This is a genomic window from Streptomyces sp. NPDC020965, assembly GCF_044333555.1.
Taxonomy (GTDB): Bacteria; Actinomycetota; Actinomycetes; order Streptomycetales; family Streptomycetaceae; genus Streptomyces.
Window position 1 is genome coordinate 173,015 of the sequence record NZ_JBIRRE010000014.1, and the last position, 57,671, is coordinate 230,685.

20 protein-coding genes and 1 pseudogene (2 of these 21 running past the window's edge) are annotated in these 57,671 nt (G+C 72.5%); 12 read left to right on the forward strand and 9 right to left on the reverse strand.

All coding sequences use genetic code 11. The features are described from left to right. Window positions 1-12,883 carry the 3' portion of an amino acid adenylation domain-containing protein gene (locus ACH4S7_RS32675; protein ID WP_398524996.1) on the forward strand. It extends 4,130 nt beyond the left edge of the window, so 12,883 of the gene's 17,013 nt are visible here — the last part of the coding sequence; its start codon lies off the left edge, out of view; the stop codon is at window positions 12,881-12,883. A 117-nt stretch (window positions 12,884-13,000) separates the two neighbouring features. Here the strand turns inward: ACH4S7_RS32675 and ACH4S7_RS32680 are convergent, their stop codons facing one another. Next, window positions 13,001-13,996 carry an ABC transporter substrate-binding protein gene (locus tag ACH4S7_RS32680; protein ID WP_398524997.1) on the reverse strand — a complete coding sequence of 332 codons (996 nt, stop codon included), beginning with the start codon at window positions 13,994-13,996 and terminating at the stop codon, window positions 13,001-13,003. Window positions 13,997-14,139: 143 nt separating this feature from the next. Between ACH4S7_RS32680 and ACH4S7_RS32685 the strand changes: the two genes are divergently transcribed. The 4 genes from ACH4S7_RS32685 to ACH4S7_RS32700 are packed head-to-tail and all read left to right on the forward strand — an operon-like array spanning window position 14,140 to window position 18,639. Beyond that, window positions 14,140-14,943 carry a siderophore-interacting protein gene (locus ACH4S7_RS32685; RefSeq protein ID WP_398524998.1) on the forward strand — a complete coding sequence of 268 codons (804 nt, stop codon included), beginning with the start codon at window positions 14,140-14,142 and terminating at the stop codon, window positions 14,941-14,943. A 3-nt stretch (window positions 14,944-14,946) separates the two neighbouring features. Continuing rightward, window positions 14,947-15,072, forward strand: coding sequence for a hypothetical protein (locus ACH4S7_RS32690; protein ID WP_398524999.1), 126 nt, complete (start codon window positions 14,947-14,949; stop codon window positions 15,070-15,072). After that, window positions 15,069-16,880 carry an ABC transporter ATP-binding protein gene (locus ACH4S7_RS32695; RefSeq protein ID WP_398525000.1) on the forward strand — a complete coding sequence of 604 codons (1,812 nt, stop codon included), beginning with the start codon at window positions 15,069-15,071 and terminating at the stop codon, window positions 16,878-16,880. The genes ACH4S7_RS32690 and ACH4S7_RS32695 overlap by 4 nt, the downstream gene beginning before the upstream one ends. Continuing rightward, entirely contained in the window at window positions 16,873-18,639 is a 1,767-nt protein-coding gene (locus ACH4S7_RS32700; RefSeq protein WP_398525001.1) for an ABC transporter ATP-binding protein, read from the forward strand. The genes ACH4S7_RS32695 and ACH4S7_RS32700 overlap by 8 nt, the downstream gene beginning before the upstream one ends. A gap of 410 nt (window positions 18,640-19,049) precedes the next feature. On the opposite strand, the gene ACH4S7_RS32705 is transcribed toward ACH4S7_RS32700, so the two are convergent. The 3 genes from ACH4S7_RS32705 to ACH4S7_RS32715 all read right to left on the reverse strand — a co-directional run bounded on the left by ACH4S7_RS32705 (window position 19,050) and on the right by ACH4S7_RS32715 (window position 20,981). Continuing rightward, entirely contained in the window at window positions 19,050-19,814 is a 765-nt protein-coding gene (locus ACH4S7_RS32705) for a 4'-phosphopantetheinyl transferase family protein (protein ID WP_398525002.1), read from the reverse strand. Beyond that, window positions 19,811-20,038, reverse strand: a complete 228-nt coding sequence (locus ACH4S7_RS32710) for an acyl carrier protein (protein ID WP_398525003.1) — start codon at window positions 20,036-20,038, stop codon at window positions 19,811-19,813. The genes ACH4S7_RS32705 and ACH4S7_RS32710 overlap by 4 nt, the downstream gene beginning before the upstream one ends. 85 nt (window positions 20,039-20,123) lie before the next feature. Further along, entirely contained in the window at window positions 20,124-20,981 is an 858-nt protein-coding gene (locus ACH4S7_RS32715; protein WP_398525004.1) for a hypothetical protein, read from the reverse strand. A gap of 527 nt (window positions 20,982-21,508) precedes the next feature. Here ACH4S7_RS32715 and ACH4S7_RS32720 point away from each other — a divergent pair. The 7 genes from ACH4S7_RS32720 to ACH4S7_RS32750 all read left to right on the forward strand — a co-directional run bounded on the left by ACH4S7_RS32720 (window position 21,509) and on the right by ACH4S7_RS32750 (window position 29,187). Beyond that, the gene (locus tag ACH4S7_RS32720; protein ID WP_398525005.1) at window positions 21,509-22,606 is read left to right on the forward strand and encodes a phytanoyl-CoA dioxygenase family protein; all 1,098 of its coding nucleotides are present in this window, start codon (window positions 21,509-21,511) and stop codon (window positions 22,604-22,606) included. Beyond that, window positions 22,588-23,898 (forward strand): DUF6271 family protein, encoded by a 1,311-nt coding sequence (locus tag ACH4S7_RS32725; RefSeq protein ID WP_398525006.1) that lies wholly within the window; start codon window positions 22,588-22,590, stop codon window positions 23,896-23,898. Before ACH4S7_RS32720 ends, ACH4S7_RS32725 begins: the two co-directional genes overlap by 19 nt. A 206-nt stretch (window positions 23,899-24,104) precedes the next feature. Next, window positions 24,105-25,871, forward strand: coding sequence for a condensation domain-containing protein (locus ACH4S7_RS32730; RefSeq protein ID WP_398525007.1), 1,767 nt, complete (start codon window positions 24,105-24,107; stop codon window positions 25,869-25,871). A gap of 1 nt (window position 25,872) precedes the next feature. Further along, entirely contained in the window at window positions 25,873-27,147 is a 1,275-nt protein-coding gene (locus ACH4S7_RS32735; protein ID WP_398525008.1) for an MFS transporter, read from the forward strand. Window positions 27,148-27,451: 304 nt separating this feature from the next. Next, window positions 27,452-28,174 (forward strand): N-acetylmuramoyl-L-alanine amidase, encoded by a 723-nt coding sequence (locus tag ACH4S7_RS32740; protein WP_398525009.1) that lies wholly within the window; start codon window positions 27,452-27,454, stop codon window positions 28,172-28,174. A 138-nt stretch (window positions 28,175-28,312) separates the two neighbouring features. After that, the gene (locus ACH4S7_RS32745) at window positions 28,313-28,588 is read left to right on the forward strand and encodes a hypothetical protein (protein WP_398525010.1); all 276 of its coding nucleotides are present in this window, start codon (window positions 28,313-28,315) and stop codon (window positions 28,586-28,588) included. Continuing rightward, window positions 28,585-29,187 (forward strand): GNAT family N-acetyltransferase, encoded by a 603-nt coding sequence (locus tag ACH4S7_RS32750; protein WP_398525011.1) that lies wholly within the window; start codon window positions 28,585-28,587, stop codon window positions 29,185-29,187. The genes ACH4S7_RS32745 and ACH4S7_RS32750 overlap by 4 nt, the downstream gene beginning before the upstream one ends. A 198-nt stretch (window positions 29,188-29,385) precedes the next feature. Here ACH4S7_RS32750 and ACH4S7_RS32755 read toward each other — a convergent pair whose 3' ends face one another. The 5 genes and pseudogenes from ACH4S7_RS32755 to ACH4S7_RS32775 all read right to left on the reverse strand — a co-directional run. Further along, window positions 29,386-30,630 carry a cytochrome P450 gene (locus ACH4S7_RS32755; RefSeq protein WP_398525012.1) on the reverse strand — a complete coding sequence of 415 codons (1,245 nt, stop codon included), beginning with the start codon at window positions 30,628-30,630 and terminating at the stop codon, window positions 29,386-29,388. Beyond that, window positions 30,627-31,841 (reverse strand): cytochrome P450, encoded by a 1,215-nt coding sequence (locus ACH4S7_RS32760; protein WP_398525013.1) that lies wholly within the window; start codon window positions 31,839-31,841, stop codon window positions 30,627-30,629. The genes ACH4S7_RS32755 and ACH4S7_RS32760 overlap by 4 nt, the downstream gene beginning before the upstream one ends. 38 nt (window positions 31,842-31,879) lie before the next feature. Beyond that, window positions 31,880-38,074, reverse strand: a pseudogene (locus tag ACH4S7_RS32765) (type I polyketide synthase); the annotation flags it as partial. A gap of 105 nt (window positions 38,075-38,179) precedes the next feature. Then, on the reverse strand, window positions 38,180-53,842 hold the full coding sequence (locus ACH4S7_RS32770; protein WP_398525018.1) for a type I polyketide synthase: 15,663 nt from the start codon (window positions 53,840-53,842) through the stop codon (window positions 38,180-38,182). Window positions 53,843-53,887: 45 nt separating this feature from the next. Then, on the reverse strand, window positions 53,888-57,671 hold part of the coding region annotated (locus ACH4S7_RS32775; RefSeq protein WP_398525014.1) for a type I polyketide synthase (this coding region is incomplete at its 5' end). The annotated region continues 1,094 nt past the right edge of the window; 3,784 of 4,878 annotated nt are visible.

Consider the following 57,671-nt stretch of genomic DNA (forward strand, 5'->3'; position numbering starts at 1 on the left):
ACGCGTCAAGGAGCAGCTCCGTCCGCCCGGCGGTGACTCCCTCGGCCACGGGCTGCTCCGGTATCTCCACCCGGACCACGCCGAGCGGTTCGCCCGGACCCCCGCCCCCGAGATCGGCTACAACTATCTCGGCCGGTTCGCCGCGCCCGGTGGCGGCGGGTCGGAGCCGAAGCCCTGGAGCCCCGCCCTGACCGGCTCCTTCGGCGGCGGCGCGGACGACGCGCTGCCCCTCGCGCACACCCTCCAGCTCAATGTCTCCGCCGTGGACGGCCCCGAAGGACCCACCCTGCACGCCGGATTCGGCTTCGCCCCGCGCCTGCTGGCGGAGGCCGATGTGGCCCGGTTGGCCGAGCTGTGGCTGACGGCGCTGCGCACCCTCCGCCGCCATCTGAGCGACCCCGGCGCCGGCGGGCACACTCCGTCCGACTTCCCGCTGGTCACCGTCGCCCAGCCGGAGATCGACGCGCTGGAGGCGCGGCGCCCGCTCGCCGACCTGCTGCCGCTGTCGCCGCTCCAGGAAGGGCTCCACTTCCTGGCCGCCTACGGTGCCGAGGGCGACGGGCCCGATGTCTACGTCACCCAGACCACCCTGGAGTTCGACGGCGCGCTCGACACCGACCGGATGCGGGCGGCGAGCCGTCAACTGCTGGCCCGCCACCCCAGTCTGTGCGCCTCCTTCCACAGCCGCCAGGGGGCGGATCCGCTCCAGGCCGTGGCGGCGGAGACGGAACCGCCCTGGGCGGAGCACGACCTGGGCGATGCGGCCGACGAGGTGACCCGTCCGCCGGCCGGTCCGGCGGTGTCCGAGCCCGGTACCCGGGACGGGGCCCGCGGTCTGCGGATCCCCGAGCGGGCCCGGCTGATCCTCGCCGGGGAACGGGAGCGCGGTTTCGACCTCTCCGAACCGCCGCTGATCCGGTTCACCCTCATCCGGCTGGGCGCCCGGCGGCAACTCCTCGCGCTCACCTCGCACCACATCCTGTTGGACGGCTGGTCCGGGCCCGTCCTCGTGCAGGACCTGCTGGCGCTCTACCGGGGCGAACCCGGCCCCGCGCCCCGCCCGTACCGCGACTATCTGCTCTGGCTCGCCGACCGCGACCGGGACGAGACCCGTGAGCTGTGGCGGGAGACCCTCGCCGGGATCGAAGGACCCACCCAGCTCGTACCGCACGCCGCCGGGACACCCGCCGGAGTGCCGGAGCGCGTCGAACTGGAGCTGCCGGACGCCCTCGTCGCGAAGGTCTTCGCCCTCGCCAGGGCCGAGCAGGTCACCGTCAACGCCGTCCTACAGACCGCCTGGGCGCTGGTCCTGGGCCGGCTCACCGGCCGTACCGACGTCTGCTTCGGTGTCACGGTCTCCGGCCGGCCCGCCGATCTCGACGGGGCGCAGCGGATGGTCGGCCTCTTCATCAACACCGTGCCCGCCCGGGTCGGGACCCGCCCCGACCAGCCCGTCGCCGAGTTGGTCCGGCAGGTCGCCGACCGGCAGTCCCGGCTGCTGGACCACCAGTACGAGCCGTTGGCGGAGCTCCAGCGGCTGGCCGGGCACCGGGAGCTCTTCGACACTCTGATCCTCTTCGAGAACTTCCCCGTCGACGCCGGGGAACTGCGGCGCGCCGAGGAACGCGCCGGACTGCGGGTGACCGCGGCGGAGGGCCACGACGCCACCCACTATCCGCTCGTGCTGGTCGCCCTGCCCGGCCGGGAACGGCTCGCGCTCGCGCTCGACCACCGGCCGGACATCCTCCCCGCCGAGCGCACCCGGGCCATCGGTGAGCTGCTCGTCGGGACGCTGGAGCGGCTCACCGACCATCCGGGGCGCACCACCCGCGCACTGGTACCCGGCGGTACCGCCCACGCCCTGCCCGCCGGGGAGGCCGCGCCCATCACGCCGCTCGGACTCGCCGGTCGTTTCCGGCGACAGGCCGCCGCGACCCCGGACGCGCCCGCGCTCATCACCGGGGACGAGGAGTGGAGTTACGCCCGGCTCAGTGCCCGGGTCACCAGCATCGCCACCCGGCTCGCGGCCGGGGGCGCCCGCCCCGAGACCCTGATCGCCGTGGCCCTGCCGCGCTCCGCCGACCTCGTCGCGACCCTGCTCGCGGTGGCGGCCACCGGGGCGGCGTACGTCCCCGTCGATCCCGGTTTCCCCGCCGAGCGGGTGGCCTATCTGCTGGCGGACTCCCGGCCGCTGCTCACCGTCGGCCCGGACTCCCCGGTCCTGGCGGCCGCGGAGGAACCGTACAAACGCACGACGGTACGGGACGGGGCGGACGCACCCCGGCCGCCGCTGCCCGGTGACCGGCCGCCCCCCGGCGGCGCCGCCTATGTCATCCACACCTCCGGTTCGACCGGTGATCCCAAGGGGGTCGTCGTCACCCACGAGGGTCTGGCGAACCTGCTCGACGCGATGGCCGAGACGGTCGGCAGCGGACCGGGGCAGCGGCTCCTCGCCGTGACCACCGTCAGCTTCGACATCGCCGCCCTGGAGCTGTTCGTCCCGCTGGTCACCGGCGCCACCGTGGTCCTCGCCGACCACGACCAGGCCCGGGACCCGCTGCTGCTGGCCGCGCTCGCCGAGCGCTCCGGGGCCACCCATCTCCAGGCCACTCCCTCCCTGTGGCGGGGGCTGACCGAGGCCGTCCCCGCGATCCTGCGAGGGCTCACCGTCCTCAGTGGCGGCGAACCGCTCCCCGCCGACCTCGCCGCGGAACTCGCCGCGGGCGAACGGCTCATCAATCTGTACGGGCCGACCGAGACCACGATCTGGTCGACGGTCGCCGATCTGACCGGCGACGGCGGCGCCCCGCACGTCGGCGGCGCGCTGCGCAACACCACCCTGCGGATCCTCGACTCCTGGCTCCGGCCCACCCCCGAAGGGGCGCCCGGAGAGCTGTACATCGGCGGCTCCGGGGTGGCCCGCGGCTATCTGGGCCGGTCCCCGCTGACCGCCGGGCGGTTCGTCGCCGATCCCTACGGTCCGCCGGGCGCGCGGCTCTACCGCACCGGGGACCTGGCCGCCCGGCGGCCGGACGGCACCCTGCACATCCTGGGCCGGGCCGACCACCAACTGAAGGTGCGCGGCCACCGCGTCGAGCCGGGCGAGATCGAGGCGGTGCTGCGCGCCCATCCCGCGATCGGCGACGCGGTCGTCATCGGGGTGCCCGACGCGTCCGGCGCCATCCGGCTCATCGGCTACGTCACCGGTGAGGCGGCCGGGGTGCGCGAGTTCCTCGGCGAGCGGCTGCCCGACCACCTGGTGCCTTCGCTGCTGATCGAAGTGGCCGAGATCCCGCTCACGCCCAACGGCAAGACCGACCGGGCCGCTCTGCCCGCGCCGGGGACCGCCGCCTCCGGCGGGCAGCTCAGGGCCCCGCGCGACGCCCGCGAGGCGGTGCTCGCCGAACTCTTCGCCGATGTGCTCGGAGTGCCCCGGGTCGGACCCGACGACGACTTCTTCCAGCTCGGTGGGCACTCCCTGCTGGCCATGCGGCTCGCCAACCGGCTCCGCGCCACCCTCGGTGCCGAGGTGGCCCTGCGGGACGTCTTCGACCATCCGACCCCCGCCGCGCTCGCCGAGACCGTCCTGCCGCGCGGCGCGGGCCGCGCCCCCCTCGTCCCCCGTACCCCCGCGCCCGACGAACGGCTGCCGCTCTCCTTCGCGCAGAGCCGCCTCTGGTTCCTGCACCGCCTCGACGGACCCAGCGCCACCTACAACCTGTTCTTCGCACTCCGCATCGGAGGCGAGCCGGCCCTGGACACCGAGGCGATGCGGCTGGCCGTCGGTGATGTCGTCACCCGCCACGAGAGCCTGCGCACCGTCTACCCGGACACCGACGGACTGCCGTACCAGCACGTCCTGGACGAGGAGACCGCCCGGGCCGCCGCCGACTTCACCGTACGGACGGTCCCCGAGGCGGATCTGGCCCGGGCCGTGCACACCCAGGTGACCCACCCCGTCGACATCATCACCGAGATTCCGCTGCGGGTGCGGCTGCTGCGCACCGAGACCGATCACGTCCTCTGTGTGATGCTCCATCACATCGCCGGTGACGAATGGTCGATGCGCCCGCTCACCGAGGATCTGCGCGCCGCCTACACCGCCCGGGTCACCGGCACCGAACCCGACTGGCGGCCGCTGCCGGTGCAGTACGCCGACTACGCGGTCTGGCAGCGGGACCTCCTCGGCACCGAGGACGACCCCGACAGCCTCGTGGCCCGGCAGGCCGCCCACTGGCGCCGGGCGCTCGCCGGGGCACCCGAGGAGCTCGCCCTGCCCTACGACCGGCCCCGGCCGGCCGAGGAGCACCACGACGGGCAGACCGTCACCTTCGAGATCGGCGCCCGGACGCACCGCGCGCTCCGCGCCCTGAGCGCCGAGAACGGCACCAGTGTCTTCATGGCCGCCCAGGCCGGTCTCGCGGTGCTGCTCGCCGCCCACGGCGCCGGGACCGACCTGCCGATCGGCACCCCGGTCGCCGGGCGCACCGACGCCGCGCTCGACGACGTCGTCGGCTTCTTCGTGAACACCCTCGTCCTCCGCACCGATCTGAGCGGACGCCCCACCTTCCGGGAACTCCTCGGCCGGGTGCGGGAGACCGATCTGGCCGCCTTCGACCACGCCGATCTGCCGTTCGAGCAGCTCGTGGAGATGGTCGCGCCCGAGCGGACCCTCGCCCGGAACCCGCTCTTCCAGGTGATGCTGGTCTTCCAGAACGTCTCCGACGACGAACTCACCCTGCCCGGGCTGACCGTCACACCGCTCGGCGCCGACCCGGGCACCGCCAAGCTGGACCTGATGTTCACCCTCGCCGAACGGCCCGGCGGGGGCGGGGTCAACGGCATGCTCACCTTCCAGACGAGCCTCTTCGACGAGTCGACGGCCCGTGCTCTCGCCGACCGGTACACCGCCCTGCTCACCGCGCTCGCCGCCCAGCCGGATCTGCCCTTCCACCGCGCCGGGGTGCTCACCCCCGCCGAACGTGCCCGGATCCTGGCGGCCGGCACCGGTGCGGAGCGCCCGCTCCCGGCGGAGACCCTGCCCGAGCTGCTGGCCGACCGGTACCGGTCGGCGCCGGCCGGTACGACCGCCCTCGTCGACGGCGATCTGACGCTGACGACGGCCGAGTTCGACGACCGGGTGGCGCGGCTCGCGGCCCTGCTGCGGGACCGCGGGGTCGGCCGGGAGACCCGGGTCGCCGTCGCCCTGCCGCGCTCCGCCGATCTGGTGGTCGCCCTGCACGCGGTGCACCGCGCCGGAGGCGCCTACGTCCCCCTGGACACCGGCTATCCGGCCGAACGGCTCGCCCATGTGCTCGCCGACAGCGCGCCCCGGGTGGTGCTGAGCCGCGGTGACGTCACCGCCGTCGCGGCGCTCCCCGTCCCGGAGGGGGTGGAACTCCTCCTCCTCGACGCACCGGCCACCGTCGGCGCGCTCGCCGTCGCCGATCCGTCGCCCGTCCCCACCGGAGCGCGCGGGGAGCACGCCGCGTACCTCCTCTACACCTCGGGCTCCACCGGCCGCCCCAAGGGCGTCACCGTCAGCCACGCAGCGCTCGTCAACCGGCTGCGCTGGATGGCGGAGGAGTACGGGATCGGCCCGGCCGACCGGGTGCTCCAGAAGACCCCGGCCGGTTTCGACGTCTCGGTCTGGGAGTTCTTCCTGCCGATGCTGACCGGTGCGGTGCTCGTCGTCCTGCCGGACGGACACCACACCGACCCCGTCCAGGTCGCCGCGGCGATCCGGCGGCACGAGGTCACCGTCACCCACTTCGTCCCGTCCATGCTGGCCGCCTTCGCCGCCGAACCCGCCGCCGCCGACTGCGGCACGCTGCGCCTGGTGATCGCCAGCGGCGAGGCGCTCCCCCGGGCCGTCGCCGGCGCCGTGCGCGAGGTGCTGCCCGGCGCCGCGCTGCACAATCTGTACGGGCCGACCGAGGCCACCGTCGATGTCACCGCCTGGCCGGCCGGTTCCGAAACCGCCGCCGGTTCCGCGAGCACCGCCCCCGGCGGGACCGTGCCCATCGGGCGGCCCGTCTGGAACACCGGGGCCCATGTGCTCGATGCCTGGCTGCGGCCGGTGCCCGACGGTGTCACCGGTGAGCTGTACCTCAGCGGCCGTCAGTTGGCGCGCGGCTACCACGCCCGGAGCGCGCTGACCGCCGAACGGTTCGTGGCCCATCCCTTCGGCGTCCCGGGGGAACGGCTCTACCGCACCGGTGATCTGGTGCGCCGCCGGGCGGATGGCGCGCTGGTGTTCATCGGCCGCGCCGACGGTCAGGTCAAACTCCGCGGGCTGCGGGTGGAGCTCGGCGAGATCGAGGCCGTGCTCGGCGAGGAGCCGGACGTCTCCGCCGCCGCCGTGCTGCTCCGCGAGGACCTGCCGGGCAGGCCCCTGCTGACGGGCTATCTGGTGCCCCGTGGTGACACCGTGCCGGACCCGGCGGAGCTGTCCGCCCGACTGGCCGCGCGACTGCCCGGCCATATGGTGCCCGCCGCCCTGATCGCGCTGGAGCGGCTGCCGCTGACCGCCAGCGGCAAGCTGGACCGGGCCGCGCTGCCCGCTCCCGACCTCGCGGCGACCGCGGGCGGTGCCGCCCCGCGCGGTATCCGGGAGGCCCTGCTCACCGGGCTCTTCGCCGAACTGCTCGGCGCGCCGGCGGCCGGGGCGGAGGACAGCTTCTTCGCGCTCGGCGGCGACAGCATCCTCTCCATCCAGTTGGTCGCCCGCGCCCGCCGGGCCGGACTCGTCCTCACCCCGCGGGAGGTCTTCGAGCACAAGACGCCCGCCGCGCTGGCCCGGATCGCGCTGCCCATCGACGTCGTCCCCGGTGCCCGCGCGCTGCCGCCGACCGGCCGTCTTCCGCTGACCCCGGTCATGCGCTGGGCGCGGGAACAGGGCGCGCTGGACGGCCTGTACCAGTGGCGGTCCCTCGTGACCCCGCCGGACGCGACCGCCGCCACGCTCGCCACCGCCCTCCGCCGTCTCACCGACCGGCATCCGGTGCTCCGGGCCGCACTCGTGGCCGAGGGCGCGCTGGACATCCCGGTCGGGGCCGCCGAGACCCCGGCGGCGCTCCCGACGGTCGACCTCGGCGAGCTGCCCGACGCGCTGGTGCCGGGGCGTCTCGGCGAGCTCGCCGCCGACGCGATCGACCGGCTCGACGCGGGCGAGGGCCGGCTGATCGGCGCCGTCCACGCGGACCTCGGACCCGACCGGGGCGGACGGCTGCTGCTGGCCGTCCATCAGTTGGCCGTGGACGAGGCGTCCTGGCCCGTACTGGCCGCCGATCTCGCCGCCGCCCATCACTCCGTGATCAACGGGACCGGGCCCGACACCGCCGATGGCACGACGTCCTTCCGCCAGTGGGCCCTGGGGCTCGCCGACGCGGCCGGGGAACCCGGGCGACGGACCGAGGACGGCGTCTGGCTGGCCCGGGACGGCGCGGCGGCGCCCGCGCTCGGCGCCCGCCCGCTCGATCCGGCCGTGGACACCCGGGAGGCCCGGGTACGGCTGGAGCGCACCCTCACCGGTGCCACCGCCCGCGCCCTGCTCACCGCTGTGCCCGCCTCGGTGCACGGCACCGTCCAGGACGTGGCGCTGACCGCCGCCGCCATCGCCTTCGCCCAGTGGCGGTGGGAGCGCGGCGAGGCGGAGCACGGCCCCGACGTCGTCGCGGTGCGCGCGCACGGGCGGGCGGCGGGTGTCGTGCCGGGCAGCGATCTCTCCCGCACCGTGGGCTGGTTCACCACCCGGTATCCCCTCCTCCTCGACACCGCGGGCGTCGATCCGGCGGCCGCAGCCCATGACGGGGCCGCCGCGCGACGCGTACTGATCGGCGTCAAGGAGCAGCTCCGCGCCACCCCGGACGACGGCATCGGACACGGTCTGCTGCACCGCTTCGGCGACCGCGCCGCCGCGCCGCCGCGTACTCCGGAGATCTCCTTCGCGCACCACGACGTACGGTCCGGGGCGGCGGGGTCCGACGGCTGGCCCGAGGCTCCGGAGGCACTGCCCGAGCCCGTCCCCGTACGGCACCGGGCGCCGGTCCTGTTCCCGTTGGAGATCACCACCACCGCCGTGGACGGCCCTGAAGGTCCGGTCCTCACCGGCCGCTGGGCCCATCTCCCCGCGGTGCTGCCCACGGCGGACGTCGAGCGTCTCGCCGACCTCTGGTGCGCGGCCCTGCGCACCCTCGCACACCGGCCCGGGGCCACCACGCGCACACCGTCCGACTTCCCCCTCGTCACGCTCGGGCAGCCCGATGTCGAGGAGTTGCAGCGGAGGTTCCCCGGCCTCACCGACGTCTGGCCGCTCGCCCCGCTCCAGGAGGGTTTCCACTTCCTCACCGAACTCGCCGGGGACGGGCTCGACGTCTACACCATGCAGCTCGCCCTCCGGCTGGAGGGCGAGCTGGACCCGGCCGCGCTGTGCGCCGCCACCGGTGATCTGCTGGACCGCAACGACAATCTGCGGACCGCCCTGGTGAGCAGCGCCGGCGGGACCGCCGTACAGGCCGTCCTCGACGCGGTCGAACCCGATGTCACCGTCACCGATCTCCGGGCCACCGGCTCCGGCGACGACGGCGGGACCGACGCACCGGACGAGCGGGACGCGCTGGCGCGGCTGGCCGAGGCCGACCGGGTCCGTCCCTTCGATCTGGCCGCGCCGCCGCTGGTGCGGCTGCGCCTGGTGCGGCTGGCGGCGGACGGCGGCTGGGCACTGATCGTCACCAATCACCACGCCGTGCTGGACGGCTGGTCGGTGCCGCTGCTGTTGGAGGAGCTGTTCCAGTTGTACGCGGCGCGCACCGGCACCGCGCCCGCGCCCGCCCTCCGGCCGTCGTTCCGGGAGTATCTGCGCTGGCTGACCCGGCAGGACCCGGAGGTCGCCCGTACGGCCTGGCGCGGCGCGCTGGCGGGTCTCGGCGAACCCACCCTGATCGCCCCGGCCGACCCGGCCCGTCAACCGGTGCCGTCCCGGCATATTCCGCACACCATCGACGCCCCGCTGGCGGAACGGCTGGCCGAATTGGCCCGGTCGGCCGATGTCACGCCGAATACGGTGATGCAGTTCGCCTGGGGGCTGTTGCTGGCCCGGCAGACCGGCCGGGACGACGTGGTCTTCGGCGCCACCGTCTCGGGCCGGCCGCCGGAGATCGACGGGGTGGAGGGCATGACCGGGCTCTTCATCAACACCGTGCCGGTACGGGTGGACCTCCGGCACTCCGGCGTCGGCGGTACGGTGCGCCGTTCCCTCGCCCGGCTCCAGGACGCGCAGTCCCGTCTCACCGCCTACCAGCACCTGGGGCTCTCGGAGATCCAGCGCCTCACCGCGCGGCCCGGCGACGGCGCGTCCGGTGAGCTGTTCGACACGCTGCTCGTCTTCCAGAACTATCCGGTGGACGCGGAGGGTCTGCGCGCCGCCGAACAGTCCGGTGCGCTGCGGGTCACCGACGGCACCAGTACGGGCGACACCCACTATCCGCTGACCCTGGTCGTCGCCCCGGCGGCCGGGAAACTGCTGCTGGAGTACCGTCCGGACCTCGTCACCGAGGCCGCTGCCGAGGCGCTGATGCGGCGGTTCGTCCACCTCCTGCGGGAATTGGGCGACCGGCCCGATTCCCCCGCGTACCGCGTCGAATCCCTCGATGCCGCCGAACGCGAGCTGATCCTCTCCGGCTGGAACGCCACCGACCAGCCCCATCCGCCGGGGACCCTGCCCGAACTGCTGGCCGAGCGGATCGCGGCCGACCCGACCGCCCCGGCGGTCGTCAGCGGTGACACCGTCGTCACCTTCGCGGAGTTGGACCTCCGTTCCGGGCGTCTCGCCCGGCTGATCGCCGGGCACGGCGCGGGGCCCGAGGACATCGTGGCGCTGATGCTGCCGCGCACCGAGGAGATGCTGGTCGCCATCGCCGCCGTGCACCGTGCCGGGGCGGCCTCGCTCGCCCTGGACCCCGGCTATCCGGACGAGCGGCTCGCCTTCATGGCCCGTGACACGACTCCCCGGCTGCTGGTCACCACCAGCGCTCTGGCGGCGCGGGCGGCGGCCCTGGGGGGTCTCGTACCGCGGATCGTCGTCCTGGACGACCCGGAGGTGACCGCGGCGCTGGGGCGGCTGCCCGGCACCGCGCCGGTGGTCCCGCTCCGTGCGGACCACCCGGCGTACGTCGTCCACACCTCCGGTTCCACCGGCACCCCCAAGGGGGTGGTCGTCTCGCACCGCAATGTGGTCAACCTCTTCCACAGTCACCGCCGGAATCTGTACGAGCCGGTCGTCGCGCGGACCGGTCGGCGGCGGCTGAACATCGGCCACGCCTGGTCGTTCTCGTTCGACGCCGCCTGGCAGCCGCAGTTGTGGCTCTTCCACGGGCACTGCGTCCATGTGCTCTCCGAGGAGATCCAGCGCGACCCGGAGGCCCTGCACCGCTATCTCCGGGAGCGGGCCGTCGACTTCATCGAGGTCGCGCCCTCGGTCCTGGCCGAGCTGGAACGCGCGGGCCTGACCGAGGGCGGCCGGTGCCCGCTGCCGCTGCTGGGGGTCGGCGGGGAGGCCGTGCCCGAGGACCAGTGGGCCAGGCTGCGGCGACTGCCGGGGACCGAGACCGTCAATCTGTACGGGCCGACCGAGTGCACCGTCGACTCGCTCTTCGCCCGGGTCGGGGACCACGACGGGCCCGTGATCGGGCGGCCCGTCGACAACGCCCGCGTCCGTCTCCTGGACGCCTGGCTCCGGCCGGTGCCGCCGGGGGTGGCCGGGGAGCTGTACCTCGCCGGTGCCGGGCTGGCCCGTGGCTACCTCGGCCGCCCCGCGCTGACGGCGGAGCGTTTTGTCGCCGACCCCTTCGGCGCGGGCGGCAACAGGCTCTACCGCACCGGCGACATGGCCCGGTGGACCGAGGACGGGGCGGTGGAGTTCCTCGGCCGGGTGGACGACCAGATCAAGATCCGTGGCTTCCGGGTGGAGCCCGGTGAGGTCGGTGCCGCGCTGGCCGCCCTGCCCGGGGTGGACCGGGCGGTGGTCGTCGCCCGCACCGACGGCGGGGTGCGGCGGCTCGTCGGCTACGCCGTACCGGACCCCGGCGCCGCTCCCGATCCGGCCGCCCTCCGCGCCGGGCTCGCCGGCCGGCTGCCCGCTCATCTGGTGCCCGCCGCCGTCGTCGTCGTCGGCGAGCTGCCGATGACCGCCAACGCCAAGCTGGACAAGGACCGGCTGCCCGCCCCCGACTTCGGCGCGACCGCGCTCGGACGGGAACCGTCCGGTGCGGCGGAGACCCTGCTCTGCACCGTGATGGCGAGGGTTCTCGGGCTGCCGAGGATCGGCGCCGACGACGACTTCTTCGCCTTCGGCGGCGACAGCATCGTCTCCCTCCGGCTGGTCGGGGCGGTGCGTGCCGAGGGCCGACGGCTCTCCCCGCGCGATGTGTTCCGGCTCCGCACCCCCGCCGCGCTCGCCGGCGTGCTCGGCGACGACGCTCCGCCCACCGCGGCCGAGGACCCCTCGGCGGCCGTCGGCGACGCCCCGCTCGTCCCCGGCCTCGACCGGCTGCGGGAGCTGGGCGGGCCGCTCGCCGGTCACTGCCAGTCAACCGTGCTGCGGTCCCCCGCCGGGATGCGGCGGGCCGATCTCATCACCGCCGTCCGCGCGCTGCTGGCCCGTCATCCGGTGCTGCGGGCCCGGTTGGTACGGGAGGCCGGTGAGCCCTGGCGACTGGAGGTGCCAGGACCGGCCGCGCGGGGGACCCGGCTCCCCGCCGGGACGGTGGCGCGGACGTCCGTCATCCGGGTGCCCGACGGTCCCGAACTCGCCCATGTGATCGGGGAGAAGCTGCGCGGGGCGGTCGCCGAGCTCGATCCCAACCGGGGACGGATGATCCGGGTGGTCTGGTTCGACGCCGGGCGGTCGCGGCCGGGGCGGCTGCTGATCCTGCTCCACCACCTCGTCGTGGACGCGGCCAGCTGGCGCATCGTCCACGATGACCTGCGCGCGGCCTGGGAGGCGGCCCACGAAGGGCGGGCACCGACGCTGCCGCCGGTGCCCACCTCGTACCGCACCTGGGCTCGGCATCTCGACGCGGTGACGCCGCGCCACGAGACGGAACTGCCGTACTGGCGGCGGGTTCTCGCCGGCCCGCCGGGCCGCATCGCCGGCCGGCCGCTCGATCCGGCCACCGACACCGTGCGGACCCTGCGCCGGCTGAGTGTCCAGCTCGGGCCCGAGGACACCGGGCCGTTGCTCGACGCACCGGCCCTGCGGGACGGCGGGTCCGTGCGCGCGGTCCTGTTGGGGGCGCTCGCGCAGGCGTTCGCGGAGTGGCGGCGCGACCGGGGCGACCTCGGGGGCGATCACACCCCGGTCGCCCTGGAGAGCCACGGACGGGAGCAGGAACTCCTGGCGGGCGCCGATCTCTCCCGTACCGTCGGACGGTTCACCTCGGTGCACCCGGTGGTGCTCGACGCCCGGGGGGTGGCACTCGACTCCGCCCACAGTCCCGCCGAGTTGGTGCGCCGGATGGCGGACGCGCTGGCGGCGGTGCCCGCTGCCGGCATCGGCTACGGCCTGCTGCGGCGGCGGCACTCCGGGCTGGGCGACGAGCCCGAGGTGGTGTTCGACTACCTGGGCCGGTTCTCCGGCAGCGGTACGGGCGGCGACTGGGCGGGGGCGCCGGAGGCCGGGGTGCTCGGCAGCGGACGCGATCCCGACGCCCCGGTCGCGCATCTGCTGGACATCGCCGTCTCGGTGCGCGACTCCCCCGGCGGGGGCGTACTGGACGCGGGCCTGGTCTGGCCGGGCGGGCTGCTCACCGAACCGGAGGTACGGAGCCTGGCCGACGCCTGGACCGACGCGCTGCGCGCCCTCGCCAAGGCGTACGGGGCGTAGGCCGTGCCGTCGGGATCCCGTCCGCCGGGAGACATTCCCGGGGGCCGCCGGGGGCCGGCTGGCGGCACAGCGGTGTGCGCCGGGGGCCGTGGTCCCCGGCGCACACCGCGCCGGCGGTCAGAGCTTCTTCAGCATCTTCTCCACCTCGTCCACCGCGCCGATCGCGAAGGAGTAGTTCGCCATCAGGAAGTGCTGCGAGGGGAAGGCCCGGCCCGCCTTGACGGCGGGTACGGCCTTCCACAGCTTGTGGTCGAGGAGTGCCTGGGTGGTGGGGGTGGCCTTGCCGTCGAACTGCACCGGGTAGATCAGCGCGGTGCAGTCGCCGAGCACGTCCATCTCCTCATAGCTCTTGGGGATGAACTTCTCGCCCTTGGCCGCCGGAATCCCGGCCCCGATCGTGAGACCGAGGTCGCGCATCACGGTGACCACCGGGGTGCCGAGGAAGAACTTACCGCTGGGGCCGCCACTCAGCGGGGCCCAGACGGAGGTGGCGATCTGCTTGGCGTAGGCCGTCTTCACCTCCTTGAGGCGGGTCTCGTACCGCGCCTTCAACTCGGTCAGTTTCGACTCCCGGTTGACCGCGTCGGCGACCTTGGCTATCTGCTCGTGCCAGAGCGCGTCGGCGGTCCAGTCGAAGTGGGTGACCGGGGCCACCGCCTTGAGTACGCCGGCCTTCTCCCGGTAGAACTGATCGACGATCAGATCCGGTTCGAGCGCCGCCACCGCCTGTGGGTTGGGGCTGCCCGGGGCGCCGATCGTCTTGACGTCCTTCAGCCGGTCGTAGTCCGCGGCGGACATCAGCGTCGGCAGCGCGGTGCCGTCCGGAACGCCGACCGGCACCACACCCAGCTCCAGCAGCATCAGCGCCGCGTAGTTGTCGGTGACCACCACCCGCTTCGGGTTCTCCGGCACCGTGATCACGCCGTTGTCGGCCCGCACCGTGCGGGTGCCACCGCTCTTCGCGCCCCCCTTGTCCTTGCCGCCGCCGTTCTCTCCGTCCGAGGACTCGCTCACACCACAGGCGGTCAACCCCAGGGCCGCCGCGCCTGCGGTCAGCCCACCCAGGAAGTTCCTCCGGCCCAGAGCGTGGTACATCGTGCGCGAGCGGGTCATTTTCGGTTTCTCCTCCATCGATCGCCGAGCGGAAACCCCACCCTCGCCACCCGACGGCGGCAAGGTAAGGCTTGCCTAAGCTACTCCTTCCAGAGACGATCTATGACATCCAACGGAAAGTCTGCGATGAGGAGTTACCGAAAATGAGTGGGGCATCGGCCCGGAGCCGGCACGGCGAACACCGCCGGTCCGGAGAACTGCGGGTGACACGGGTTCGGCACACGGAGCGGATCACCCCGCACATGGCGCGCATCACCTTCGCCGACGACGGACTGGCGGGGCTGCACAGCAACGGCACCGATCAGCATGTGGCGCTCTACTTCTACGAACCCGGGGTGGAACTGCCCCGGCCCTTCACCACCGAGGCCGCCCGCGCGCTGCTGCCGGTGGCCAAACCGAGGCTGCGCCGCTACACCATCCGCCACCACCGTCCCGAACTCGGCGAGGTGGACATGGACTTCGTGCTGCACGGAGCCGACCAGCTCGCTTCCGGCTGGGCCGAGCGGGCCGCACCCGGCGACGAGGCGATCTGGTTCGGCCCGGGTCCCGGCTGGTCACCCGCTCCCGAAGCGGAGTGGACCATCCTCCTCGGCGACGAGACCGCACTTCCGGCCATCGGCGCGATCCTGGAACAACTCCCCCCGGATCTACCGGTGTCGGCGCTCATCGAAGTCGCCGACCGGGCCGAGGAACAACGACTGACCACCCGGGCGGACGCCCAGATCGAATGGCTCAACCGCGGCCGGCGCCCGGCCGGGCAACTCCTCCACGAGCGGGCCACCGCGCTCTCCGCGCCGGCCGGCCGGGGGAATGTCTGGGGCGCGGCCGAACGGGAGGTCGTACGCGCGCTCCGCCGCCACTTCGTCGAAGGACTCGGCGTGGCACGCGCCGACACCCATCTGACCCCCTACTGGACCAGGGGCGAGACCCAGGACAGCGAGGTCTGACCCATGCCCGTCGCGGCATCCGACGCCACCACCCCGTCCCGGGGCGGCACCGACCACCACGGCCGTCCCCATCGACCGACGGAGGCCGCCCCGGACCGGCCGGACCGCGCCCCCGGAGGCACCGTATGACGCCGCCCCGCGCACCGGACCCGGACCGGGCCCCCGACAACCCAGCGGACCGCCCCGGAACCTCGCGGGGGCGCGCCACGGGCGACACCGTGCCGCGCTCCCCGGAGCCCCCGGGGGCCGGCCACGCGGAACCCACCACCCGGGACGGGCTGCGGCTGCTCGGCGCCACCCTGCGCCGGGGCTCGGGACTCCTCCTGCCGGCCGTGCTCGGCGGGCTCTGCTACCAGCTCGCGCTGATCGCGCTCCCCTGGTGCATCGAACGCGCCGTCGACGAAGGCATCGTCGGCGAGGACACCGACGCCCTGCGCCGGTGGGCCCTGGTCGTGCTGGCCGCGAGTGTCGTCGCCGCGCTGGCCGAGATGTTGCTCGGCTGGTTCTCCACCATCGCCGGAACCCTGGGGGGCAACCGGCTGTACCAACTGCTCGCCGACCGGGTCTCCCGGCTCGACGGACGGAGCCTCGACCGGTTCGGCGAAGGCGATCTGGGGATGCGCGGTACCCGGGACGTCGACCTGGTCCGCACCTGGCTGATGGGCTTCGCCTCCTTCGTCAGCGGAGTCGTCGGATTCCTGCTGATGATCGTCGCCATCGTCCGCCTCGACCCGCTCCTCGCGGTCGTCTGCCTGGTCTGCGTACCCCCCCTGGTCTGGCTCAACACCCACTGGTTCCCCCGGCGCTTCGGCACGGCCAACACCCGTCTCTCGGCCGCCCACGGCGGCCGGGCCGACGCGGTCGAGGAACTCCTCTCGGCCAGCGCCGCCGTGCGCGGCATCGGCGGTGAACCCGCCCTGGTGGACCGGCATCACGCGCGCAGTACCGAGGTCACCGACCACACCCTGACCACCGCCCGGATATCGGCCGATTGGGCCGCGCTCTCCCCCTTCGTGCCCGCCCTCGCCATCGGCGCCGGGCTCGGCGTCGGCGGACTCGCCGTGCTGCGGGACACCATGTCGGTCGGCGGCATCGTCGCCTTCACCAGTTGGATGAGCATGCTGGTGATGTGGGTGGGCGTACTCACCCTGCGGATCAGCCAGTTGAGCCAGGCCACCACCGCCGCCCGCCGCCTCCAGGAGATCCTGCTGCCCGGCCCCGGCGAACCCCCCACCGGGGGCCGGTCCCTGCCCGCCCGGGGGGAACTCACCGCCGACGCGGTCACCCGTACCGCCGGAGGGCGCACCCTGCTGGCACCGGTCAGTCTCACGGTCCGTCCCGGCGCTCTGATCGCCATCACCGGAGCGACCGCTTCCGGTAAGACCACACTGCTGCGGGTGCTCGCCGGGCTCGTCCCCCCGGACGGCGGATCCATCGCCTTCGGCGGTGTCCCCCTGGGCGAGGCGGACCCCGCTCTGACGCACCGTCTGATCGGCTTCGTCCCCCAGCGTCCGGTCACCATCAGCGGGACCCTCGCCGACAATCTGCGGCTGGGCGGCGACTTCGACGACGAGGAGTTGCGCGCCGCCTGCCGGGTCGCGGCCCTCGACGACTACCTCGACTCACTGCCCGACGGGCTCGGCACCGAGGTCGGCGAACGCGGTAGCACCCTCTCCGGCGGCCAACTCCAGCGCCTCGCGCTGGCCCGGGCCGTACTCCGCCGCCCCGCCGTACTCCTGCTGGACGATGTCACCTCGGCCATCGACACCGCCACCGAACGCACCGTGATCGACCGGCTGCGGGAGTGGTCCGGCGAGACGGCCGTGGTCTGCGCCACCCATCGGCCGGCGGTACTGGCCGCGGCCGACCAGGTGATCACACTCGAATCCGCCGGGGGTCCGGCCCGAACGAAGGACCGTGTGACCACCGGTGGCTGAACAGAAACCCCTCTCCGCCGCCCCTGATCAGCGCGGGGTGCTCCGCCGGGCCTGGCCCCATATGCGCGCCCATCGGCGCGCCATCGTGATCGCCCTGGTCACCAGCGCCGCGGCCACCCTCACCACCGTCGCGGTGCCCGCGGTCATCGGCGCCGGTGTCGATCAACTGCTGGCCCGGGACCGGACGGGACTGCTCATCTCGGTCGGGGTGCTGACCGCGCTGGCCCTGCTGCGGCTGATCCTGTTCCGGCGGGCCGAGATCCTGCTGACCACGGTCGGCGAACGGGTGGTACGGCGGCTGCGCGACCTTACCGTGGAGCGCCTCTCCCGGGCCCCGCTGCGCTTCCTGGAAGCGCAGCCCTCCGGCGATCTGCTGCGCCGGACCACCACCGAGATCGCGGATCTCGCCACCTTCGTCCGCGCACAGCTACCGGAGCTGCTGACCGTCGCCGGATACCTCCTCTTCACGACGGTGCTGCTGCTCGGCTACTCACCCCTGCTGACCCTCGTCACCCTGGTGGCCTTCGTACCGGCGATCGTCTGGGTGCTGCGACGGTTCAAGAGGGCCGCCACCCCGGCGTTCGCCGCCGAGGCCGCCGCCGCGGGCACCGTCGCCGCGACCTACCGGGAGCTCGTCCAGTCCCGCGAGATGCTGGTGACCGGTGGGGGTGTGGAGTTCTGGCGCGGCCGGTTCCGCCAGGACGCGGACCGGCGGTACCGGGCCGCCCGCCGCAGCCAGCGCTCGCTGTTCATCATCAGCCTCGCGCGGCTCGTCCAGGGGGTGACCACCGCCGCACTCCTGCTGATCGGCGGATGGCTCGCCGCCGATGGCCGGATCAGCGTCGGTACGGTCGTGGTCTTCGTGCTGGCGACCCGTCAGCTCTTCGACTCGGCCACCCAGGCGTCCAATCTCATGGGTCAGCTCCAGCTCACCCTGGTGGGGCTCGCCCGGCTGCTGGACCTCCTCGCCCGTACGGCACCCGACGGAAACACGCGCGGGGACACCGCGCCGGCAACCGGGGACGGGCCGGAGGCGGCCACCCCGGCAGACGGGGAGTCGACGGCGGCACGCGGGGCACTGGCACCGACCGCGGCCCGGGGGGTGCTGGAGGCGGACGGGGTGCGCTACGCGTATGTGTCCTCCACCCCGGTCCTGTCCGGACTGACCCTGCGGATCGAACCCGCGGAACGGGTCGGTCTCATCGGCCCGACCGGGGCCGGCAAGACCACTCTGGCCAAACTGCTCACCGGCCTCTACACCCCCGATTCCGGCAGTGTCCGCTACGACGGCCGGGACCTGCGTGACCTGCCGCCGGACGAGCTGCGCCGGCGTATCGTCCTCATCCCGCAGCGTGTTCATCTGATCCGGGGCACCCTGCTGGACAACCTCGGACTGGTTCCCGGCGATCCGGGGGAGGACAGGATCCGGGCCGCCGTGCGGGAACTCGGCCTGACCGAGTGGGTCGAGGGTCTCCCCGGCGGTCTCCACACTCCGCTCGGGGGCGGTGCGGGCGGGCTCTCGGCGGGAGAGCTCCAGCTCATCGGTCTGGTCAGGGCCGCGCTGGTCGATCCGGCCGTACTCGTCCTGGACGAGGCGTCCGCCGATATCGACCCGGACACCGCGCTGCGGGTGGAGACCGCGATCGACACCCTGCGGGCGGACCGCACACTGATCGTCATCGCGCACCGCGAGACGACGATCAACCGGCTGCCCCGGATCGTCAGTCTCGACGCGGGAGCCGTCCTGACGGGGCGGTGAGCGGGGGTCACGGTCGGGCCGGCGAGCGATCCGGCCCCGGGGATCGAGAACCCGGGGCCGGCGCGCGGGAATCGGCCGTGGGCGGTGGCGGTCGACCCGCGACCGGCGACCGGCGACCGGCGACCGGCTCAACAAGGAATCGAGGTCGGCGCGGAGCCTCACCCGTCACCGCTTCACGACTTCAGCGCCTCAGTTCACCGACCAGGGGGCTTACCGGCCTAGGGAGTGTCTGACAAATAGCGTCGTCCACCCGAAGGGTGGGGCGCGCGGCGTCCGGTGCGTGCAATCGCAAGGCGGTGGGGGTCCCCCCGGCGAAGCCAGGGGGAGGTCGTCCTCGTACTGGACGTACTTGGATGACTCGACAACGCAGCGAGTGTGCGTGCAGGGCGTCGCGAGCCAGACGAGATTTGTCAGACACGACCTAGGCGACCGATCCCCTGAACCGGTCTTCTCAACCACCCCTCTGAACCGGTCCCCCGATCCGGTCCTCTGAACCGGTCCTCTGAACCGACGGAGAAGGTGGTGGCCGGAGCGGTGCTGGCCACCGTCACCATGGCCGCCCGCCGCCGGTCCGTCCACTCCAGCAGCCGGAGGTCGCCATCCTGCCCGGCCTTGAGCACGGCCTCCCTCCGCACCCACAGCCGGAGCAGCGCCGCACCGGGGTCCCGGCGGGCGGTGGCCTCCCGCAGTTCGGCTTCGGGCAGCAGCCGCCTCAGCACCGAGAGCGGACCGGGCCTGCGCGTCGAGGGTTCCACGTCGACTCCGACCGAACCGGGCCCGACGGCCGCCGCGACCAGCCCGTCGGCGTGGCTCAGGCTGACGCCCACCCCGGGCCGGCCGCGCAGATACGGGCGACCGTGCCCGTACCGCCCGCATCCGGCGCAGTGCTGGGCCGGGTCCGACTCACGCGGGGGCCGCCCGGTGAACCGGCCGACGCACAGCCGCAGCAGCAGCCGCGCCGCCACCACGTCGTCACGGCGGTCCGGTAGCCGTATCCGGGCCAGCCGCCGCAGCTCCCACGGCGCGAGCAGGCCCTCGTGCAGCTCCGGATGGGCCAGCACCTCCCCGGTGGTCGCCACCACGGCCATGGTCGTACGGCCCACTCCGCCGGGGGGCCGGTCGCCGGTCACGGTCGGGCGCTCACCCGGTCCCCCGCCGGCCCGCTGGCCGGTCATGGGAGGTTCAGGAATCGCTTCTCGACGCGGCTGAGCGTGCGGAAGTCGTCGATGGTGACTTCCTGGAGGTCGATGACGCTGCCGGAGATCTCCTCCAGGAGGTCGACGAATTCCAGGAAGTCCATGGAGTCGATGAGACGGGCCTCGATGAGGTCCTCGTCGACGTCGATCGGGCCCTCAAGGCCGGGGTTCTTCTCGTGGAGCCAGGCGGCGATTCGTTCCATGGGGCGGGGGCTGTTCCTTAACTGTCGACTGTTACGGGGGTTCCTGAGTGCCGGGGGGCCGGGACGCCCGCCGGGGGGAATGGGCTCAGGTCCGGGCGTCACGGAGTCTCTCCAGTGCCCGCTCGGGGGTGTCGTGGGCGAGGATCATCGCGTGGACCCAGCGTTCGACGCCGAAGGCGACGCAGGCGCTGTACGCCGGCCCCTGGGAGCCCGCGCGGATGTCCAGCCGTTCACCGAAGAAGTTCCGGTGCCGGTTCACGGAGGCGATGGCCGTGCCGTCGGGGGCGCTGAACTCGTGTTTGACCGGGTCCAGCGCCATCAGCCGGGCCCGGGAGCCGCCCTTGTCGTAGAAGGGGTCGTCGGCCGCGGCCCGGGTCAGCACGAGGCCCAGGCGCCCGGCCAGCTCCCGGACGAAATCGGCGCCCTGTTCCAGGTGCTCGACCGAGCCCTGTTTGGTGCCGAGGTACAGGACCTCGCGCATGTGGAAGCCCCACAGCCGCCGCAACCCGTCGTAGTGGGTCTCATTGCGGAAGCAGCGACCGGTGGCGGAGAGCCGCAGCCCGCCGTCGCCGACGTCCCGGCCCTCCAGGGAGAGCAGCAGTCCGTAACAGGTCGCGGACGGGAGCAGATGACCGGTCGGCCGGAGCGGCAGTTCGGCGGGTGATTCACCGGCCGCCAGGCCGTCGATCTCCTCCGGGGCGAAACGCCCGGCGGCGACCCCGAGGTGGGGGAAGTTGCGGAAGTAGTCCAGTCGCGTCAGCCCCTCCACCGACAGCAGCGGCGGACCCACCACCTCGGGGGCGGCGAGCCGTGCGGCCAGACCGGTGAGCAGATCGTCCAGGCCGTGCAGCAGTGCGGTACGGACCGGGTCCAGCGTGATCAGGCCCGCGCCGGGGTTCTTCAGGCCGCCGTCCGGCAAGGCCGAGATGCTGGGTGTACTCATGAATCCGCTCCCTCTGGGGGTGGTCGAACTGGTCAAGGGCGTCGGCCGGATGGGCGGCGCGAGTTTCGCCGCGGCGTGATCGCACCCGTGCGTACGGCCGTGAATGTGGTCGCCGTTGACCGCGGCGCAGCGAGGATTTCGTCCGATGTGCCCTCGGGGACCGGAGCTGCGCATGGGGGACAGTAAGCCAGCCACTCAAGCGTTGTCTAGACCAAAATCGCCGGACCGGCGAGTCATTACCGGCAAGTCAATTCTGGCTGGAAAGTGACCCAACTCAACGCATTGAGAAGGCAGTTGACAGGGACTATGGTCTAAACCAATCCCGCTGAGCGGGTCGAAAACAACCCTGCCGAGCGCCATGGCCGCACCACTACCGCCACGGCGTCGCCGGCCATCCCTGCCGTCTGCTGCGACCCTCCCGCCGGGGGGAGGGTCACCGGGTGCTGCCCTCTGGCCGAGGGGAAGCGCTTGTCATCTCCGCCTCTTGTCCGAACCGCCTCCCCCGACTCCCGCTCTGGAGGGTCCCCATGACGACATCCGTGCCGCACCGCCGCCCACGCCGCCCCTATCTGCACCGGGCGGCAACGGATCTGCCCTACTTCAGCGCGGACGGTGAGTCCTATCTGGCCCAGACCACCTTGCGGGAACTGAAGAAGTCCCGGCCGTTACGGGTGCTGTCCGAGGACGACTTCGTCCACTGGCAGACATACGGCTACGTCGTCGTCCGGGAGGCGATCCCGGCGGAAGCGGCCCGGCGTCTGCTGGACTTCACCTGGAAGTTCCAGGATCTCGACCCGGACCGGCCGGACAGTTGGTACGAGGACCGGCCGTTCCGCTCCGAGCTCGACCAGCAGCTACACGTCTACGGATTCGTGGAGGCGTACCACCACCAGCTCCTCTGGGACAGCCGCCAGGCCCAGCGGGTGTACGACGCCTTCGTCGACGTATGGGACTGCGAAGAGCTGTGGGTGACCCTGGACCGGCTCAATCTCAACCCGCCCAACGTCAAGAACCGTGACCGCGCGCTGATCGAGCCCACGGACCGGGGTTTCGACATCGAGCTGCACTGGGACATCGACACCACCCTCGGCGTCCCGCCGCAGCGGGTGCAGGGGATCATCGCGCTCAACGACACCCGGGCGGAGACCGGCGGATTCCAGTGCTGCCCGGAGCTGTTCCGGCAGTTCGAGGAGTGGAAGGTCAGCCAGGCGGCCGACCGGGATCCCCTCCGCCCCGCCGTGGACCGGACGGAGTTCCCCGTCATCCGGCCCGAACTGCACCCCGGTGACCTGCTGATCTGGAACGGCCTCCTCGCCCACGGAGTGGCGCGCAATGTCTCGCAGAGCGAGGTGCGGGCGGTCCAGTACCTGTCGATGATGCCGGCGCTGGAGGAGCAGGAGAGGCTACGGCGGTCCCGGGTCGAATCCTGGCGGCAGCTTCGGACGCCCCGCTGGAACCGCACTCTGGTCGGCGACCCGGTACTGCCCGAGGCCAAGCGGTACCCCACGGCCACCCTGAACGAACTCGGCAGCAGACTGCTGGGGCTCACCTCGTGGCAGGACACGGACGGCGTCGCGGCGACCGGCGAGCAGAGCGGAGAGCAACCGTGCGCCGTGTCTGTCTGACCCTCCCCACCAACCGGGCCTGCCCCGAGACCATCAGGGCGGTCGGCGCGGAGGCCGCCTACGGCGCCCGCCATTTCGGCGTCGAAGTGCGTCTGCTGATCCTGGACTCGTCCGACGCCCCGGTCCTCGCCGAGCACCGGAAGGTGGTGGGCGAGCTTTCCCCGGCTGCCGGCGTGGTCGTCCACCACCTCGACGAGGCGGAGCAGCGGACCTTCCTGCGGGAGGTGATCGCCCGGTCCGGCGTCGCCGCGCCGGACCGGGTGCTCGACCTGATGCTGCCGTCCCGCGTGTCCTACGGCGCCTGCACCAACCGCGCCTTCCTGATCGCGGAGGCGCTGGGCTGTGCGTCGGTGCACCGCCGGGACTCCGACAGCCGGTACCAGTACCTGGACGGAGAGCCGGTCTTCCCGTTCCACCACGAACTCGCTTCCCTGGGGCGGCGGGCCGCCGATGTGGTGGGGCTGGTGTCCCGGAGCAGGCTCGCCCCCGCGTACACGGAGCTGCCGGTGGCCATGGTCGGCGGCTCCTTCGTCGGCGAGATGTCCGTGGACGTCGAGGAGATCCGCCGACTCGATCCCGCCGTCTACGACGACGTCGTCGGTCTGTCGGTCCCCACCGGCTATCCGGAGATCTGGCGTAAGAATCTGATCGAGGAGTCCTTCCGGGGCTCCGGGACCGCCTCGTTCACCGGCGACCGCACCACGCTCACCACCGTCAACCCCATGCGCGTGGACATGTGCAACATCGGCTTCGACAGCGCGGTCTACGGCCGGGTGCCGTTGCCGCCCGCCACCGACACCATCGGCAGCGACTACTTCCTGATCCACCTGGTCCACGACGCCCGGCTGCCCGGGGTCCTGCACAACCGCGACATCGTCAACTTCCACACCGGCGAGCGGCGTTCCGACCACGGATTCCTCACCTATCAGCTACGGCTGACGAAGTTCCTGCTGTCGACGCCGTACTTCAACGCCGTGTACGCCCGGATGGCGGCGGCCGGCGCGGCGCTGCTCGACGCCGACGGCCGGGTCCACGCCGCCGCAGTCGCCGGGTTCGTCAGGGAGAGCATCCGGCTGGACCGGGCGGAGAACGCCGAACGACTCGATGTCGTCGACCGCTCCTACCGCAAGCTGGGCGGTCGCTACACCGCCGCCGCGGAGGTCATCGAGACCCGCCGCGATCGCCTGCTCGACGAAGCCGCCGCGGACATGACGGAGTTCGCCCTGCTGATCGACGCCTGGGAACCCCTGATCCACACCAGCCGCAGCGCGGGGATGCCGTACGGGCGGTGAACCCCGCCCACGAGGAACCTCATCGCCGCCCCGCGTCGGGCCGGGAATCCGATGTCCGGCCACCGCGCCCCGCGTCGCACCGGTAATCCGATGTCCGGCCGCTCCACCCCGTACCCCGAACCACACCGAGAAGTACGTGAAAGGCACCGCATGAGCCGCCCTCCAGGATCCGTACCCATGCTCCGGGCTGTACCGGCTCCACGCCGATGAGCGAGCGGGAGTCCGCACTACCGAAGAGCACCCGCACCGTCACCGTCCCGTACGCCGGCGGTACGGAGCGCCGGGGCCCCGTCACGATGGGGCAGGCCAATATGATCCGCTGCATCCTGCGGGACGATCCCGCGCACATCAACATCCACGATGTGTGGCCGGCACCCCCGGGGACCCGGCTGGAGCCGGCGATCGACGCCCTGCGCGCACTGGTGGTGCGCCACGAAGCACTCCGTACCACCTTCCCCCATGCTCCGGGCGCCGCACCCCGCGAGCAAGTGGTGGCGGCCGAGGGAGAGTTCACGGTCACCGTACTCGACCACGCGGACCTTCCCGGGGAACCCGCCCGGTACGCCGACGCGGTGGCCCGCGGAGCCCGCGCCGGCCGCTTCGCCCTGGACCGGGAATTCCCGCTGCGCCTCGCCCTCATCGCCCTGGACGGCGCTCCGGTCTTCGTCGCCCTGGTGTCCAGCCACGCCGTGGCGGACGGCAGCGCCCTCGCCGTGTTGCGGGAGGAGTGGCTCACCCTGCTGGCCGGCGAGACGCTGCCGCCCCCGACGGCGCCCACACCGCTCGAACTCGCCGCCGAGGAGGCGAGCCCGGCCGGGCGCCGCAGGTCCGAAGCGTCGTTGGCACACTGGGAGCGGATCCTGCGCACCGGGCCGCAGGCCATGTTCGCGGAACCCGGTGCCGCCGACATCGACGTCCGGCCCCCGCAGCTCACCCTCCGGTCGCGACGAGGCGCCCGAGCGGTGGCCCTCGTGGCGGAGCGCACCGGCGGTCTCCCGTCCACGGTGCTGCTGACGGCCTGGTGCGCGCTCATCGCGCACCGTACCGGCCAGACCTCCTGTGTCGCCGCCGTTCCGACCTCCAACCGGTTCCAGTCACGGCTGGCCCGCTCGGTGAACACGCTGTCGCAGGACGCGCTGCTCTCCCTCGACGTCCGGGTCCCCTCCTTCGACCTGCTCCTCCGCAAAGCTTGGGGAGCTGCGCTCAACGCCTACCGACACAGCCAGTTCGACTCGCTCGGTCTGTGGGAGATGATCGAGAGGGTCACCTTCGAGCGCGGCAGCCATTTCGCGCGCGATGTGGTCTTCAACGATGTGAGTATGCTCCCCGCCACTCTCGCCACCGAGGCGGCACCGGACGCTGCCGGGCCGGAACTGGATCTGTGCTGGGGCCCGGTGCAGGAGTTGCCGACCCGCCTGCTCTCCTTCGTCTACCAGACGGCGCCACTGCTCCACCTGAGCGTGTGGGCCGACCCCGCGCTGTTCACCCGGGACGAGACGGAGGGCTTCCTCGTCGGTCTGGTGCGGCTGCTGGAGGCGGCCGGCACCGGGGATGTGCCGCTCGCATCGCTCACCGAGGTGACGGGGGTCCGTCCGGTCGAGCGCGGTCCGCACTGGAGGCGGGTGGACGGCTCCTGGATCTCACCGCCCGCCGTGGCCCACACCCTGAGTCAGGCCCTCGACGGCCTCCCCGTACACGTCACCACGGACATCCCGACGGCAGCATCGTCGGGCACCCCGCCCGGGGGCGACACCGAGCCGGGCCTCACGGCGTTCATCGCTTCCGGCGACTCCCCGCTGACGCCAGCGACGGCCCACGCCGCGCTGATGGACACCCTGCCTGGCCGACCCGGAGTGCTGGCACCGAGCCGGTATGTGATCGTCCAGGCCCCGCCGACGCGGGCCGACCGGAGCAGCGAGTGGCTCCGACAGCAGATCCTCATGGAAGGGACCGGCCGACACCGGCGGATGTGACATGACGATGGATGAGGTAACCGTCCAGCAGCAGCCGGACCCGCTTCCCAGCCCGTGGCGGTCGAGTCGCTTCCGGCTGTTCTTCACCGCCCGCAGCACATCGCTGCTGGCCGACGGCATGTTGATGGTCTCCCTCACGACCGCCGTACTGGGGGCGGGGTACGGGGCCGGTGGCGTGGGGTACGCGCTGGCCGCGTGGATGACGCCGATCGCCCTGCTCGTCCTCTTCGGCGGAGTGCTGGCCGACCGGTTCACCCCGCAGGTGATGATGGTCGGCGCCGACGTGGTGCGGATGCTGGCCATGCTCGCCCTCGCGGGCCTGCTGGTCGGGGACGATGTGCAACTGTGGCAGATCATGGTGCTGTTGGCGCTCAGCGGTGCCGCGACCGCCATGTTCCAGCCCGGACTTGCGAGCATGGTCCCCCAGGTCGCCGAGGACATCCAGCGGGCCAACGCGCTGCTGCGGATCTCCGAGGCGATCAGCACCCTGATCGGTCCCGGAGTGGCGGGCCTGCTCGTGGCCTACTGGGACGTGGCGGGATCCTTCGTGGTCATCGCGGGCGCCTATGCGCTCAGCGCGCTGGGCCTGGCGCCGCTGCTCAAGCTCGACACCACCCGGGACGACAGCGACGATCCGATGTGGCACCGGCTGGTCACGGGATGGCACGAGTTCCGGTCACGTTCCTGGCTCTGGGGGGTCATCGCCGTCTGGGCCGTCTACGGACTCTTCGTCTTCGGCCCGTCCATACCGCTGGGCGCGGCACTGCTCACCGAACAGCACGGGGCCAGCGGATACGGCTGGATCGCCTCCGCCGACGGTGCCGGCACGATCATCGGCGGCCTGCTCGGGATGCGGGTCCGACCCCGTCGCCCGCTCGTCGCGGGGGCCTGCGCCATGTTCTTCTTCGCCCTCAACCCCCTGGCGCCCGCCCTCGGTTGGTCCTTCACCGTCACGGCGCTCACCGGTGTCCTGGCGGGCTGCGGGTTCGCGTTCTGGGGAGTCATGTGGGCGACCAGCGTGCAGTCCCACATCCCCCTGGCCGTGCTGAGTCGGGTCTACGCCTACGACGTCGCCGGATCCATCATGGTCATCCCGCTGGGCCGGGCACTGTCAGGCCCGGCGGCCGACTCCGTCGGGGCCGATCGGGTATTGCTCTTCTCCTCCGTCATGGGGATCGTGTGCATCGTCGTCATGCTCTGCGTGCCCGCCGTCCGGGGACTCGGCCGGGCTCCGGAGAAAGCCGTCGGGGTGAGCGACGGAGGCGGCGGCCGCTGAACCCGACTACCGGAGGTGCGGCCATGCGTCCCCCGACCCGGCTCCGCCCGGTCCCGTGCCGCCCGTCCGGTTCCATCCGTCCGGCCGGTTGCCGGAATCCCGCCCGACGGTCTCCGCACGGCCGTCGGGCGGTGGCACATCAACCGGTGTCCCCGCCGGTCGGGATCGCCTCCGCCTCCGACCGGCTGTTGCCTTCCCATCACATCGCCATGGAACGGCGATCACATTCGCGGGCCACATTGTTCGGCATGTCCACTCCCCGCAACAACCGTACGACCCACGGCATGCCGGTACGGAGTCACCGGTGACGCCGGCGCACAGGCGGCCGACCCGGCGCGGTGTGTTCGTCCTCGGGGGAGGGCTGTTCCTCGCTCCGGTGTCGGCGGCGATCCTCCTCCCGGAGGTGCGGACCCCCCGGGAGGCCCCGGCCGCCCCGGAGGCACACACCGCCCTGCGTCCCCGTGCCGCGACGGCCTCGGCCGCCCCGCCGCCCGGATGGATGCCCGGCATCATCCGGAAGCCGATCGGCACGAACTTCAGCCGGGGCGGGCGGCAGGGGCAGCGGGGTCTGATACTGCACGTACAGGAAGGTGAGGGGTCGCTGTTCGAGCGGTTCTCCGCACCCACGACGCGGAGTTCGGCCCACTTCTGGGTATCACAGGCGGGCGAGATCGAGCAGTACGTTTCGGTGCACGACCGCTCCTGGACACAGCGCGCGGGTAACGTCCAGTGGGTGTCGGTGGAGACCTCGGGCTTCGCCGGCAAACCGCTCACCACGGCGCAGGTCAATGCCGTCGCACGGGTCTACGTCTGGGGCGCCCATGAGCACGGCTGGCCCCTTGAGGTGACCGATTCCCCGCAGGGGCGGGGCCTGGGCACCCACTCCATGGGCGAAGGCGCCTGGGGCGGGCACGCCTGCCCCGGGAAGATACGGTCCGGGCAGCGCGAAGCCATCATGCGGCGTGTGCGGCAGTCCAGCCGTCTCCCCAGCCCTTCTCCCGCTTCGCCACGGGTTCCGCTGACGTGAGCCGCCCCGGGCTCCGCGGATGTGACCGGAACATGGGTGACATTACCAGTTAGGTAAGGCTACCCTTACCTAACTGGCGCTCTCCCTGGCGGCCTCGCCAGGGAGAGCGGCTCGCACCCTACCCAGAAGGGCATTGCCATGCGCACGCACCTGCCCGACGGCGGTCCGGCAGACAACTGCCGCCGCTCCCGCACCGACGGAGCGGAGTCGGCCGTCGTCACGACCGCGAACCGCGGACCGAGCCCCGAGGCCCCGGCCGCCCACCCGGCCGGGACGACGAGATCGCTACGACCGGTCCCCTCGCACCCGGTGCCGGACGCGGACCGGGGCGTTCGTACCGTCACCGGAATCGTCGGCGGGGTGCGCCACCCCGCGAGAGCCGCGCCCCGCGTCATCCCGAGGTTCGCCGCATGAGCCGTACGGACAGTACGAGCCGTACGAGCGGCATCGGCGGCCCGGCCCCCGCGAGCCCGGCCGACTTCACCGTCCGCCCACTCGACCCCCTGGCCGACTCCGAACTCGTCCATCAGTGGGTCACCCACCCCAAGGCCGTGTTCTGGATGATGCAGGACGCCCGACTCCAGGACATCGAACGGGAGTACATGGCGAAGGCGGCGCATGACCATCACGACACCTTCATCGGCCTCGCGAACGGGACACCCGCCTTTCTGATGGAGCGCTACGACCCCCGATATGTGGATCTGGTGGGGCTCTACCCGCCCGAGCCGGGAGATGTCGGACTCCACTTCCTGGTCGCGCCGACCGCCACTCCGGTCCATGGCTTCACCCGTGCGGCGATCACCCGGGCGATGACGGAGCTGTTCGACGCCCCGGAGACCCGCCGTGTGGTGGTCGAGCCGGACGTCCGCAATCACGCCGCCCGCAAGATCTTCGAGTACGCCGGCTTCACGGTCGTCGAGAAGATCGAGAAGCCGGGGAAGGACGCCTATCTCTGCGTCTGCCCGCGCGAGCGGTTCGAGCGGAGCGCCGCCGGGAGATCCCGGGTCCACTGACCGGAGCGGGCGCGCGGCCGGAGAAGCCCCTCGCCGGCCACGGTCCCGGGAGCCGTCCCGCCCAGGGCCGTCGACCCGGGAGCGCGCGGAAGAGACGCCGCCTGGCATCGGCCCGGCAGAAGCGCGGACAGGGGAAGGGCCCACCGCCCGGTCTGCCGGGTGGTCGGCCCCTTCCCCTGGCCCGCCCGGGGGCCACGGTTACCAGGTCACCGGCAGTCGGAGGAACCCGCGCATCCCCATCTCGGTGCGGCGCGGCAGCAGCTTCTCGCTGACCGCGAGCCGCAGTCCGGGCATCCGGTGGACCAGTCCGGTCAGTGCCTCCTGGAGTTCGATCCGGGCCAGCCGGGCGCCCATGCAGTAGTGGGCGCCGAAGCCGAACGCGAGGTGCTTGCCCTTGTTGCCCCGGTCCGGGTCCAGCTCCCGGGGTTGGTCGAAGACCGTCTGGTCGTAGTTGGCAGCGACCAGACAGGGCACCACCGCGTCCCCCTCGCGGACCTCCGTCTCCCCGATCGTCACGTCCTCGGTGGCCCGGCAGGTCATGGCGCCGGCCGGGCTGAGCGCGGCATAGCGCAGCATCTCCTCCACGGAGGCCGGGATCCGCGAAGGGTCCTCCCGGAGGCTGTCCTTCAGGCCGGGGTGGACCATCAGCAGATAGGCCATGGTGGTCAGCTCGGAAGCCGTGCTCTCGTACCCGGCGACCAGTACGGCGATCGTGTTGGTGATCACCTCCCGGTCGGAGAAGGAATCGCCGTCGTGCCGTACCTCCAGCAGTGCGGAGATCAGGTCCTCGGCGGGCTCCCGGCGCTTGGCCTCGACCAGCTCGCCGATGTACGCGGAGAGGGTGCTCCAGGCGCGGCCGACCTCGTCCCGCGAGCGGGTGGCCATGGAGACCACCACATCCACCGATTCGTCGAACCGGTGCCGATCGCTGTAAGGCATACCGAGCAGCTTGCAGATGGCCAGTCGGGGCAGCTTCTCCCCCAGCTCCCGCACCAGGTCCACCGGCGGGCCCTGGTCCAGCAGATCGGTCAGGATCTCGTCCACCGTCTCCCGGATCCACGGCCTCATGCCCTCCATGAGGCCGACCGAGAGCGCCTTGCCGAGCAGCCGGCGGATCCGGGCGTGCTCGGGCCCGTCGAGTCCCACCAGGACACCGCCGCTGGGCAGCACCTCCGGGGTGTAGCGCGGCGAGTCCGGGCGGGCGGCCGCGGTCCGGCTCAGCCGGGGGTCGGAGAGCACCTTCTTGACATCGGCCATCCGGGTTGCGATCCAGGCGTCACCGCCGTGCGGCATGGTCACCCGGGCGAGGCCGTCCCGGGCGAGCAGCGGATCGTACTCGGTGCCGAGTTGGATTCCGTTCTCGTCGGCGAAGGGGAAGTCGGGCGCCTGCTCGGTACCGGACCGGGACCCCCCTGCCGGCGTCCCTGTCGTACCGGCGGTCACCAGACGACCGGGAACTGCTCGAAGCCGCGCAGCACCAGACCGTCCTTCAGCGGCAGCTCGGCCTCGGGAATGGCCAGTCGGATACCGGGCATCCGGCGCAGCACGGCCTCCAGCGCCACCTGGAGCTCGACCCGGGCGAGGGAGGCACCGAGGCAGTAGTGCGGACCGGCGCCGAAGGCCACGTGCTGGTTCACCTCGTCGCCCCGCCGCAGATTCAGCTTCTCGGGCTCGGTGAAGACCTCCTCGTCGCGGTTGGCCGAGACCACGCAGGTGTAGACCGCCTCTCCGGCGGAGATCGGCACCCCGCCGATCTCCGCGCCCTCGGCGGCTATCGACGGCATCACACCGGCCGCGGTCAGCGGCACATAGCGGAGCAGTTCCTCCACCGCCTGCGGCAGGGCGTCCAGGTTCTCTCCGAGCCACTTCATCTGGTCGGGGTCGCGCAGCAGGGCGCAGATCATGTTGACGATCTGGCAGGCGGTGGTCTCGTACCCAGCGACAAAGACGACCACGGCGTTCATCATGACTTCTTCGTCGGCGAACACGTCCTCGCCGTTTCTGGCTTGGATCATCTCGCTGATCAGGTCCTCCGTCGGGGTGGTGCGACGGTCCTTGATCATGGTCATGAAGTAGCCGGTCAGCTCGGTCCAGGAGGCGATCAACTGCTCCTGGGGGATCACGCCCTGGTGGATGACGTCATCCACGAGCCGGCCCAGCCTGCTCCAGTCCTCGCTGGGCACACCGAGCAGCAGGCAGTTCACCTCACGGGGTATCGCGTTGCCGAACTCGGCGACGAGGTCCACCGGGCGCTCGCCCGCCTCCATCGCGTCGACCAGGTCGTTCACGATCGCGGTGACGGCGGGCCGCAGGGTCTCGACCCGACGGCGGCTGAACGCCTTGTTGAGGAGACGCCGGGTGCGGAGGTGCTGGGCGCCGTCCATCATCGGGAGGCCGCCCTCGTCCGCGATCGGCGCCTCGGTGTAGCGGGGGCTGAAGCCCTTCATCGCCTGGCGGCTGAACCGGGTGTCACCGAGGAACTCCTTCACCTCGGCCATCCTGGTGAGCAGCCACGCCTCGCCCCCGTACGGCAGCTCGACACGCGCGACGGGTCTGTCCCGCCGGAACTCGATGTACTCGGGCTCCAGTTCCACCGGCCGTCCGTTGCTGAACGGGAAATGCGGGCAGGTGCCGGTCTGGGTGGCTTCGGTCACGGGTCTCATTCTCCTTGGTGTGGATGGTGCAAAACGGTCTACTTGAGGTGACCCTTCAGGGTGTCCGCCGTGCTGCCCGCGCTCTCCTCCATCATCGTGAAGTGATTGCCCGACACCTCGACCGGCGTGTGCGGAAGGGGCCATTCCGGGCGCCAGTCGACCTGGGCGTCCGTCTCGCTGAGCGGGTCCCGGGCACGTACGAATACCGTCGGCGCGGCGACCGGTCCCGGCCCCCACTCGGTGAAGATCTTGAAGTACTTGCCCATGGCGATCAGGCTCTGCCCGGTGATGGGCACCGCTCCCCCGTCGCGGCTGAGGAAGTTGTCCATCATCGACGCGGCGATGTTCTCGATGGTGCCCTGCTCGGGGAGGTACACGTCCATCGGCACCACGGCGGCGGGCACCACTCCCACTGCCTCCAAGCGCTCGGCCACGGCCTGCGCCACCATGCCGCCCGAGGAGTGTCCGAGCAGGGCGAACGGCCGGTCCGTGAGGTTTTCGGCGATCACCGTGGCCAGTACGCCCGCCAGATCGTCCACCGAGGCGGGCACGGCCGTACCGGGGACGAATCCCGGGTAGGTCAGGGCAACGACATCGCGGTCACCGGCGAAGTGCGCCGCGAACCTGGCGTACTCGTGCGGTCCGGACATCGCTCCGAAGGCGGGGAAGCAGATCACCCGCGTCCCCTCGTCGCCCCGGGCGAGGAACACCGGCTCGGGTGCCGGATCGGCGGGGTCCAGGGTCGGTACGACATCTCCGATGGCCATCAGCATGCCCAGTGCGTCGGCGTGCCGGCCGCGCGCGCACGCCTGCGTGAACAGCCCCTTGATGTCCGGCCCGGGCACCGCCGATCCGCTCCGGGGGCCGTCGGCACCGGCGGCGGTAACGACGGCGGACCCGGACAGCAGGGCGTGCAGCCGTTCGGCGACCGCACCGGGGGTGGGGTGCTCGAAGACCAGGGTGGCGGGCAGCCGCAGCCCCGTCGCCCGGTTGAGGCGATTGCGCAGATCGAGCGCGGTCAGCGAGTCGAAACCGATCTCCAGGAACCTCCGGTCGCGTCCGATGCCGTCGGCGTCCCGGTGACCGAGCACGGCGGCCGTCTGTGCGCGTACCAACTCCCGTACGATCCGCAGCCGCTCCGCTTCGTCCAGCCCGGCGAGCCGTCCCGCGAAGGCCCCGGCGTCCTCGGTGGCGCCGGCCGCCGACCGGCGGACCCGGACCGGCACCAGCTCGCGCAGCAGCGGATGGAGCTGGCCGCGCGCCGCCTGGGTCCGCAGCCGCCGAAGATCCAGCGGGACCGGCAGCAGCGCCGGTGCGTCGGGCAGCGCGGTGGCGGCGTCGAACAGCTCCAGACCGCGCTCCGTGCTCAAGGTGCCCGATCCGCCCTGGTCCAGCCGGTCCCGGTCGGCGGCGTCCAGATGCCCGGTCATCGCACTGGACCGCTCCCACAGGCCCCAGCCCAGTGCAAGGGCGGGCAGCCCATGAGCCCGGCGGTGGTGGGCGAGCGCGTCGAGATAGGCGTTGGCAGCGGCGTAGTTGGACTGACCGGGGTTGCCGAAGGTGCCGGACGCCGAGGAGAACAGCACGAACGCCGACAGCTCCACCCCCGCGGTCAGTTCGTGGAGATGGCGGGCCGCGTCCGCCTTCGGGGCGAGGACGGCCGCCACCCGCTCGGGTGTCATCGACCCGACCACACCGTCGTCGAGCACACCGGCCGCGTGCACCACCGCCGTCAGCGGGGCCTCCCCGGGGATCCCCGCCAGCAGGGCCGCGACGGCGTCACGGTCAGCCACATCGCAGGCCACCACGTGCACCACCGCGCCATCCTGCTCCAATGCGGCCACCAGATCCGCAGCTCCGGGCGCCTCGGGACCCCGACGGCCCGTCAACAACAGCCGACGCGCGCCGGACGCCACCAGACGACGGGCGAGGGCGGCGCCCAGCACTCCCGTACCACCGGTGATCAGTACGGTGCCGGATGTGCTCCAGTCGGCACGGTCGAGCGGCTCGGGCACCGGGACCCGGCGTACCCGCGGCACGCGCAGCGCCTCGCCACGGACGGCCACCTGCGGCTCGCCGGCCGTCACCGCGTCGACCAGACCGCCCCGGGCGAGCGCGGGCGCGTCGGCGTCCACCAGGACGAACCGGTCCGGGTTCTCCGACTGGGCGGTCCGGATCAACCCCCAGACCGCCGCACCGGCCAGGCCGGGCACATCCTCACCGGGCTCGGCGGGGACCGCGCCCCGGGTCACCACGGCGAGCAGCGACGATTCGGCGGCCGGGGACTCCAGCCACTCCTGGATCTGCTCCAGGACAGCGGTGACGGCCGGCCCAGCGTCGGCGCCGGAGCCACCGGCCGGGAGGAGGACCACGTCCGGGAACGAGGGCGGGTCCACGGGCGTTTCGAGGCCGGTGAGGACAGGGGCCGTCACCCCGCGCGCGGCGAGGCCGTCCACCACCCGGCCGGTGAACTCCTCCTGGCCGGGCAGTCCGAGCACGGCCCAGGACCGGGGGGCCGGCGCAGTGGTCACGGCCGGCCCGGCGGGCACCCAGGCGACGGCGAAGAGATCGTCCCGCCGGGGCTCGTTCCCGCCCCGGAACTGCTCCTCCGTCACCGGCCGGAGCGCCAGTTCCGCGACCGACAGCACCGGTCCGCCCGCGCCGTCCACGGCCAGCAGGCTGACCGCATCGGCACCGACCGATCGCAGCCGGACCCGGAGCACCGAGGCCCCGGCCGCGTACAGCGAGACACCGGACCACGAGAACGGCAGCCGTCCCGCGCTCTCCGTCGCCGTGCTTCCGGAGGCCGCGGCCATGGCGTGCAGAGCGGCGTCGAAGAGCGCGGGGTGGATGCCGAACGCGGCCGCGTCGTCGTGTTCGCTCTCCGGCAGCACGACGTCGGCGAAGATCTCCTCGTCCCGGCGCCAGACGGCGCGCAGCCCCTGGAAGGCGGTCCCGTAGCCGAATCCGGCGGCGTCGAACCGCTCGTACAGACCGGCTGTGTCCAGCCGCTCGGCGTCACGCGGCGGCCAGGTCCCGAGCTCCGTATGGTCCACCGGACGGCTGTCCGCGTCGGCGAGGGTGCCGCCGGCGTGGTGGGTCCAGTCGTCCTGGCTCCCGTCGGCGTCGGTGTGCGGGCGGGAGTGGATGTCGATGCTGCGGTAACCGGAACCGTCGGCGGCACCGACGACGACCTGAAGGTCGACTCCGTCACCCATCTGACCCGTCTGGCCGGTCTCGTCCGCCGCATCGGTCAGGAGCAGCGGGCTGTGGATGACCAACTCCTCCAGCCGGGCGGCGCCCACCTGGTCCCCGGCCCGGATCGCCAGCTCCACATGCGCCGTACCGGGCAGAATCACCGTGCCGAGGACGGCATGATCGGCCAACCAGGGATGCGTACGCAGCGACACCCGACCGGTGAGCAGCGTCGTCCCGTTGTCGGCGACGCTCACGGCGGCGCCCAGCAGCGGATGGCTCACGGTGCCGAGGCCCAGACCGGAGGCGTCACCCACGGCGCCGGGTGACGACGGGAGCCAGAAGCGCTCGCGGTGGAAGGCGTAGGTGGGCAGGGCGACCCGCCGTCCGCCGCGCCCGTCGAGCACCGCGGTCCAGTCGACCGTGGTTCCGGCGACGAAGAGTTCGGCGGCGGCGGTCAGGAAGGTCTCGTGTTCGTTCTCGTCGCGGCGGAGGGTTCCGATGGAGACGCCGGTGGCCTCGGTCTGGTCCAGGGTGTCCTGGACACTCATCGTCAGGACGGGGTGCGGGGATATCTCCACGAAGGCGGTGAAGTCGTCACGGATCAGGGCTTGGACGGTCTCGTGGAAGCGGACGGTGCCCCGGATGTTGTCGAACCAGTACGAGGCGTCCATCCGCGATGTGTCGATGACCTGCGCCGACACGGTGGAGTAGAGCGGGATACGGGAGGTCCTGGGCTCGATCCCGGACAGGATCTCCAGCAGCTCGTCGTGGATGCGGTCCATATGTGCCGAGTGGGACGCGTAGTCCACCGGCACCCACTTCGTGCGTACACCTTCGGCGCTCAGTCGCTCCACCACGGGTGTGAGGGCGGACCGGTCCCCCGACAGGACCACGGACGAGGGTCCGTTGACAGCCGCCAGGGACACACCGTCCCCGGTCAGCGCCTCAGCCTCAGCGGCCGGGAGCGCGACGGACACCATCGCGCCGTCACCCGCCATCGCCCGTACGGCACGGCTCCGCAACGCCACCACCTGCGCGGCGTCCTCGACCGACAGCGCCCCCGCCACACACGCGGCGGCGATCTCACCCTGCGAATGACCCACCACAGCGGCCGGAACAACACCCCACGACTCCCAGACAGCCGCCAGCGACACCATCACCGCCCAGAGGACGGGCTGAACCACATCCACCCGCTCCAGACCGGGGGCCCCGGACCCTCCCCGCACCACATCGATCAGCGACCACTCCACCAATGGGTCCAACGCAGCCGCACACTCGTCCAACCGCGCCCGGAACACGGGCGAAGAGGCGTACAGCTCACGCCCCATCCCCACCCACTGCGACCCCTGCCCCGGGAAGACGAACACGGCCCGGTTCAGGGACGTCGGTTCGCCGTCGGGTGAGGAGATGACGCCCGCGTGGGGTGCCCCGTCATGGGCCGCGTCGAGACCGGTGAGGAGGGCGTCGCGGTCGGCGCCGAGGACGACGACGCGGTCGTCCAGCACGGACCGGGTGGTGACCAGCGAGCGGGCGATGTCCGCGGCGCTGTGCTCCGGGTGGGAGCGCGCCCAGTCGGCGAGCCGGGCGAGCTGTCCGCGCAGCCCGCCCCGGCCCTGTCCGGAGACCACCCAGGCCAGCGGGCGACGGTCGTCGGCCGCCGGAGCGGTCGCCGTCCCGGCCTCGGTGTCGTCCTCCGGGGCCTGTTCGAGAATGGTGTGCGCGTTGGTGCCGCTGATGCCGAACGACGACACCGCGGCCCGGCGCGGACGTCCCGTCTCGGGCCAGGGCATGGCCTCCGTCAGCAGCTCCACCGCGCCGCTCGCCCAATCGACATGCGGCGTCGGCTCGTCCACGTACAGGGTCGCCGGGAGGACGCCGTGGCGCAGCGCCATCACCATCTTGATGACGCCCGCCACACCGGCGGCCGCCTGCGTATGGCCGAGGTTGGACTTGACGGACCCCAGCCGCAGCGGACGGCCCGCCGGGCGGGCCTGGCCGTAGGTCGCCAGCAGCGCCTGCGCCTCGATCGGGTCGCCCAGGGTGGTGCCGGTGCCATGGGCCTCGACCGCGTCCACATCGGCCGCCGAAAGACCGGCCGCCGACAGGGCCTGCCGGATGACCCGCTGCTGTGCCGGCCCGTTGGGCGCGGTCAGACCGTTGCTGGCGCCGTCCTGGTTGACGGCACTGGACCGGACGACGGCGAGCACCTGATGGCCGAGCCGTTGGGCGTCCGAGAGCCGCTCCACCAGCAGCACACCGACGCCCTCGGCCCAACCGGTGCCGTCCGCCGCCGCCGCGAACGCCTTGCACCGGCCGTCGGCGGCGAGGCCGCGCTGACGGCTGAACTCCACGAATCCGGTCGGGGTGGCCATCACCGTGACCCCGCCGACCAGCGCCATCGAGCACTCGCCCTGCCGCAGTGCCTGACCCGCCAGGTGCAGCGCGACCAGCGACGACGAACACGCCGTGTCCACCGTCACCGCCGGTCCTTCGATGCCCAGCGCATAGGCGATCCGGCCGGAGACCACGCTGGCCGCGTTGCCGGTCAGCAGATAGCCGTCGGCGTCCTTCAGGACCTGCTGGGCGACGACGCCGTAGTCCTGCCCGTTGGTGCCGATGAACACGCCGACATCGCGCCCGGCCAGGGACCGGGGGCCGATGCCCGCGTGTTCCACCGCCTCCCAGGAGGTCTCCAGGAGGAGACGCTGCTGCGGGTCCATGGCCATCGCCTCGCGCGGGGAGATCCCGAAGAAGGCGGGGTCGAACTCGCCGGCGCCGTGCAGGAAGCCGCCCTCACGGGTGTACGAGGTGCCCTGCTGGTCCGGGTCGGGGTCGTAGAGGGCGCCGGTGTCCCAGCCCCGGTCCTCCGGGAAGCCGGTGACGCCGTCGGCGCCGTCGGCGACCAGCCGCCAGAGCTCGTCCGGTGAGGTGACCCCGCCGGGGAAGCGGCAGCCCATGCCGACGACGGCCAGCGGCTCCGTCGCCCGCTCCTCCAGCTCGGCCACTCGGCCGCGGGCCTCGACCAGGCTCGTCGTGGCCCGCTTCAGGTAGTCGCGCAGCCGTTCCTCGTTCATCGTTCCCTCTGTCCCCATCGCGCCTGACTGCTCCCTGTTCGCCGCGTTCCGCTGTGTCCCGGTCATTTACAGCTCCCGGTCGAGCAGTTCGAAGATCTCCTCGTCGGTGGCGTCGTCGATGTTCGCGGCGGCCTCGACACGGTTCGGCTCGTCCCCGTCCGCGACGAGTTCCTTGAGCCGGGCGAGGGCGAGGGACAGTCGGTCCACCGCCGCCCGGCCCAGGTCGGCGTCGAGCACCGAATCGGCGAGCCTGCTCTCCAATCGGTCCAGCGTGACGAAGAGTTCGGCGGTGGCGTCGGTCAGCCGCTGATGGATGTCGGCGGCGACATCCGCCAGTGTCGGGTGGTCGAAGACCAGCGTCGGCGGCAGTTGGAGCCCGGTGACCGGCGCGAGACGCCGGCTCAGCTCGACCGCGGTCAGCGAGTCGAAGCCCAGGTCACGGAAGGCCCGGTTGGCGCCGATGCCATCCGGATCGTGTCCGAGGACGGCCGCCACTTCGGTGCGTACGGCCACGAGCACCAGATGCCGCTGCTCGGCGGGGGGTGTGCCGAGGAGTTGTTCGACCAGGGCCGGCCGGCCCCCGGAGGTGGCGGGGGCGGCCGAATCGGTGAGCAGCTCGGCGACCCGGGGGACGTCGTGCAGCAGTGGGCGCGGCCGGGAGAGCGCGAACGCCGGGTAGAAGCGCTCCCAGTCGATATCGGCCACGGTGAGCGCGATCTCGTCGTGGTCGAGGATCCGGCGGAAGGCCCGCAGGGCCAGCTCCGGTGACATCGCGGGCAGCCCGCGACGGTCCATCTGCCGGCGGGCGGCGTCGTTGTCGTCGCCGGTCTCGTCCTCGCCCCAGGGTCCCCAGGCAATCGCGGTCGCGGGTAGCCCCCGGCCGCGCCGGTGTTCCGCCAGGGCGTCGAGGAAGGCGTTACCGGCCGCGTACGCGCCCTGTCCGCCGCCGCCCCAGATCCCGGCACCGGAGGAGAAGAGGACGAACGATTCGATCTGCGGCTGGTCCGCGATCAGGTCCTCCAGCGCGCGGGCCCCGGCGACCTTGGCCTCCACCACCGGGGCGAGCAGGTCCAGCGTGAGCCCGGCGGCCGGCTCGTACTGGTGGACATCGACTCCGGCGGCGTGGATGACGGTGGTCAGCGGGTGTTCGTCGGGCACGGTGGCCACGGCCCGTTCCAGCGCCGCCCGGTCGGTGATGTCACAGGAGACGATGGAGATCCGGGCTCCGGCCGCCTCCAGTTCTGTGCGCAGCGCACCGGCGCCGGGGGCGTCGGGCCCGCGGCGGCTGAGCAGCAGCAGGCTGCGTCCCCCCGCCGCGACCGCCCAGCGGGCGAGCTGGGCGCCGAGCACCCCGGTGCCGCCGGTGATCAGTACGGTGCCGTGCGGGGTCCAGCTTCCGTCCCGGTCCGGGGATCCGGTCGCGGGCGCGGGGGTGAGTCGGCGCAGGAACACCCCGGCGGGGCGTACGGCGAGCTGGTCCTCGTCGTCGGCGGCGGCGAGGATCCCGCAGAGCTGCTCCCAGCAGTGGGTGCCGGTCTCCTCCGGGAGGTCGACCAGTCCGCCCCAACGCTCGGGGTGTTCCAGCCCCACGACCCGGCCGAGTCCCCACAGCAGGGCCTGGACGGGCGAGTGCAGCGGGTCGGTGCCGCTGGTGGAGACCGCGCCCCGGGTCAGGCACCACAGTGGGGCGTCGACTCCGGCGTCGCCGAGACCCTGCACCAGCGCCAGGGTCGCGGCCAGACCGACGGGGACGGACGGATGGCGGAGGTGTGCTTCCTCGACCAGGCCGATGAGCGACACCACGCCCGAGACCGTTCCGGTCCGCTGTACGGCGTCGTCCAGCAGGACGCGCCAGGCCGAACGGTCGTCCGGGTCGAGCTGGTCGGGCCGGAGGAGGGTCACCGTCGCGCCGTGCCGTTCCAGGGCGTCCGCGCAGTGGTCGGTGAGTTCCTTGTGCTCCGGCTGGACGGGCGCGATCAGCAGCCAGTCGCCGGTCAGTACGGCGGCGGGGGTGCGGGTGCGGGGCTTCCAGGAGGCTCGGTAGCGCCAGGTGTCGGCGGTGGTCCGGCCGTGCCGGGTCCCCCGCCAGGAGGCGAGGGCGGGCAGCACGGGCGCCCAGGCTTCCGCCGGGGCCCGCACTCCGGCGGAGGCGAAGGTCTCGGCGAGCACCGAGGCGTCACCGCGCTCGACCGCCTCCCAGAACGGGGAGTCGGCGTCGTGGTGGGCCGGGACGGGGTCGGCCGCGCTGGTACGCGCCTCCAGCCAGTACCGCTCGTGCTGGAAGGCGTAGGTGGGCAGGGCCACCCGGCGCCCGTCGAGCGGCTGGAGCAGTGCGGGCCAGTCCACGGGGGTGCCGTGGACGAACAGGGTGGCGGCCGCGGTGAGCGCGGCCTCGTACTCGTCGCGGTCGGTACGCAGCAGGGGCACCACCACGGTGCCGGCCGCCGCGTCGCCGGTGAGGCTCTGCTGGGCCATCGCGCTGAGCACGCCGTCCGGTCCGATTTCGACGAGCCGGTCGGCGCCGTGGGCGGCGAGGGTGGTGACCACCTGGTGGAAACGGACCGGGCGGCGGATGTGCTCGGCCCAGTAGCGGGGCGAGGTCGCCTCCGCGTCGGTCAGCGGCTCGCCGGTGCTGTCGGAGACGACGGGAATCACCGGCGGGTGGAGGGTGACCGAGGCGAGGATCCGCTCGAACTCCGCCAGCATGGGTTCCATCCGGGAGGAGTGGAAGGCGTGGCTGACCTTCAGCCGCTTGGCCTTGCGTCCCCGCTCCCGCCAGTGGGCCGCGATCTCGTCGACGGCGTCCTCGTCGCCGGAGACCACCACGGCCTGCGGACCGTTGACGGCTGCGATCGACACCCGGCCGTCGAATGCCGCCAGCTCCGCGGTGACCTCGTCCTCCGTGGCCTGGAGGGAGGCCATGGCGCCGCCCTCGGGCAGTGCTTGCATCAGCCGGCCCCTGGCGGCGACGACGGTCGCCGCGTCGGCGAGTGACAGCACCCCCGCCGTGTGGGCGGCGGCAAGTCCGCCGATGGAGTGCCCGGCCACGAAGTCGGGGGTGACACCCCAGGACCGGAGCAGCCGGAAGAGGGCGACCTCGACGGCGAACAGGGCGGGCTGGGTCCAGCCGGTGCGGTCCAGCAGGGCGGCGAGCGGGGTGTCCGGCTCGGCGAAGAGGACATCCCGCAGCGGCTGGTCCAGGTGCGGATCCAGGGCGGCGCAGACCTCGTCCAGGGCGGCGGCGAACACCGGTGCGGCGGCGGCCAGTTCACGGCCCATGCCGGGCCGCTGCGAACCCTGTCCGGCGAAGAGCAGGCCCACGCTCCCGGCGGCGAGGCCACCGGGGGCGCTGCGGACCGCGCCGGGCCAGGGTTCGCCCCGGCCCACCGCCGTCACTCCTGCGATCAGGGCTTCGCGGTCCGCACCGAGGACGACCAACCGCTCGTCGAACGCCGACCGGGCGGTGACCAGGGAGCGGGCCACATCGGCGGCGTCCGCCTCCGGGTGCGTGCGCGCCCATTCAGCGAGTCGGGCGGCCTGTCCGCGCAGCCCTGCTGGGCCGCGGCCGGTGACCACCCACGGCACCGGGCCGGGGAGGACGGTCGCCGGTTCGACGGCGGGCACCGGAGCGATCTCGGGGGCCTGTTCGAGGATGGTGTGGGCGTTGGTGCCGCTGATCCCGAACGAGGACACCGCGGCGCGGCGCGGCCGGCCCGTCTCGGGCCACGGCATGGACTCGGCCAGGAGTTCCACGGCCCCGCTCGCCCAGTCGACGTGCGGCGTCGGCTCATCGACATGGAGGGTCGCGGGCAGCACACCGTGCCGCAGTGCCATCACCATCTTGATGACACCGGCGACACCGGCGGCGGCCTGGGCGTGGCCGATGTTCGACTTCAGCGAGCCGAGCCGCAGCGGCCGGTCCTCGGGACGGTTCTGACCGTACGTGGCCAGGAGTGCCTGGGCCTCGATCGGGTCACCGAGCGTGGTGCCGGTGCCATGGGCCTCGACGGCGTCGACATCGGCGGTGGAGAGACCCGCTGAGGCGAGCGCCTGCCGGATGACCCGCTGTTGCGAGGGGCCGTGCGGGGCGGTCAGGCCGTTGCTGGCGCCGTCCTGGTTGACGGCACTGGAGCGGATCACCGCGAGGACGGGGTGGCCGAGCCGCTGTGCGTCGGAGAGCCGCTCCAGCAGCACCATACCGACGCCCTCCGCCCAGCCGGTGCCGTCGGCGCCCGCCGCGAAGGACTTGCACCGACCGTCGGCGGCGAGGCCGCGCTGACGGCTGAAGTCGACGAAGGCACCGGGGGTGGCCATGACGGTGACACCGCCGGCGAGCGCCAGCGAGCAGTCGCCCTGACGGAGTGCCTGTGCCGCCCAGTGCAGGGCGACCAGCGACGAGGAGCACGCCGTGTCCACCGTGACGGCCGGCCCCTCGGTGCCGAGGACGTACGCGACCCGGCCGGAGGCGACACCGCCCGCGTTGCCGATGCCCAGGAACGCCTCCGCGCCCTCCGGTACGGCGGCGAGCTGGACGGCGTAGTCGTGGTACATCAGTCCGGCGAAGACACCGGTGTCGGTGCCCCGCAGGGTCAGCGGGTCGATCCCGGCGCTCTCGATCGCCTCCCAGGACGATTCCAGCAGCAAGCGCTGCTGCGGGTCCATGGCCACCGCCTCGCGCGGCGAGATCCCGAAGAAGCCGGGGTCGAACCGGCCCGCCTCGTGGAGGAAGCCGCCCTCGCGGGTGTAGGTGGTGCCCTCGTGATCGGGGTCGGGGTGGTAGAGGTTGGCCAGGTCCCAGCCGCGGTCGGCCGGGAAGCCGGAGATGCCGTCCCGGCCCTCCGCGACCAGCCGCCACAGGTCCTCCGGCGACGCCACCCCACCGGGGAAGCGGCAGGCCATCCCGATCACGGCCATCGGCTCGTCGGTTGTGGTCGCCACCGTGCGCGGCCGGTCCGTGTGCTCGCCCTGGCCCAGGGCCCGTTCGAGGACGAAGTCGGCGATGGCCGCCGGGGTCGGGCAGTCGAAGATCAGCGTGGCGGGCAGCCGGATCGCGGTGGCGGCGCTGAGGCGGTTCCGCAGCTCCACGGCGGTGAGCGAGTCGAAGCCCAGGTCACGGAAGGCCCGTTGGGCGCCGACGCCCTTGGGGTCGCTGTGGCCGAGGACGGCCGCGACGTGGCCGCGTACCAGATCGAGGACGATCCGCTGCCGCTCGGGGCCGGTCCGACCCGTGAGTCGGGCGGCGAGCGGATTGCCGGTGCCCGCGTCACCCGCCGCGGTGCGCCGCGCCGGTACCCGGACCAGATCGCGCAGCAGGTGCGGCAGCGCGCCGGAGTTGGCCTGGGCGTGCAGTGCGGCCGTGTTCATCCGCATCGGCAGCAGCGTGGCGCGCGGGGTGCCGGCCGCCGTGTCGAGCAGCGCCAGGCCCTCATCGGTGCTGAGCGCGCCGGCGCCGGTCCGGTCCATCCTGTCCCGGTCGCCCTGGCTGAGCTGCCCGGTCAGCGCGCTGGTCTCGGCCCACAGGCCCCAGCCGAGGGAGACCGCGGGCAGGCCGCGGGCGCGCCGGTGCTGGGCCAGGCCGTCCAGGAAGGCGTTGGCCGCGGCGTAGTTGCCCTGTCCGGCGCTGCCGAAGGTGCCGGCCGCTGAGGAGAAGAGGACGAACGCGGTCAGCGGCAGATCGGCCGTCAGCTCGTGCAGGTGCCAGGCGGCGTCCGCCTTCGGCGCGAAGACGGTCGCGATCCGCTCCGGAGTGAGCGATTCCAGGATCCCGTCGTCCAGTGCGCCCGCGGCGTGCACCACGGCCGTCAGCGGCTGCCCGGTGGGGATCGTCGCGAGCAGTCCGGCGAGCGCCGCCGGGTCGGCGACATCGCACGCCGCCACCTCGGTCTCGGTGCCGGCGGCCGTGAGCCGCGCGGCGAGTTCGCGGGCGCCGGGCGCGGCCGGGCCCTGTCGGCTGACCAGCAGCAACCGCCGTGCGCCGCCCGCCGCGAGGTGTTCCGCGACCGCGGTACCCAGGGTGCCGGTACCGCCGGTCACCAGGACCGTACCGGGTGCGTCCCAGTCGCGCGGCCCGTCGTCGGCCCCGGCCGGAGCCCGGTGCACCCGGGGTACGTACACGGTGTCACCGCGCAGTACGATCTGAGGTTCGTCCAGCTCCACGGCATCCCGTACGGCGCCGGACGCCACCGCCGCCGCATCGGCGTCCACGAGGACGAAGCGGTCCGGGTGCTCGTTCTGGGCGACCCGGAGCAGGCCCCATACGGAGGCCGCCGCGAGATCGGTGATGTCGTCGTCCACGCCGACGGCGACGGCGCCCCGGGTGAGCACCACGAGCCGGGCGGCCTCGGTACCGGGGGCGGCCAGCCACTCCTGGACCGTCGCCAGCACCGAGCCGACCAGATCACGGGCGTCGGCGGCAGCGGCAGCGGGGGTGCTGTCGACTCCGGCCGCCGCCAGCAGGACCACATCCGGTACGGCTCCGTCGGCGAGCAGCGCGTCCAGCGGGCCGCGCCGGGCCGTCGGGGCCGCGGCCTCCGCCACGACACCGGCAACGGGGCTCTCCAGTACGCCCCAGGTCTTGCTCCCGTCCGCCGGCGCGCCGATGCCGGTGGGCGTCCAGTCGAGTGCATACAGGTGGGAGCGGCGCGCGCCGCCTCCGGGCCGTACCTGATCGGCCGTCATGGGTCGCAGCACCAGCGAGTCGACCGAGACGACCGGCGCGCCAGTGGGGTCGGCGGCGACCAGACCCACCGCGTCGCCGCCCTGCCGCCGCAGCCGTACGCGAAGGACCGAGGCACCGCTCGCGTACAGCGACACGCCCGTCCAGGAGAACGGCAGCAGTCCCCGGGGGCCGGCCGCGGCACCATCGGAAGTGGTGTCGGTGGTGGTGGCGTCGTCGGAAGTGACACCAGTGGTGGTGGCATCGGTGCCGAGGACGATGCCGTGCAGCGCGCCGTCGAACAGCGCCGGGTGGATGCCGAAACCGTCCGTGCCGGCGTGCTCGTGCTCGGGCAGCCCGACCTCGGCGTAGATGTCGTCACCGCTGCGCCAGGCGGCGCGCAGGCCCTGGAAGAGCGGGCCGTACTGGAAGCCGGTACCGCCGAGGAGTTCGTAGAACCCGTCGATCTCGACGGGTGTCGCCTGCTGCGGCGGCCAGACGGTCAGATCGTTCGCCGCCGCGTCTGCGACGGCCGCGCCGTCCGGGGTGTCCGGGAAGGTCGCCGCCGAGGCGGCGAGGGAACCACTGGCGTGCAGCGTCCACGCCTCGTCCGCCCACTCCGCCCCGCTGTGCGGACGGGAGTAGATGTCGACGGCCCGGAGTCCTGACCCGTCCGGGGCACCGACCACGACCTGAAGGTCGGCCGCATCGTCGCCGGTGAGCACCAACGGGGCCTGGATGACCAGCTCTTCGACGCGTGCGCAGCCGACCTGGTCACCGGCGCATACGGCCAGCTCCAGGAAGGCGGTGCCGGGCAGGAGCACGGAGCCGAGGACGGCGTGGTCGGCCAGCCAAGGGTGCGTACGCAGCGAGATCCGACCGCTCAGCAGGGTCGTCCCGTTCTCGGCGACACTCACGGCGGCACCCAGCAGCGGATGGCGTACGGTGCCGAGGCCGAGCCCGGCGGCGTCACCGACGGCTCCTCCGCCGGTCGGCAGCCAGAAGCGCTCGCGCTGGAAGGCGTAGGTGGGGAGGTCGACGCGGCGCGTGTCGAGGTCGGTGAACGCCGCCGTGTGCCAGTCGATGGAAAGCCCGGCGACGAAGAGTTGGGCGGCGGCGGTGAGGAAGGTTTCGTGTTCGTTCTCGTCGCGTCGGAGGGTGCCGATGGACAGGCCGTTCGCTTCGGCCTGGTCAAGGGTGTCCTGGACGCTCATCGCCAGGACGGGGTGAGGGGAGACCTCTACGAAGGCGGTCAGTCCGTCGGTGATCAGGGCCTGGACGGTCTCGTGGAAGCGGACGGTGCCCCGGATGTTGTCGAACCAGTAGCCGGCATCCATGACCGACGTGTCGATGACCTGCGCCGACACGGTGGAGTAGAGGGGGATACGGGAGGTCTTGGGCTCGATCCCGGACAGCAGGGACGCCAATTCCTCACGGATGCGCTCCATATGGGCGGAGTGGGACGCGTAGTCCACCGGCACCCACTTCGTCCGCACACCTTCGGCGCTGAGCCGCTCCACCACGGGGGTGAGGGCAGACCGGTCCCCTGAGAGGACCACGGACGACGGACCGTTGACAGCCGCCAGGGACACGCCGTCCCCGGTCAACGCCTCAGCCTCAGCGGCCGGGAGCGCGACGGACACCATCGCACCGTCACCCGCCATCGCCCGCAGCGCCCGACTCCGCAACGCCACGACCCGCGCCGCATCCTCCACGGACAACGCCCCCGCCACACACGCGGCGGCAATCTCACCCTGCGAATGACCCACCACAGCGGCTGGCGTAACACCCCATGACTCCCAGACGGCCGCCAGCGACACCATCACCGCCCAGAGGACGGGCTGGACCACGTCCACCCGCTCCAGACCAGGAGCCCCTGACTCACCCCGTACAACATCGATCAGAGACCACTCCACCAGCGGATCCAACGCCCGCGCGCACTCGTCCAACCGTCCCCGGAACACGGGAGACGACGCATACAGCTCACGCCCCATCCCCACCCACTGCGACCCCTGACCCGGGAAGACGAAGGTCACCCGGGTCAGCGACACATCCGCGGACGCCTGAACCAGGCCGGGCCACGGCGCCCCCTCGGCAGCCGCCGCCAGTCCGTCGAGCAGCGCCTCACGCTGGGAACCCAGCACAACCAGCCGGTCCTCGAACAGCGACCGGGAGGTGAGGAGGGAGGAGCCGATGTCCGCCGGGTGGGCCCCGGGGCGTTCCAGCAGCCATGCGCGCAGCCGGGCGGCCTGCGCCCGGACACCGTCGGCACCACGGCCGGACAGCACCCACGGCACCAGGGAGTCATCGTCCGTGGTGGACACCTCGGTGCCACCGTCGTCCGGCGCCTGCTCCAGAATCACATGCGCGTTGGTACCGCTGATCCCGAAGGACGACACCGCGGCCCGGCGCGGACGTCCGGTCTCGGGCCAGGGCGTCGCCTCCGTCAGCAGCTCGACCGCGCCGCTCGCCCAGTCGACGTGTGGCGTCGGCTCATCGACATGGAGGGTCGCCGGGAGGACACCGTGCTGGAGCGCCAGCACCATCTTGATCACACCCGCCACACCGGCGGCGGCCTGCGTATGGCCGATGTTGGACTTCAGCGAGCCCAGCCGGAGGGGAAGACTCTCCGGCCGGCCCTGGCCGTACGTGGCCAACAGGGCCTGCGCCTCGATCGGGTCACCCAGATTCGTGCCCGTGCCATGCGCCTCGACCGCGTCCACATCGGAGGTCGACAGTCCGGCCGTCGACAGCGCCTGACGGATCACCCGCTGCTGCGACGGGCCGTTGGGAGCCGTCAGACCGTTGCTGGCGCCGTCCTGGTTCACGGCGCTGGAACGAATCACGGCGAGGATGGGATGCCCCTGCCGCCGTGCGTCCGAGAGCCGTTCGATGAGCACCACGCCGACGCCCTCGGACCAGCCCGTTCCGTCGGCCGCCGCCGCGAACGCCTTGCACCGCGCGTCCGGTGCGAATGCCCGCTGGCGGCTGAAGTCGACGAAGGCATCCGGCGTCGACATGACGGTGACACCACCGGCGAGGGCCAGCGAGCACTCGCCCTGACGCAGGGCCTGGCCCGCCAGATGCAACGCGACCAGCGACGACGAACACGCCGTGTCCACCGTCACCGCCGGACCCTCGGCGCCGAGTACGTACGCCACTCGGCCCGACACCACGCTGCCCGCGTTGCCCGTGCCGAGATAGCCCTCAAGGCCCTCGGGCACCGACGCCAGCCGGGAGGCGTAGTCGTGGTACATGACGCCCGCGAAGACGCCGGTGTCGCTGCCCTTGAGCGTCAGCGGGTCGATTCCGGCGCTCTCGACCGCCTGCCAGCCGGCCTCCAGGAGAAGACGCTGTTGGGGATCCATGGCGAGCGCCTCACGCGGGGAGATCCCGAAGAAGCCCGCGTCGAACTCACCGGCGTCGTGCAGGAAGCCGCCCTCGCAGGTGTACGAGGTGCCCTGGTGCTCCGGGTCCGGGTCGTAGAGCGCCTGGACGTCCCAGCCCCGGTCCTCGGGGAAGGTGGTGATGCCGTCGCCGCCCGCCATGACCAGTTTCCACAGCTCTTCGGGCGAGCCGGCGCCACCGGGGAAGCGGCAGGCCATGCCCACGACGGCGAGCGGTTCGTCCGACGGCCCCGGCCGGTTCGGCGAAGCGGCGGGCCGGTGGGGCGCGGCGGTGGCCTGGCCGAGGACCTGCTCCCGTACGAGTTCCGCGATGGCGGTGGGGGTGGGGTGGTCGAAGACCAGGGTGGCGGGGAGCCGTAGGCCGGTGGCCGCGTTGAGTCGGTTGCGCAACTCCACCGAGGTCAGGGAGTCGAAGCCCAGCTCGCGGAATGCCTTGCCCGCGCCGACCCGCTCCGCGTCGGTATGACCGAGCACGGCGGCCACATGCGTACGGACCAGTTCCAGGACGAGTCGCTGCTGTTCGGCCGGGTCCGATCCGGTGAGCCGGTCGGCCAGCCCGCCACCACCGGCGCCCTCGGCGGACGCGGCCCGGCGGACCGGTACCCGTACCAGATCGCGCAGCAGATGGGGCAGTACCCCGCTGGCGGCCTGAGCCCGTAGGACGGAGGTGTTCAGCCGCATACCGAGCACGGCGGCCCGGGGGGCGATGAGCGCCGCGTCGAAGAGGGCGAGGCCCTGGTCGGCGGAGAGCGCTCCGGCGCCACCGCGGCTGATCCTGCCCCGGTCGGCCTCGTCCAGATGGCCGGTCATGCCGCTGGCCTCGGCCCACAGGCCCCAGCCGACGGCCACGGCGGGCAGGCCACGGGCCCGCCGGTGCTGGGCCAGGGCGTCCACGAACGCGTTGGCGGCCGAGTAGTTCGCCTGGCCCGCGTTACCGAAGGTGCCGGAGGCCGAGGAGAACATCATGAAGGCGGCGAGCGGCAGTTCCTCGGTGAGCCGGTGCAGGTTCCACGCGGCGTCCACCTTGGACGCGAACACGCCGTCGAAGCGCTCGGGCGTGAGTGATTCGATCACTCCGTCGTCCAGTACACCGGCGGTGTGGACGACGGCGGTCAGCGGGTGCTCCCGGGGAATGTCCGCCAGCGTGGCGGCCAGCGCCTCCGGGTCGGCGGCGTCGCACGCGGCGACCTCCACCATCGCACCGTCAGCCGCCAGCCGGGCCACCAGATCACGGGCGCCGGGCGCCTCGATGCCCCGACGGCTGGTGAGCAGCAGCCTGCGGACGCCACGGTCCACCAGATGGCGGGCGATCAGCGCACCGAGCACACCGGTGCCGCCTACCACGAGGACGGTGCCGGAGGGGTCCCATGCCCGCTGCGGTTCGCCGTCCTCCGCGGCGGCGTGGGCCTGGTGGACCCGCGCCAGGAAGAGGTCACCGGCCCGTACCGCCGTCTGGGGCTCTCCGCTGAGCGCCCCAGGCAGCCAGGAACCGTCACCGATTGCCCGCTCGTCGGCGTCAACCAGGACGAACCGGTCGGGGTGCTCGGACTGCGCGGTCCGCACCAGACCCCAGACCGTCGCCGCCGCCAGATCGGGGAGGTCGTCCTCGTCGGGCCGGACGGCGACCGCGCCGCTGGTCACCACGGTCAGCCGGGACGCGTCCCAGCGGGAGTCACGCAGCCACTCCTGCACCAGCTCCAGCACCGCGCAGGCGGCCTGCCGCGCACCGGCGGCCCCTTCGGGGAGCGCGACAGCGGGCAGCACCACGCTCTCCGGCGCCGGTCCTTCCTCGGCGAGTGCGGCCAGGGCTGAGCCCGTCGCGGCGCCGATGCCCTGCCGTACGAGTCCCTGTCGTACGGCGGCGGAGCCCGATAGGTCCAGGGTGTCCAGGACAGCCCAGCTCCCGGCGCCCGCCCGGTCGGCCGTTCCGGCCAGGGCGGGGTCGAGCGGGAACCAGTCGAGGGTGAACATGTTCTCGACCCGGGCACCGCGCTGCTCTCGGACCTGCTCCGCCGTCACGGGCCGCAGCACCAGCGAGTCGACCGAGACGACCGGCGCGCCGGTGGGGTCTGCGGCGACCAGGCTGACCGTGTCCTCGCTCTCGCGTCTCATCCGTACCCGCAACGTGCCCGCGCCGCCCGCGTGCAGGGAGACACCGGACCAGGAGAAGGGCAGCCGGCCCTGGTTGGCCTCGGCGTCCTGGGTTCCGTCGCCCACCGAGGTCAGGCTCATCGCGTGCAGGGCCGCGTCGAAGAGCGCGGGGTGGATGCCGTAGTCCGCCGGGTCGGTGGTGTCCCCGGCGGTCAGCTCCACCTCGGCGTACACGTCCTGTCCACTGCGCCAGGCGGCGCGCAGGCCCTGGAAGACGGGGCCGTAGCCGAATCCGGCCCCGGCCAGCCGTTCGTATATGCCGTCCAGGTCGACGGGGTTGGCGCCCTGTGGCGGCCAGGCCGCCAGCTCGTCGGAGGGCTCGGCGGGCCGGCCTGACGCGCTGGTCAGCACGCCGGACGCGTGGTGGGTCCAGTCGTCCTGGCTCCAGTCGGCGTCGGTGTGCGGGCGGGAGTGGATGTCGATGCTGCGGTAGCCGGAACCGTCGGCGGCACCGACGACGACCTGAAGGTCGACTCCGTCACCGGTCTGACCCGTTTGGCCGGTCTCGTCCGCCGCATCGGTCAGGAGCAGCGGGCTGTGGATGACCAACTCCTCCAGCCGGGCGGCGCCCACCTGGTCCCCGGCCCGGATCGCCAGCTCCACATGCGCCGTACCGGGCAGAATCACCGTGCCGTGGACGGCGTGATCGGCCAACCAGGGATGCGTACGCAGCGACACCCGACCGGTGAGTACGGCCACATCGCGGTCGGCGACCGCGACCACCGCACCGAGGAGGGGGTGTCCCGTGACGCCCTGGCCGAGCCCGGCCGCGTCGCCGATGGTGCCCGCTGCGGACTGGAGCCAGAAGCGCTCGCGCTGGAAGGCGTAGGTGGGGAGGTCGACCCGGCGCGTATCGAGGTCGGTGAACGCCGCCGTGTGCCAGTCGATGGAAAGCCCGGCGACGAAGAGTTGGGCGGCGGCGGTGAGGAAGGTCTCGTGTTCGTTCTCGTCGCGGCGGAGGGTGCCGATGGAGAGACCGGTGGCTTCGGCCTGGTCCAGGGTGTCCTGAACGCTCATCGCCAGGACGGGGTGCGGGGATATCTCCACGAAGGCGGTCAGTCCGTCGGTGATCAGGGCCTGCACGGTCTCATGGAAGCGGACGGTGCCCCGGATGTTGTCGAACCAGTAGCCGGCATCCATGACCGACGTGTCAATGACCTGCGCCGACACGGTGGAGTAGAGCGGGATACGGGAGGTCTTGGGCTCGATCCCGGACAGCAGGGACGCCAATTCCTCACGGATGCGCTCCATATGGGCGGAGTGGGACGCGTAGTCCACCGGCACCCACTTCGTCCGTACACCCTCGGCGCTGAGCCGCTCCACCACGGGGGTGAGGGCAGACCGGTCCCCCGACAGGACCACAGACGACGGACCGTTGACAGCCGCCAGGGACACGCCGTCCCCGGTCAGCGCCTCAGCCTCAGCGGCGGGGAGCGCGACGGACACCATCGCGCCGTCGCCCGCCATCGCCCGTACGGCACGGCTCCGCAACGCCACCACCTGCGCCGCATCCTCCACGGACAACGCCCCCGCCACACACGCGGCAGCGATCTCACCCTGTGAGTGACCCACCACCGCGGCTGGCGTAACACCCCATGACTCCCAGACAGCCGCCAGGGACACCATCACCGCCCAGAGGACGGGCTGGACGACGTCCACCCGCTCCAGACCAGGAGCCCCGGACTCACCCCGTACAACATCGATCAGGGACCAGTCCACCAGCGGATCCAACGCCCGCGCGCACTCGTCCAACCGCGCCCGGAAGACGGGAGACGACGCGTACAGCTCACGCCCCATCCCCACCCACTGCGACCCCTGACCCGGGAAGACGAACACAGCCCGGTCGCCGGGAGTCTCGCTGGTGGTGGGGGAGATCACGCCGGGGTGCGGCTCGCCGCGTCCGGCTGCGGCCAGGCCGGTGAGCAGGGACTCACGGTCAGCGGCCACGACCACCAGCCGGTCCTCGAAGGCGGGCCGGGAGGTGACCAGGGAGCGGGCGATATCGGGGAGGCCGTCCAAGGGGCGCTCCCGGATCCAGTCGCTCAGCCGCGCGGCCTGGGCCAGCGCAGCCGCCGTGCCACGCCCGGAGACGACGAACGGCAGGACGCCGCCGGTGCCGGAGACCGGTGCGGCGGGCACAGCCGTCTCAGCCTCGGACACCTCCGGGGCCTGTTCCAGGATGGTGTGCGCGTTCGTGCCGCTGATTCCGAACGAGGACACACCTGCCCGGCGCGGCCTGCCGACCTCGGGCCAGGGAGTCGTCTCCCGGAGGAGGGACACCGCACCGCTCGCCCAGTCCACATGCGGCGTCGGCTCGTCCAGGTTGAGCGTCGCGGGAAGGATGCCGTGGCGGAGCGCCATCACCATCTTGATCACACCGGCGACACCGGCGGCGGCCTGCGCATGACCGATGTTCGACTTGATCGAGCCGAGCCAGAGCGGTCGGCCCTCCGGGCGTCCCTGTCCGTAGGTGGCCAGCAGGGCCTGCGCCTCGATCGGGTCGCCCAACGGCGTACCCGTGCCGTGGGCCTCGACGGCGTCGACATCGGCGGTGGAGAGACCGACCGCCGACAGCGCCTGCCGGATGACCCGCTGCTGCGACGGACCGTTCGGCGCGGTGAGACCGTTGCTGGCGCCGTCCTGGTTGACGGCGCTGGACCGAATCACGGCCAGGATGGGGTGGCCGAGCCGCTGGGCGTCCGAGAGTCGCTCCAGGAGGAGCATTCCGGCGCCCTCGGCCCAGCCGGTGCCGTCCGCAGCGGCGGCGAAGGACTTGCAACGCCCGTCGGGCGCCAGTCCGCGCTGACGGCTGAAGTCCACGAACGTGGCCGCCGTCGCCATCACGGTCACGCCACCGGCGAGGGCCATCGAGCACTCGCCCTGGCGCAGGGCCTGACCCGCCAGATGCATTGCGACCAGCGACGACGAACACGCCGTGTCGATGGTCACCGCCGGGCCTTCGAGTCCCATCACATAGGCGATCCGACCGGAGACCACACTGCCCGCGTTACCGGTGCCGAGATAGCCCTCCAGGCCGTCGGGCACGGTGTCGATCTGGGATATGTAGTCGTGGTAGCTCATGCCGGTGAACACACCGACGCCGGCGCCCTTGAGGGTCTGGGGGTCGATGCCCGCGCTTTCCACCGCTTCCCAGGAGGTCTCCAGGAGGAGCCGCTGCTGCGGGTCCATGGCCAGGGCCTCGCGCGGGGAGATCCCGAAGAAGGCGGGGTCGAAGTCACCGGCCTCGTGGAGGAAGCCGCCCTCGCAGGTGTACGAGGTGCCCTGCTGGTCCGGGTCCGGGTCGTAGAGCCCGTCCACGTCCCAGCCACGGTTGGTGGGGAAGCCGGATATCCCTTCCCGGCCTTCGAGGGCCAGCCGCCACAGCTCGTCCGGCGAACTCACTCCTCCGGGGAGACGGCAGGCCATTCCGACGATCGCCAGTGGCTCCGCCGACCGCTCCGCCATCTCCGTCACCTGGCGGCGACTCTCCCGAAGGTCGGCAGTAACCTGCCGCAGGTACTTGACAAGTGTCTCGTCGTTAACCATTCCGACCGCCCCGTGCTACTCGGAAACGCTTCCGAATTCTTGGTTGATGATGTCGATCAGTTCAGTAGCGGTCGCCGAACTGAGGTCACTACTCGCAGACGATGTACCAGTCGACGGAGCGCGCAGAGATTCGTACTGCGCGAGGACAGCTTTCAGCCGTGAGATCACCGGAGTGATCTCTTCGAGATCCACCTGGTCCGGATCCTCCTTGAACCGGGCCACCGCTTTCTCCGCCTCCTGCTCCAGGTCGGAGACGGAGGTCAGGGTGGACGCCAAGGTGTTCTCCCCACCGCACAGTTGCCGCCGCAGATGGTCGGCGATCGCGCTGGGGTTGGGATAGTCGAAGATCAATGTGGCGGGCAGGGCGACTCCGGTCGCGGAGCTGAGCCGGTTGCGCAGTTCCACTGCGGTCAGCGAGTCGAAGCCGAGGTCGCGGAAGGTCCGTCCGGCCTGTACGCCGTCGGGGGCGCTGTGTCCCAGCACCGCCGCGACATGCGTGCGCACCAGATCGAGTACGGCCCGCTGCTGTTCCTCCGCAGGGAGTGCTGTGAGGCGTTCGGCGAGGTCCGAACGGGCCTGTACGTCGCCGTCGCTGTCGCGGTCCTCGGCGAGCAGTGCGGCGACGGCCGGGATGTCGTGCAGTAGCGGTCGGGGGCGGGCCACGGCGAAGGCCGGGTAGAACCGCTCCCAGTCGACATCGGCCACCGTCAGCGCGGTCTCGCCGTGGCTGAGGACGTCGTGCAGCGCGTCGAACGCGGCCTGCGGGTCCATGGCGGCCAGTCCGCGGCGGTCCATCCGGGTACCGCCGATGCCAGAGCCGGAGCCACTGTCGGTGCCCGTGCCGGTGCCGGTGCCGGAGCCGGAGTCGCTGTCGGTGCCCGTGCCGGAGTCGCTGCCGTCGCTCGTGTCGGTACGGGGGTCGGGTGCCGTGGCGCCGCCTGGCGGGGTGTCCTGCTCCAGCAGGCCCCAGGCGATCGCCGTCGCGGGCAGCCCGAGCCCCCGGCGGTACTCGGCCAGCGCGTCGAGGTAGGCGTTGCCCGCCGCGTACGCGCCCTGTCCGCCGCCGCCCCAGACACCTGCGCCGGAGGAGAAGAGGACGAACGCCGACAGGGACAGGTCCGTGGTGAGTTCATGGAGGTTCCAGGCACCCGAGCACTTGGCCCGCAGCGCCGGTTCCAACCGCTCGGAGCTGAACTCCGCCAGCGCGCCGTCGTCCTGGACCTGGGCGGTGTGGACGACCGCGGTCAGTGGATACTCCTCCGGTACGGCGGCGAGGAGCGCGGCCAGTGCGTCACGGTCGGCGACATCACAAGCGACGACCTCGGCCCGGCTGCCCATCGCGGTCAGCTCCGCCACCAACTCCGACACACCCGGAGCGGTCTCCCCCGCACGGCTCACCAACAACAGACGCTGGGCACCCCGAGCCGCCAACCAGCGCGCGGCCCGAGCCCCCATCACCCCCGTACCACCCGTGACGAGGACCGTACCCCCACCCGGCGACCACCCACCCTCCCCAACCGAGACCGCAGCCGGGGCCGGGGCGGGAGCGGGAGCCGGGACGAGGCGTCGTACGAACACACCCGACGACCGCACCGCCACCTGATCCTCACCACCACCACCCGCCAACACCGAACAGAAACGCTCCCAACCCCGACCATCCACCGACACCGGCAGATCAACCACACCACCCCACCGCTCCGGATGCTCCAGACCCACCACCCGACCCAACCCCCACACCAAACCCTGCACCGGAGACACCACCACATCCCCACCACCCACACCCACAGCACCCCGCGTCACACACCACAACGGAGCCACCACACCCACACCACCCAACCCCTGCACCAACCCCAACGTCCCCGCCACATCCCCCACCAGAGACACAACCCCGGCGAGAGACTGACCGGCGTCTGCCGCTTCCTGAGCCGGGTTCTGGGTTTGGGTCTGGTTCAGATTCTGGTGCGGTTGTTCCGGGAGGGCCTGTCGCAGCGCCGCGAGCCAGGTTCGGCGGTCGGCGGGGGCCGACGCGTCCGGGCGTACGAGGACGACACGCGCGCCGTGGCGTTCCAGGGCTTCCGCACACTGATCGACGAGTTCCTTGTGCTCCGGGCCCGTGGGCACGGCCACCAGCCAGGTTCCCGTCAGGGTGCTGGACGGCGGCGTGCCGGTGCGCGGCTTCCAGATGATGCGGTAGCGCCAGGAGTCCACCGCCGACCGCGTCTGCTGCGCCTGCCGCCAAGAGGTCAGCGCGGGCAGCACCGGTTCCCATTCCTCGGCGGACGCGTCCAGACCCATCGCGGCGAAGGCACTGGCCAGCTCGGCCGCGTCGCCCTGCTCCACGACCTCCCAGAAGCGGCTCTCCATCTCGAAGGCGCCCTGACGCACGGGGTCGGTGCCTGCCTCCAGCCAGAAACGCTGGTGCTGGAAGGCGTAGGTTGGCAGGGCGACCGGGCGGGCGCCGTCGAGGAGTACGGTCCAGTCGACGGCCACACCGTTGACATACAGCTCGGCCAGCGCGGTGAGCGCCGCCTCGGACTCTTCCCGGTCCCGCCGCAGCAGGGGGACGACCGTAATGTCACTGTCGTCGGCCAGGCTCGTGCGGGTCATGGCGCTGAGCACACCGTCGGGGCCCAGTTCCAAGAAGCTTTTCACGCCTTGGCCGGTGAGGTGGGTGATGGCCTGGTGGAACAGGACCGGGTTACGGACGTGGGCGGTCCAGTACGCGGGAGAGGTGGCCTGCTCCGGTGTGAGGGGTAGGCCGGTGGAGTCGGAGATGACCGGAATCCGCGGCGGGTTCAACGTGACCCGAGACAGGACCTGCTCAAACTCGGCGAGCATCGGCTCCATCAACACCGAGTGGAAGGCATGACTGACCTTCAGCCGCTTCACCTTCCGGTCCTGCACCAGCCAGTACCCGGCGACCTCAGTCACCATCTCGTCGTCACCGGAGATCACCACCGTGTCCGGGCCGTTCACCGCCGCGACCGAGACCCGCTCCTTGTCGTCGACAAGAAGTTGCAGTGATTCCACCAGTTCGTCTTCCGACGCCTGGAGGGAGACCATGGCTCCGCCCTTGGGCAGGGCCTGCATCAACCGACCCCGAGCCACCACAACCTCGGCCGCGTCCTCCAGCGACAACACACCCGCCACATACGCCGCGGCCAGACCACCGATGGAGTGGCCCAGAAGGTAGTCCGGCGTCAGGGACCACGACTCCACCAGCCGATACAGCGCGACCTCAATGGCAAACAGGGCTGCCTGAGTGAACGCCGTCTCGTCCAGCAGCGCCGCCGCCTCGGTGTCAGGCTCGGCGAAGAGCACTTCACGTAGCGGACGCTCCAGATGCGCGTCGAGCTGAACACAGACCTCGTCCAGCGCAGACGCGAACACCGGGAAACGTGCCGCGAGTTCACGGCCCATGCCGACGCGCTGTGCGCCCTGCCCGGTGAACAGGAACGCCACACCACCACCGGAGGCTCGACCATTGGGGGGCGACTGGATCAGATAGGACCGGGGCTCGCCCTGGGCCGCTGCTTCCAGCCCAGCCAGCAGGCCCGCCCGGTCGGCACCCAGCACGACGGCCCGGTTTTCGAACGACGACCTGGAGGTGACCAGTGAGTGACCGATATCGGCCGAGCTGTGTTCAGGGTGTTCAAGCACCCACTCCCGCAGCCGGGCGGCCTGCGCCCGCAGGGCGTCGGCGCCACGGCCTGACACCACCCACGGCACGAGGGCATCGCCCTTCACGGTCGACTCGGGAGCCTCGGCCTCCTTCTGGGGGGCCTGTTCGATGATCGTG

Bases quoted from the DNA above. Each gene is read 5' to 3' on its own strand.
- ACH4S7_RS32680 (WP_398524997.1), bottom strand. From the start codon at position 13,996: ATGACCCGCTCGCGCACGATGTACCACGCTCTGGGCCGGAGGAACTTC.
- ACH4S7_RS32685 (WP_398524998.1), top strand. From the start codon at position 14,140: ATGAGTGGGGCATCGGCCCGGAGCCGGCACGGCGAACACCGCCGGTCC.
- ACH4S7_RS32690 (WP_398524999.1), top strand. From the start codon at position 14,947: ATGCCCGTCGCGGCATCCGACGCCACCACCCCGTCCCGGGGCGGCACC.
- ACH4S7_RS32695 (WP_398525000.1), top strand. From the start codon at position 15,069: ATGACGCCGCCCCGCGCACCGGACCCGGACCGGGCCCCCGACAACCCA.
- ACH4S7_RS32705 (WP_398525002.1), bottom strand. From the start codon at position 19,814: ATGACCGGCCAGCGGGCCGGCGGGGGACCGGGTGAGCGCCCGACCGTG.
- ACH4S7_RS32710 (WP_398525003.1), bottom strand. From the start codon at position 20,038: ATGGAACGAATCGCCGCCTGGCTCCACGAGAAGAACCCCGGCCTTGAG.
- ACH4S7_RS32715 (WP_398525004.1), bottom strand. From the start codon at position 20,981: ATGAGTACACCCAGCATCTCGGCCTTGCCGGACGGCGGCCTGAAGAAC.
- ACH4S7_RS32720 (WP_398525005.1), top strand. From the start codon at position 21,509: ATGACGACATCCGTGCCGCACCGCCGCCCACGCCGCCCCTATCTGCAC.
- ACH4S7_RS32730 (WP_398525007.1), top strand. From the start codon at position 24,105: ATGAGCGAGCGGGAGTCCGCACTACCGAAGAGCACCCGCACCGTCACC.
- ACH4S7_RS32735 (WP_398525008.1), top strand. From the start codon at position 25,873: ATGACGATGGATGAGGTAACCGTCCAGCAGCAGCCGGACCCGCTTCCC.
- ACH4S7_RS32745 (WP_398525010.1), top strand. From the start codon at position 28,313: ATGCGCACGCACCTGCCCGACGGCGGTCCGGCAGACAACTGCCGCCGC.
- ACH4S7_RS32750 (WP_398525011.1), top strand. From the start codon at position 28,585: ATGAGCCGTACGGACAGTACGAGCCGTACGAGCGGCATCGGCGGCCCG.